Origin of the sequence: Novacetimonas cocois (genome assembly GCF_003311635.1) — a bacterium.
GTDB lineage: Bacteria > Pseudomonadota > Alphaproteobacteria > Acetobacterales > Acetobacteraceae > Novacetimonas > Novacetimonas cocois.
In genome coordinates this window covers 1-57,671 of sequence record NZ_QEXL01000010.1, presented here as the reverse complement: position 1 = coordinate 57,671, position 57,671 = coordinate 1, and the positions used below count along the sequence as shown (strand labels likewise).

The following is a 57,671-nucleotide window of genomic DNA, read 5'->3' as shown; positions in this document are numbered from 1 at the left end:
TCCGTCACCTGATCCAGCAGCAGGACGGGGCCGGGACGTTCGACAATATCCTCCAGCGCCGGAACCTCCAGCAGGTCCGCCAGCAGGGCGACCCCCTGATGCACGGCGTCGCGGCCACAGATGGCGTCGATGCGCGCGCGATCCACCCGCTGCGGCTGGATCGGAAGGCCGCCTTCCACCCGTGCCTCCAGCGTTGCCTGCGCCTCGCCCGTCACCAGCAGCTGGCGCAGCCTGCGGTGCGGGTTGGACAGCGCGGCCACCACCGCGTGCGTGCCATACAGCCAGCATGTCCCGCGCGGCGCGACCTCCGCCCGGCCACCACGTTCCGCCCCCCGGTCGGGCGCGGGCCGACGGCCACGCGACGGGGTGGCCGGGACGGCAGGAGCAGCGGAAGGCGACGAATCGGATGCCCCCACGGGGCGGCCCGGGCGACGGCGGGAAGGACGCATGTTCATGCGGGGGTTTTAGGCATAACCACGCCGCGCGTCATCCGTAATTCTCGCGCCCTTTTTGGTCAGGGGCATTGACACCCCGGCAACGAATGATTATCCACGCCATCAACCCGGAGGGATGCCCGAGTGGCTAAAGGGGGCGGACTGTAAATCCGCTGGCGTACGCCTACGTTGGTTCGAATCCAACTCCCTCCACCAGGGTTTTTCTTTTTCCTGATATATCATGCTGCGTCGAAGCGCCGGTTTTCGGCGTTTTTTTGTATATTGTCCGCCCCGGACCGCCGGGAGGCCTCATGCATCAGACCTGTCCAGCAGCCGGGCAAGCGCATCAATGTCAAGCCAGGGACGTTGGGCATGGATCATGCGGTGACAGTTGGCACAGACAAGGGCCAGGTCATCCAGACGTGTCTTCGTCTCGTCAGGCAGTTCTGACAGGGGGCGGATATGATGACACTCGATGAATCCGTGGCCCCGTTCGCCATACCGCTCCGCAAAATCGAAGCCGCATGCTTCGCACGCTAGGCGTCCCGTTTTTGCTAGAACATGCTTCTTTTTCGCCTGGATAATTTTTCTTGATCGTTCGCGACCATGATGCAGCATCGTAAGAACGCGTCCCTCTGATGCTTCGACTTCCTCAAAATCTACTGTCCCGTCATGCTCTTGGTCAGCCGAGGAGAGTAGTTTTTCCTCAATGGCACGGCGTATGGCGTGGGCTGTTTCTTTCAGATATTGCGGCTTTTCCTCAAAATCTTTCCATACTTCCAATTCCAACCGATTGCCTGCCTTTAATCCCGCCCGATTGGCATAGGCAGGATCATGAGCACGCAGATTCATAAGCTTCATGCGGATACCATTGTCATTGCGCAACGTAGCGCCATCGAATCCTTGGGAACGCCAAAAACTGTTGAGGAGGTTACTTAGGGCCGCAACACGTGGATCTCCTACCCGTGGCCATCCACCCTCCAACTCATGATAAAGTTCAAGCAGAAGAATCAATTCGTCACGTGTCCACGGTGGATTACGCTTCGTTTCCGCCACACCAAAGCCCCCGTAAAATCTGGAAATACAGGCTAATAAGAGAAACTGGCGAAAACCAGCCCCTTTCCCTTTGCGCCCTGTCTGACACGATGGGTCAGCACAACGCAAAAACCCCGGCAACATGAATTGCCGGGGTTCCACCGAAAAGACGAAGGGAGAACCTGCAGCAGGTTTCCTCTTCGTTATTCAGAAGGCTTTTACGCCACGATACGCAGATGGTGCGGCGCCTGCTCCACGTCCGCCACAGACTGCGGCGCAACCCAGGCGCGGCTGGCTTCCGGACGGAAATCGAGGCTGAACATGACATACGAACGGCAGTCCGCCCACAGCTCCGCCGGCAGGGTCGCGACCGTCTTGGTCCAGCACCATCCGCAGTCCGCCTGCGCTTCTTCCGCATGAAAGAGCGTTTCCAGACGCGGGTCATTCAGCGCAAGCGCCATGTCACAGCGCAGGCCGTCGCTGATGCGCAGGCCATCGACACACAGACCCAGCGCACGGACGTCGCTCGTGGCGGCCCATTCGCTCGGGCGGAAGGTACGGGAAACAAGCTGTACCGTCCGTGCGGTGGCCGGGAAGATGAAGCAGGCGCGATCGCCATCCACGTCCGCGTCCACGCGCTGCCCATCGACCACCAGGTGCACGTCCATGTCGTGTGTCATGCCCCAGCCCATCTGTTCGGCACGGTCTGACAGGCGGGCGCGGACCGCGTCCACCACCGGGCCGACATTGACGAACGGGCGGGCATAATCCGCCAGCGTCGCGGCATCATGCACGGGGTCCACGTTCCCTTCACCAATGGTGAAGGTGGCGCGGTTGCCAACGTTGATATAGCTCTCACTCGGCAGGCCGCTGGAAAGCAGCACGTCATGGCTGTCGAGTTCGACATGCCAGTAGGACACGTCCTCACACGGGACCTGCGCGATGGTCGCACCGTTGATCAGTTCTCCGGCGGGGATGAACACCTCGTCCATCACTCGCACGGCGATGGAATGCCCCGGCGAGACGAATACGTCGCGTTCCGGCACATTCGGCGCAAAGGCGTGGGCGGCGATGCGCACCGGCCACATGCGGTGCGCCGCGCCATCGGCCGGAATGCCGCAACGCACGCGGCTGTGGCCGACCCAGCGCACGGGACGCGCCTCGCCCGAGGCGGTCATCACCAGATCGCCTTCCGCCAGCTCTTCCACCGCAACCTCGCCCGCAGGCGTGGCGATGCGCGTGCCGGACACGAAACAGGCGACAACCGTGGTGCTGAGCGCACCGTTGTCAAACGTCTGCCCCGAATTATTGGTAACCGTGATCTGGGTCGGCGTCGCGGCGGTCGAGGTGCCCGCCAGATAATAGGTACCGCCGTCAGAGGCGGAGGTCAGGACAATGCCGTTCGCGCTCTGGAAATTCGTGGAGCTGAAATTGCCCAGGTTATTGGTGGTGGTATCACCATGCCCGTCATAATTGACATAAGTGGCATTCACCTGGAACGTACCGGGCGTCGAGGTACTGGTGAACGTCAGGGTGGTCGCGCCAGTCGTGTCCGAGTTGAACTGCGGCGTAAAGGTCATGCTGTTGCCAGCTGACGGCACGGACTCGTTTACTGAAAAAAGCTGACCGCCTGATGCGGTATATACTACGGATCCACTCATGACTGGTTTCGATTCCTTGGATACAGCGCGTTTTTATTTGCGTTAATTTTAATGTAAGGATTTGTATCTATTGTAACGAGATAGAGCGGACAGGTTGCATGTTCAATGAGTTATGCAACCATTTTATTAGATAACGCTTATTATTATTTCGTATGACTGATCCCGCTGCATATATTATGTAATATATTGCGTGATGAATTTTCCCTGCCGCTCCCTGCCCCGGAACATGGGCAAGACGTGATTCTGTCGCCTGCAAGTATTGTGAAATTTTCGGAACATGGAACGTGCCCAGCTCCGCCATTACTGAAGATTAGGCATAGTCTTCATAAAAAACCTGACAGTATTGTTATTATAGTTCATCGCGAAGGTGAAAGTATTCCGACAGATAGAACGGACAACTCCCGGCATACAGCCACACGACACGGCATGAGGCACAGCACATCAACAGGCCATCATTTTGCCATACTCTGTTCTCATACTTATCCGGTTAATAAAATCCTTGCAAGAACAACTCCCCTTCCCTGAAGACTCAGGGAATCCTGTCAGGGTATTTTCTTGAAGCAGGATTTTTACGAAAATATTTTCAGAATATTTTTTGGATACTATAAATATAAACGAAATATATATTTTTGGTATATAGGAATACATCCCGGATACAATTAGAAAATCTCCATATCATCCCGCATGAATATTTACGCATGCCGGTCTGGTGCCAACGCACCGGGAACATCCGGGAAGAAGTTTTTGGTGAAGCTTTTTACAAAAAGCTTCAAAAAACGTCGCCTTCCTGAACGAAAGGCCACCCCCAAAACGCCTGTCGTTTTTATCAACAGGCCACCCGCAGGCAATCTTTTGAAACATTTTTGGGACCATCCGGTCGAAATTCCACGACCCCGGACCGGGCGGTTCCGGCCTGTCCCGACATGCGCCGGAACTGTTGCCGGCCTGATGCGATATCGCCATGACAGGGAAATCCTGACATACGAACGCCAGGGAATCGGGAGACTCGCCCATGATGCGGACCCGCAGAAGACAGTCCTTGCCTCTTGCGCTTATTCTCCTGCCCATGGGCATGGCGCTGTCCCTTGCCGGGTGCGGCAGCGACGATACGCATGACCGGACGGTCATCGTGGTGCCGCAGGGATCGAAAGTCGTCTGCGCCGATGGCAGCGCCCCGCCCTGCCCGACGGAGTGACACCACCCGCAGCCCCTGACGTGCCGGATATCATGATGCCATTCAGGTTTTTTGTGGATATCACGTCATGCAACATGTTCGCGTGCACTCTTCGGTCCGCCGTCCGGTCACGGGCTGGCCGGCCGTAACCGTCCTCGTGCTGTCGTGCCTGTCGCTTGCGGGCGGGATGGCCCCGGCATGGGCGCAGAAACACCCCAACGACCCCAGCGTGGACCGCCCGGGCGACGATTCCCCCTCGGCCCTGCAACGGCTCCAGCCCTATTCGCGCAAGACGGAGCCACTGCCCGCCAAACCGACCCATCCGCTGCCGCGCCTGCCCGCGACCGAAAGCGCGCCCCGCGCGACACCGCCCGCCACGACAGGCGCATCCCCGTCCCGACCGGAAAGCCAGCCCCCGCCACCCGAAGCCCCCTGAAAGGGAGCACATAACCGGCCGATAAAGTCATAAGAAGTTTTTGGGTGCCGCCTTTTCCCTAAAAAGGCAGCGTCCTTGTGAAGCTTTTTGCAAAAAGCTTCACCAAAAACTTTCCTGGGATTTACAAGGCGTTGCGCGGGCGCGGGGTGAGGTGAATTCCCGCCAGCATGCAGCGCACCGAACCGCCCGCCAGTTCGATCGTCGGAACCTCCAGCGCCAGGACATGGGCAAACCGTTCGATCACCGCCTGCTGCGACGGGGTCAGGGACGCCCATGCCCGACGCGAAAGCGCCAGCACGGGCCCGTCCCGTCCCGCCAGTTCAATGGCGTTGCCCGCGAATTGAGCCACCTGTTCATGCGACAGGTCCACCAGTTCACGTCCGTTATCGCACAGGCGCTGCGCGATTTCCGCCCGGCGCGTGGGATCGGTAATGGACGACAGGCTTACCATCGCGAAACCGGTGCCGATGCACATCAGGACATTGGTGTGATAGATGCGGCGGCCGGCCGCATCCGCCGCGTCGAACACGATGGGTTCGAAATTGAAGTGGGTACAGAACCGCTCCAGCGCGACTTCGTTGGTGCGGTTGGATTTCGCGGCATAGGCCACGCGTTCGATATGGTCGAGGACCATAGCCCCCGTGCCCTCAAGGAAGACATTGTCCTGTTCCAGCCCGGAATAATCGATCACGTCCTGCACCCGATACCGGTGCTTGAGCATCTCTATGATGTCGCTGCGCCGTTCGCGGCGGCGGCTGGGCGAAAACATCGGGTACAGCGCGACATGCCCGCCCGCATGGGTTGAAAACCAGTTGTTGGGAAAGACGGAATCCGGCGTCTGGCGGCCTTCGTCCTCGAACATGTGCACGCTGACGCCCGCATCCTGCAGGCGCTGCGCGACCTGCGTGACCTCGGCATGGGCCTGAGCCGCGATACGTTCGGCCGTGCGGGTGGCGTCGCGGGACTGGAACGCGTTGTCGGATTCGGTTTCGGGGTTGGGGTGGAAATGATGCGGACGGATCATCACCACGCCCCGGGGGGCCTGCACGGACATTGTTTTCATATGGAATTCCCTGCCTCTGGTTCATGAAGGTCAAGCAGCCCGAACAGGTCGCGCGGATCGCGCGGCGCTGTCAGAAGGTCGATGTCGGCACAGAAATCCGTTCCTGCCACGCCGTCGCGGACATAACGCAGGGCGGAAAAATCCTCGGTCGCGAATCCCACGGAATCAAAGATGGTGATGTCGTGGTCCGATACGCGCCCCGGTTCGTGCCCGGCCAGGACCCGCCATATTTCCGTGACGGGAAAATCATCGGGCATCTGCTGGATCTCCCCCTCCACGCGTGTCTGTTCCGGCAGTTCCACAAACACCCGGCCCCGCGACAGGATCCCGGGCTGCAGCTCCGTCTTGCCGGGGCAGTCACCGCCCACCGCGTTGATGTGGACGCCGGGGCCGACCATGTTGTCCGACAGGACCGTCGCCTGCTGCTTGTCCGCCGTGATCGTGGTGATGATGTCCGCCCCCATCACGGCGCCGGTGCTGGTGGGCATCAGTGTGACCTCCATCCCCGCACGGGCCATGTTGCGCATGAACTTGCGCGCCGCGGCCGGGTCGGTGTCATGGACCTGGAGGCGGCGCACATCCGTCAGCGCCCGGAACGCCATCGCCTGGAATTCCGACTGCGCGCCCAGCCCGATCATCGCCATGACCCGCGACCCGCGCCGCGCAAGGCTGCGCGCCACCAGCGCCGATGTCGCCGCCGTGCGCAGCGCCGTCAGCAGCGTCATTTCCGACAGCAGCAGCGGATAGCCCGTCGCGACATCCGACAGGACGCCAAACGCCGTGACCGTCTGCAGCCCGGCGGCGGTATTGCACGGGTGGCCGTTGACATACTTGAACGCATACAGCGCGCCGTCGCTGGTGGGCATCAGTTCGATCACGCCACTGGCGGAATGGCTGGCAAGGCGGGGTATCTTCTCGAATTGGGGCCAGCGGCGGAAATCGTCCTCGATATACCCGGCCAGCCCGCGCAGGAATGCCTCCAGCCCGACATGCCTGACCAGCCGGGCAAGATTGGTCGTGCCGACATACTGGACCATGCTTCACCCACCCCATCATCGCCATTCCATGCAATCGTGCCCTGTCAGGATGTCAGGGGGAATATCAACATTATCATGATCCGGGCCAAATTCCTTTCATATTGCGCATCGCTGCCTTACAGATCGCCGCATGTACACGCCCGATGCCCCTGACCGGAAACTGATCGCCCTGCTGCGCGCGGACGGGCGCGCGCCCATCGCGCAGCTTGCCCTCGCGCTGGGGATTTCACGCGCGACGGTGCAGACGCGCCTTGACCGGCTGCTCGACAGCGGGACGATCCTTGGCTTCACCATCCGCGCGCGGCGCGAACATGACGAAATCCGCGCCGTCATGCTGATCGAGGTGGCGGGTAAATCCACCACCGAAATCATCCGCCAGCTGCGCGGCATGCCCGAACTCCATACCCTGCACACGACGAACGGGGCGTGGGACCTGATCGCGGAAATCCGGGCCGACAACCTGCGCGATTTCGACCGCGTCCTGCGCGAGGTTCGCACGATCGACGGGGTCCTAAACTCCGAAACCAGCATCATGCTGAGTTCCGTCTGACGGGCCGTTCCTCTTCATCCCGCCCGCGCATGGTGTGGCTTTCATGTCACGATTTCGCAATGAATCGGGAGGATCCTCTCATCGTACTATTGATATAGTATAACATTACACATAGGGTGCGTCGCAGAAGCCATTCCGCATGATCCCTAACGCAGGCCTTACAATGAACGTTTCCGGTTGCGCCCTGTCATTTTCCACGCTGCCACTGTCCTGCCTGCTGGCGGGAACGGTATGCCTGCCGGTCGTGCTGTCGGGCGTGGCCCGTGCCGCCGACGTCACGCCCCAGGGTGCCCGTACCTCCTTCGACAGCGCACAGCCCGCCGACAACGCGCAGCCCACAGACGACGCACAGCACTCCACGCACCCGAAACAGACCGTCACCAGCTTTTCCGACAGCAAGGGCGAACATATTAACGTCAATGCGCGGCTGGACCGCATGCGTTCGGCCCTGCAGCCGGCGACGGGGGCCACCACCTACCGCTTTTCGCGCAGGGATATCGAAACCATCCCCGGTGGCGACAACGCCCCGATGAACGCCGTCCTGCTGCAGGCGCCGGGCGTGGCGCAGGACAGTTACGGGCAGATCCACATCCGCGGCGACCATAACGAGGTTCAGTTCCGCCTCGATGGCGTGCAGCTGCCCGAGGGGCTGAGCGTCTTCGGGCAGACGCTGATGACGCGCTTTGCCCATTCCATGTCGCTGACGACCGGCGCGCTGCCCAGCGAATACGGCTTCCAGCAGGCGGGCGTCATCGACATCACGACCAAGGACGGCAGCGCCGATCCGGGGGGCGAGGTCTCGATCTATGGCGGGGCGCGGGATTACTTCTTTCCCTCGCTGCAATATGGCGGAAGTCATGGGAAGTGGGATTACTTCGTCACCGCCGATTTCGTGCATGACCGCGTGGGCATCGAAAACACCACCCCAAAGTTCAATGCCCTGCATGACCTGAGCAACCAGTACCATTTCCTTGGCCACCTGCGGTACACGGTTGACGACACCACGCGCATCAGCTTTACCGCCGGGGTTTCCAACGCCTATTACCAGCTTCCGAACAATCCCGGACAGCAGAGGCAGTTTGCGAACCCCGACTTCCTCAACAGCCAGCTTGCGCAGCAGGTCTATGGCACGGGCGACAGCGCCAGCCTGAATGAACGGCAGAAGGAAATCACCGATTTCGCGATCCTGTCGCTGCAGAAGGAAATCGGGAATTTTAGCCTGCAGTCATCGGTTTTCTCGCGTTACAGCTCGCTTGGCTATTCACCCGACCCGCTTGGGGACCTTGTCTATAACGGCATCGCGCAGAACGCGCAGCGATCGGTGATGTCCACCGGATCGCAAAGTGACGTGACATGGCACGCGGCCCCCCACCATACGGTGCGTTTCGGGTACCAGGCCTATGTCGAACGCACGGTGTCGCAGACGGATTCCACCGTCTATCCCCAGACCGGGACCGACAGCGACGGAAACGCGATCTTCAGCGGCGCGACCGAAACCATTCACGACGGCAATGGCCGGACCGGGTGGATGTACGGCCTGTATGCGCAGGACGAGTGGCAGCCGGTGCGCAACCTTACGATCAATTACGGCCTGCGTTTTGACGGCGTGGACGAATACACCCATTCCAAGCAGGTCAGCCCGCGCATCAACGTCGTGTGGCAGCCCTGGCATGGCGGCACGCTGCATGCGGGATATTCACGGTACTTCACCCCGCCGCCATTCGAACTGGTGGGGGGCACGTCGCTGGACAAATTCGCCAATACCTCGGCCGCACCCGGCACGTTGCAGGACACCACCGTCAAGGCGGAGCGCGACCATTATTTCGACGCGGGCATTTCACAGATGCTGCTGCCGGGATGGCACGCGTCCTTTGACGCGTATCTGAAGCTTGCGCGCAACATGATCGACGAAGGGCAGTTCGGTTCCCCCATCATCCTGTCGGCCTTCAATTACCGCAAGGGCAAGGCCCATGGTTACGAATTCGCCACCGATTATACCCATGGTCCCTTTTCCGTTTACGGCAATTTCGCATGGTCCCGCGCGATGGGGGAGGACATTACCAGCGCGCAGTGGAATTTCGATCCCGCCGACCTGTCCTATATCCGCAACCACTGGATCCACCTTGACCATGACCAGCGGTGGACCGCCTCCGCCGGGGGAAGCTATACCGCGTTTTACCAGACCGGGCACCCGACGCGCCTGTCCGCCACCATGGTGTATGGCAGCGGCCTGCGTGCCGATGGCGCCATCCCCAACGGGGCAAAGGTTCCGCAATACGTGACGTTCAACCTGTCGCTGGTGCAGTCGTTCCAGGACCTTTTCCATGTCAGCTTCCTGAAACGCACGCAGCTGCGGCTGGATGTCATCAACCTGTTCGACCGGCGCTATGAACTGCGCGATGGCAGCGGGATTGGCGTCGGTGCACCGCAATACGGGCTGCGCCGCACCATCCTGACGGGCCTGTCACAGCGGTTCTGACGACCCCGCGCGCCCTTGGGCAAATCGTAAAGAAGTTTTTGGTGAAGCTTTTTTCAAAAAGCTTTAAAGAACGCCGCCTTTTTGAAAAAAGGCGGCACCCAAAAACTTTCAATCAATAATGCCTGTCAGGACCAGTTTTACTGGGCGGTATATCCGCCGTCGATCACCAGTTCGCTGCCGGTCATGAACTTGGATTCGTCAGAGGCAAGGAACAGGATGCCATAGGCGATGTCATCCGGTTCCCCCAGATGACCCAGCGGATGCAGCGCGATCAGCCTCTGGCGCGCCGCCTCCTGATCGGGGGTATCATGGGTCAGCCCCTGGACCATCGGCGTCCAGATATAGCCGGGATGCACGGAATTGACCCGGATGTTATAGCCGGATTTCGCGCAGTGCAGGGCGGCGGATTTCGTGAACAGGCGCACGCCGCCCTTGCTGGCGTTATAGGCGGCAAGGGTGGGATCGCCCACCAGCCCCTCGATGGAGGACAGGTTGACGATCGAACCCGACCTGTGCGGTTTCATCGCCTCCACCGCGTATTTCGTGCCAAGAAACACACCGTCAAGGTTGATCGACTGCACCCGCCGCCATGTCGCAAGGTCCGTGCTTTCCACCGTGCCCGACCACGCGATGCCCGCGTTGTTGACCGCGATGTCCAGACGCCCGAAACGCGCGAGGATGGCCGCCATCGCCTTTTTCCAGTCCTCCTCGTCCGCCACGTTCAGTTCGACGAACATGGCCTCCCCTCCGGCGGCCTCAATTTCCGCGACGGCGGCGTGGCCTTCCGCCGTCTTGAGGTCGCCGATGACGACCTTCGCCCCTTCTTTCGCCAGAAGCCCCGCCGTCGCCCTGCCGATACCCAGCGCCGCGCCAGTTACCAGCGCGACTTTTCCCGATACGCGCATCATCGTGTCCTCCTGCTGATGTGGGACAATCCTATACCGTCCGGCGGGAATGGGGGACCATAACCTGCATCAACGTCCGTTGAACGCGACGTCCCGGCTGACGGCGTTCCCCCGCGCCGGTGGCCTGATGCCGACACGGGCGGCCCATGACGCAAACGTGGGGGAATATTGCGGGCTTTTTCGCCGGGCGGTCATGCTCCTGTATTGACATTGATAATTATTCTCATATCCTTGGCACGTTCATCGGGACCTGCCGCGCCGATGGCGCGCGGGCATGTTCCACCATTATCACATGTTCGTATCTTCATTGATGATTTCACGACTTTTCCGCGCACCATCGCCGGATGCGCCGGGGGACATGACCGGCCGCGGATGTTCCCCATCCCCCATTCCTGCTGACAGAGGTTGAAAAACATGCAGTTCGCAAAAGGTCTTATGGCCGCCGGCCTTGTAACGGGCCTTGCCGCGACGGTTTCACAGGCACAGGCCCGTGAATACCCGATCGGCGGGCCGGTACAGGCCCATGACATGGAAATCGCCGCAAGCTACCTTATCGGGGTGGACATGGCGCCCATGCCCGCCGACATGCCGATGGGCAATGACACGATCCATCTTGAAACCGATGTCCACGCCACGGCGGACAATGTCTGGGGGTATCCGGATGGGGCATGGATCCCCTATCTGACAATCGACTATACCCTGACGAAGGAGGGATCTTCCTTTAGCAGCAGCGGCACGATGCGCGCGATGACGGCCAAGGACGGCCCGCATTACGCCAACAACGTGCGCATGGCCGGCCCCGGCAGATATACGGTGGAACTCCGCTACTCCTCGCCGGAACATAACGGCTTCCTGCATCACGTGGATCAGGAAACCGGCACGCCGGGCTTCTGGGAGCCGTTTACCGAAAAGTTCACCTTCTCCTATCCGCAGAAATAGGATCGTGCGGAACGGGCCGGGACATGGGCGACCATGCCCGGCCCCTGCGCATCAGGAAAAGAAGTTTTTGGTGAAGCTTTTTTCAAAAAGCTTATAAGAACGCCGCCTTTCTGAAAAAAGGCGGCACCCCAAAACTTCCGTCATCATCCATGAACCGTTTTCAGGCCGTCCCCTGCGGCATGCGTCCCGCGGGCCTGCGTTCCGCCAGCCGGGTGGCGACGACCATCACCGCCAGCGTCACGACCCACGCGATCAGCTGGATGCCCATGGGACGGTCGGAATACCCGAACAGCGCCTTGGCCGCGCGGCCGATCATGCTGCCATCGGACAGCAGCCACGACGTATCCCACATTTCATACCCGCATGCCGGAATGAGGTCATCCCCCGCCAGCAGCGCCGCCGCCTGGCTGGCCATTCCCGCGGCAAGGAAGGCGATCAGCATGGCGGTCACGCCGAACAGGCGATGCAGCGGAATGATGATCAGGCCGCGATACAGCAGCCACGACACCCCGCCCCCCGCGACAATGCCCAGCAGCCCGCCCGTCAGCATCGCCAGCGGGCCGGAATGGGTGGAAACGGCAATGCCGTACAGGAACAGCACGACCTCCATCCCTTCACGCAGGACGGCGACCGCGACAACCACCGCCATCGCGCTCAGGGAACGTTCGCCCGATGCGACCTCCGCCCCCAGCGCGCGCATGTCGCCCGCCATTTCGCGGCCGTGGCGCGTCATCCATATGGTATGCCAGCCCAGCATCACGACCGCGAGGCACAGGATGGACGCCGAAAAGACATCCTGCCCGTTGCCCGACAGCGCCTGCGACAGGCGACCGGCGAACAGTGCGACAATCCCCGCGCCAAGGGCGCCCGCCGCGATGCCCCCGGCGACCCAGCGGCCGCGGCGGGGAATGCCCTGTGTCGCGGCCAGCACGATCCCCACGATCAGCCCGGCCTCCAGCACCTCGCGAAAAACGATGAGCAGACTTCCCAGCATTGCCTATGGTCCCTGCGTGGCGGTTACGGTCCCGGTCGCCTGATCCGGGTGATAATCGTCGAAGAATTTGTAGGTCTCCGGATGCAGCGGTCCCGCATGCACCGTAATCGTGCCGCCGGGGACGACGATCTTTTCAAACTTCAGGTCATAGCTTTCGAATTCGTCGGTCGTGTCGTCCTGATTGGTCAGGGAAATCAGGAAACGCTGCCCGGCGGGCACGTCAATGTGATCGGGGACGAAATGATGGTCCTTGACGATCAGATGGACAGGTTCCTGCGCCCGTGCCGGCGCAACAGGCCAGCCGGGGACCCAGCCGGGGACAAGGGCGGCAAGGCCGACACATGACAGGAGGGTCGTCGCGTGGCGCATGGCAGTCGTGAACTCCGCTATTGGCGCGATACTATGCGACTTATTCTCATTGTCAACCGGATGTGCTACAGCCCCCTCACGGCAAGTGAGGTTCCTATGATTTCCCATCCCCTGGCGTTCATGCGGCTGCCCTATGACCTGCTCGTGGCGCTCGACAGCCGCATGTTCCATTTCTGGATGCAGCCCGTCCATTATCTTGTCCGCCTGGTACACATTCTTGCGATGGCGGTCTTTTTCGGCATGGACGTGCTGTTTGACCTGTCCCTCATGCGTCGTGATTACCGGGCGGAACGCGCCATCGTCGCGCGCCTGACATTCTGGTGGATGCACTGGCTGTTCGCCGTCACCATGGTTTCTGGCGTGCTGCTGTTCTTCTACGACCCGGTGCATATCGGCAGCCGTGGCTACCTGTCGCCAAAGCTGCTGCTGATGACGCTTGCGCTGATCAATGCCGCGATCTGCCACAACCGCCTGTATATCCCCGCCCTGCGCGGACAGGCCGTCAGCCTGGTGCGCGCACGCACGGGGGCGGGCATTTCGCTGGCGCTGTGGACCGGGGTCATCATCATGTCGTGCCTCAATAGCGAAGGCGTGCCCAAGGTTTTCCTGCGCGGGTGACGCCCCGGCGGCCCCGCCGCCGACACGGCATCCCTGCAAGGGAAACCCGGTTTCCATTCCGGCATCCAGGATATGGTGCAATCCGTGGCCCCGTCCTGTAAGAGACAGCGTGAAAACAACCCTTTGATAAACAAAAGTAAAAGTTTTCGGGTGTCACCTTTTTTCAGGAAGGTGACGTTCCCTGAAGCTTTTTGGAAAAAGCTTCACCAAAAACTTTTATGATTTCAGGGTATTATCGGGCCTGCCTTTTCAAGCCGCCTTTGATCCGGCCTGTCACTTCACGTTTCCTTTGAACGGAGCCTTTCATGACCAAGCAGGATGCTCCCCTTCATCCCCTCATGCGCCAGCCGGGCGCGGACAATGCCCGCGTGATGAACGAGGAGCTGTTTTTTGACCTGGTCTATGTCTTCCTTGTCACCCAGATCAGTCATGGCCTGCTGCACCATCTGACGCCGGCAGGCGGGATGCAGACCCTCATCCTGTGGTTCGCGGCGTGGCTGGGATGGCAATATACGGGCTGGGTCACGAACTGGTTCGACCCGCGCGTGCCGGCCCTGCGCGGGGTCCTGTTCCTGACCATGGCGCTGGCCCTTGTCTGCGGCGCGGCGGCGCCAGAGGCATTCGGCGCGCGCGGACTGGCCTTTGCGCTGTGTTACGCCGGCATGCAGGTCGGGCGTTCCGCGTTTATCGTATGCAGCCTTCCGGCGTCCCACCCGCTTGCCCCCAATTACCGCCGCATTCTGGGCTGGGGCATCGTGGCCGCCTGTTTCTGGATTGCGGGCGGTCTGGCCTCGCCACAGGCGCGCGTGCCGCTGTGGGCCGTGGGCGTGGCATGCGAATATGTCTCGCCCATGTTCGGGTTCTGGCTGCCGGGGCTGGGGCGTTCGCACACATCGGACTGGACCATTTCAGGCAGCCACATCGTCGAACGCTGTCAGCTTTTCGTGATCGTGGCGCTGGGTGAAACGATCATGGCCTCCGGCCTTTCCCTTGCGCAGAGCGAACACTGGTCATGGATCGAACTGGGCGGTTTCGCGGCCAGCTTCCTGTGCACCATCGCCATGTGGTGGCTTTATTTCGAAACCTCCAGCGAGGAAGCCGAACACGCCATCGCCAGTTCCCCTGACCCGGGACGGATGGGCGCGTATTTCCATTACCTGCATGTCGTCCTGATCGGCGGGATCATCGTCACCGCGGTTGCCATGGACCTGCTGCTGGAAAACCCGCTTGAGGAAGCTCGGGGCGCGCCCGCGTTGGTCATGACGCTTGGCCCGGTGCTGTACCTTCTGGCCAGCACCGCCTATCGATGGGTTGCGACGCGCCGCCTGATGTTGGGCCAGATGGCGGGCGCCGGCGTGCTGATTGTGGCGGGATTCGCCGGACAGGACCTTCCCATGTGGGGTCTGGCATTCTGCGAAACGACGCTTTTCCTGACCATCAGCATCCTGTGTTCCGGAAAAATCCCCCGCAACAGGGCATGCATCTGAACGCCTGCATGACAGTCCCCGGCCCGGACGGTGGCGAAACAGGCATCGCCCCGTCGGGCCGGGGCGGCATCCGCGCCCACTGACTGTCACGCGGGCCCTGCCCCCGCACCCGCCTGCTGATCCTGCCGGCATGAAAGGCGCGATCCATCGCCATTGCGCCCCGGGCAACCCGCGACGTCTGCCCCCATCCCGCGCTTCATGTTTCTGTGCGATATTTCAGTTATTTATCCGTCCCCGGGCCGGAAATTCCGGATGTCGCAATCGCATCCGGCCCCCATTGCCCTGCCCCCCATTGGCATGGCCGGTAAATATTTCTTCCGAACACAATCCAGTCACAAATGACATGCGGCGGGTTGTCATAACGGGAAATGCCCTGTAAATGCGAATCACTCTCATTATGAATGAGACAGGCATCCACCGGAGAATCAGCAAAGTGATAACGATATCCAGCCCGACGGCACGGCCTTCCGAATCACGCGCCCATATCGTTTCACGCTCCTCCGCCACTGCGCGTCGCAGGCGCCCCCCCTCGGTCCTTGTGCTGGGTGGCACGATCGTCGTCCTACTGGGTCATGGCATTTTCACTACTGCCCGCGCGCAGGACATTCCCCCCACCGAAATCCAGAAGGAACGCCACGAACTGGGCAATTCCGGTCCCGCCGTCAATGAAACCGACATCGCGACGGTGGAACAGTCGCAGGCCCCGGCCGAACCCAGCGATGGCGGCACGCTGGATACCAGCGGCAACCTGCTGGGCAACATGGGTGGATTGCGGCCGTGGCTGTACAAACATGGCATCACCTTCAACCTTCAGGATGTGGAGGAGCTGTGGGGCAACACGACCGGCGGCGCGCCCAGCGGCAATGATATCGGCAGCGGATCGGGCACCGGCCCGGCCTATGACGCGGTGACCGCGCCGACCCTGACGGTGGACCTTGAAAAGCTGTTCGGGCTGAAGGGCGGGCTGTTCAATGTCAGTGCGCTGCAGACGCGCGGCCGTTCGATTTCGCAGGACCATCTTTACAACTACAACCCGATCAGCGGGTTCGAGGCCGACCGCTCCACCCGCCTGTTCGAGCTGTGGTACCAGCAGTCCTTCCTGAACGGGAAACTTGACGTGAAAATCGGGCAGCAGGACCTCGATACCGAATTCCTCATCAGCGATTACGGATCGCTTTACCTCAATTCCAACTTCGGCTGGCCGATGGCGCCTTCGGTCAACCTGTATGGCGGCGGGCCGTCGTGGCCGCTGGCCTCCCCCGCGATCCGGCTGCGTTACCGGCCGACCGATACCTTTACCGTCATGTTCGCCGCCGCGGACGACAATCCGCCGGGCAACCAGTACAATTCCTTTGGCATTCAGGATGGCGGCAACGGGGCCGACCCCACGAACCAGACCACCAATGACGGCAGCGGCACCCGGTTCAACATGGGCACCGGCGCGCTGCTGATGACCGAACTGCAATACGCGCTCAACCCGCAGCCGGATGACATGGCGCACGCCACGAAAAATCCCGGCCTGCCGGGGATCTACAAACTCGGCGGCTTTTACGATACGGCGAAATTCCCCGATTACCGCTATAACCGGCAGGGCGGCTCCCTTGGTGCACAGGGGGGCTATCCCCGGTGGGACCGGGGGAACTGGATGGTCTATGGCATCATCGACCAGATGCTGTGGCGACCGTCGCTGACCTCGCCGCAGTCGGTAGGGATTTTCGTGCGCGCCACCGGCAACAGCGGCGACCGCAACCTCATCAGCTTCGCCGCCGATGCGGGCATCAACCTCAAGGCCCCGTTCAGGGGACGCGACAACGACACGGTGGGCGTGGGCTGGGGCATCGGCCGGTCCAGTTCGGGCTGGCGGCAGTATAACCGCGCGGCCGGGTCGATGGTGCCGGGCAACGAAAACCATCTGGAGGTCACCTATCAGGCGCAGGTGACGCCCTGGCTGGTGCTGCAGCCCGATTTCCAGTACGTCTGGCACCCGCAGGGGGGCACCCCCGACCCGCGTTACGCCAGCGGCCTGAAGCGCGTGGGCAATGAGACGATTTTCGGAATCCATACGAACATCAACTTCTGACGCCCGCCCGAACGAAGGCTGCGGCAGACACGACACGCAGGCCGCCTGCGGTTTTCCCCCGCCTTATGGCCCAAAAACAACACATCCCCCATGCTGCCGCGTCCCGTCATGAACGACGCCCCGCGCCACAGGGATGATGTTTTCCAATATCCCCTGATACCATCAATATTTTTCCATTTCCCTGTCACCCCATATTTCCCGCGTGTCGCGACATGACAGGCGCGGACGCATGCTGTCCGGCATCGTGACGGGAGCGCATGTTTTCATTGTCATTCTGTAATTTTCAGGAATACGGGATGGATTTCGCAAATACGCAACACCCCTTTTTGCCGCCGTCCTGACGGGTTGGGAAATACAAAACATCCATTGGCCGCAGCCCGTGTCGTAAAAACACGCCGGAACCCGCAGGAAAGGGAACATTCAACCCTGGAAACAGTCATGAACACCTCGATAAATACCAAATAAAAACAAAGTATATATGTAATGACATGGTGTCATAATAATGTAACCTGAGTGTCATCAAAATATAACGAGACACCATGAAACCCGAAACATAGGGTGCGCAGCGTCATCACCGATCGAAACAACCGGGGCCTCTTCACGAGGGATCACGCTGCATGAAAAAGAGCAAATTTCTTCTTCTGACAACATGCATGAGTTCCGTGCTCATCCATGCCGCACACGGCGCGAATATGACGTCCGCCCCGGCCCCCGCGCGGCATGCGAAGCAGGGAACGGCCACCCCGGCCGCGACCGCCACCACGCGCCCTGTTACGATGAAAACGGCAGACCGGAAAACGGCGGACCGGGCGGATTCGGTGCGCGCGACCCAGCCGGAATCGATCATCGTGCTGGGCGCGGGCGCCGCGCGTGAAACGCAGACGCTGTCGCATACCGACATCCAGCAGACCACGCCAGGCACAAGCCCGCTCAAGGCGCTGTCGAAACTGCCGGGGGTGATGTTCACGTCATCGGACCCGCTGGGATCGTATGAATGGTCGCAGCAGATCATCATCCGTGGTTTCGACCAGAGCCGCCTTGGCTTCACCATGGATGGCGTCCCGCTGGGCAACCTTGCCTATGGCAATGACAACGGGCTTTCGATCGGGCGTGCGCTGCAGACAGAAAATAACGGTCCCGCGACGCTGGCGCAGGGGGCCGGGGCGGTCGGCGTCGCCGCGTCGAACGACCTTGGCGGCGCGCTGGAGTTCACGTCCATCGACCCGACGAAACAGTTCGGTGTCGATGTCGCGGGCACCGTCGGGTCATATGGCACGTGGCGCACCTTTGCCCGGGTCAATACCGGCACGATGAAGGGCGGCGGCCGGCTGTACCTTTCCTATGACTATCAGGACGCAAACAAGTGGAAGGGCGACGGCATCCAGCAGCAGCAGCAGGCCAATGCCAAGTTCATCCAGCCGCTGGGCCGGCATGTCAAACTGACGCTGTTTGGCGATTACAGCCAGCGCGCGGAAAACGATTACCAGGACCTGTCGCTGCACCTGATCAATACCAAAGGGTACAACGTCGATAACGTGACCGGCAATTACGGGCTGGCGCAGCAGATCGCCACGGCGTACCAGAACGGCACGGCCATGCCCGCGGGCATCGAAAACCAGGACCAGTCCTATTACAATTCCGCCGGGCTGCGTCAGGATATCCTTGGCTATGGCAAGCTGGATTTCAACATCACCAGCCGACTGAAGGGCGCCTTTACCTTCTATGGCCACACCAACACGGGCGAAGGCGTATGGGTCACCCCCTATACCCCGACGCCGGCGTCGCTGGGGGGATCGCCGCTTTCGACGCGCACCACGGAATACGACATCCACCGCGAGGGCCTGATCGCCAGCCTGTCCTACAATATCGGCCATCACACGATCGAGGGCGGGTTCTGGTTTGAAAACAACGATTTCGAACAGGCCCGCCGTTACTATCCCCTCGGCATGGACAAATATACCGGCAGTTCGGTCCACTGGTTCGGCAACGATGCTTTTGAAACCCAGTGGCAGGGCAATTTCAACACCCGGACCTATCAGTTCCATATTCAGGACACATGGCAGATCACCCCGCGCCTGAAGCTCAATTACGGGTTCAAGTCGCTGGTGGTGGACAACACCGCGCAGGCCCTGCCGGGCAATTACATGGGCACGCCAACGGCCAACCCCTACGCATCCGGCTCCATCACCTCGGCCAACGGGTTCCTGCCGCAGATCGGGGCGAATTACCGCATCAACCACAATAACGAAATCTTTGCCGATTTTTCGCGCAACATGGCGGCGTTCGACAACTCCTCCACCGGTGCGACCAGCCCGTTCGCGACCACGGTCGCGGGATATGCCGCGATCCGCAACAAAATCCATCCCGAAATGTCGTATAGCGAGGAAATCGGCTACCGCTTCCACAACAAGCGCATACAGGCCTCCCTGACCGGCTATTACGTGGAGTTCGAGGACCGGCTGCTGTCGATCACGCAGGGCGTGGGCATCCAGGGCAATCCCTCCGTCCTGACCAACGTGGGGGGTGTGACCGCGCGCGGCATCGATGCTGCGTTCAATTACCGCTTTGCCGACAACTGGTCGGTCTATGCGTCCTATTCGTTCAACGACTCACGCTATGACGACAACCTGACCACCGGCGGCGTGACCTACAGCACGAAGGGCAAGCAGGTGGTGGCGATGCCCAGCAACCTTGCCAACGTGCAGGTCAGCTATGACGACGGCACCATCTGGGGCAATTTCCAGATGCAGTACCAGGGACGCCGCACCTATACCTATACCAATGACCAGTGGGTAAAGCCGAACGACATCTTCAACCTCAACCTCGGCTACCGTTTCCACAGCCACAACTGGGCGCTGCATGGGCTGGATGCGCAGATCAACGTGACCAACCTGTTTGACAAGCGATATGTCGCGACGGTCGGCAGCAACGGGTTCGAGGTTTCAGATCCCAAGGGCACGTTCCAGACCCTGCAGGCCGGCGCGCCGCGCATGGTGTTCTTTACCCTGCGCAAGCATTTCTGACATTGTCGGTCACAGCAGACAGCCACGGATGACACCGCCATGCCCAATTCGCCCAGCCGCCGGCAGTTCCTGAAATTCGGCGCGGCGGCGGCGGCCGGCGCCGCCCTGCCGGACAACCTGCAACGCGCCCTTGCGGTGGCCCCCAACCGGGTTACCGGCACGATACGCGACGTGGAACATGTCGTCATCCTGATGCAGGAAAACAGGTCGTTCGACCATTATTTCGGCTGCCTTCGGGGGGTGCGCGGATATGGCGACCCGCGCGCGGAAACATGCCCCGACGGCCACAGCGTCTTTTCACAGCCGGACGGCAGGGGCGGGCGCGTCATGCCGTTTGTGCTCAGCACCGCCCAGACCTCGGCCGCCTGCATCGCAAGCCTCGACCACAGCTGGAAGGGCACGCAGGCGGCATGGAACGACTGGAACACGTGGGTTGCGCACAAGACGCCCATGACCATGGGGCATTTCACCCGCGCGGAAATCCCGTACTATTACGCGCTGGCCGATGCCTTTACGATCTGCGATGCCTATCATGCCTCCATCTTCGGGCCGACCAACCCCAACCGCCTGTTCCTGTTCACCGGGACGAACGGGCTGGCGGTGGGCAATGCGGGCCCGCAGGCGATCCGCAATGTCGATGACGGCAACTGGTCGGCGGACATGGCCCATGACCGCGCGGATTTCCAGCCCTTTGACTGGACCACCTATCCCGAAAACCTCCAGGCGGCGGGCGTCTCGTGGAAGGTCTATCAGGAATATGACAATTTCGGCGACAACCCGCTGGCGTCCTTTGCGCGGTTCCGCAACCTTGACCGCAAATCGTGGGCGTACCGTCGCGGGCGCATGATCGTGGCGGGATCAACCGCGGCAAACCGTCAGGAGTCGGAGGGACGCCATCTCATCTCCGCGTTCGAACGTGATGTCGCGCGCGGCACGCTGCCGCAGGTGTCATGGATCGTGCCGCCCGCCGCCCTGTCGGAACATCCCGACGCGCCGCCGGGATATGGCGAATACCTGATATCGCAGCTGATGGACGTGTTCGTGCGCCATCCCGATGTGTGGGCAAAAACCGTCTTCATCCTCAATTACGATGAAAATGACGGCTTCTTCGACCATGTGCCCCCGCCCGTCCCCGCGCTGGACGCAACGCAGGGCGCGGGCACGGTGCCGACCGATGGCGAATCCTTCGACGGCATTCCGGTCGGGCTGGGCCCGCGCGTGCCCGCGATCGTGGTATCCCCGTGGACCAAGGGCGGATGGGTCAATTCGCAGGTGTTCGACCATACCTCCGTCCTGCGCTTTCTCGAGGCACGCTTTGGCGTGGCGGCCCCCAACATCACCGCGTGGCGACGCGCCGTATGCGGGGACATGACCTCCATCTTCGACTTTGCGCAGACCGACCGCCGGTGGGTCGCGCAACTGCCGCTCACCGAAACGTACCTGGCCGATACCCGGAAATCGTGTCAGCTGCCCAGACCCGTCATTCCCGCCGAACAGGCCCTGCCCCGGCAGGAAACCGGCCAGCGTCCCGCCCGCGCCCTGCCCTACGACATGCAGGCCGACCTTGCCACAGCCGACAGCCTGCGGATCGCGAATACGGGGGCGCAGGGCGTCGTGCTGCGGATCCGTGACGCAGGCGGCGCGCGGCATTACACGCTGGCGGCGGGGACCACCATGATGGTGCGCGTGACCACCCATGCCACGGGGCCGGTGACGGTGCACGGGCCGAACGGGTTTTTCCGTCAGTTCCACGGCGCGGACCTGCCGCAGGCGACCCTGCGTTACGACCCGGCGGGCAACATGATCGTGCTGTCGCTGCGCCATCAGGGGACAGGGATGCGCAGGCTGAGGGTCGAGGACGCCTATGACGGCACCATGCGGGAGCTGGTACTGCCGCCGGGCAACACGGTCGAGGCGACATGGCCCGCGGCCACGCATGACCACTGGTATGACCTGATCCTTCATGATTTGCGTCACGCGCACGCCATCGTGCGGTTGGCCGGTCACATGGAAAATGGCAGACCCAGTCAGACCGATCCACATATGGGACAGATACAGGCATGACGTTTCTTGGCCGCCGCGGTGCCCTCGGGCTGGGTATGCGACTTGGCATGGGGCTGGGCATGGCGGCCACCATGGCCCCGACCTTTTCCGCCCGTGCCGGCACGGACGGGTGCGGGCGGCTCGCCCCGCTGAAATGGGCGCCGCGCACGCGCCGGGTGATGGAAAACCTGATCACCGCCCACGGCAGCGCCAGCCCCGCCTATGACCCGGCCCGTCCACCCTATGCCGTGTTTGACTGGGACAATACCTGCATCACGGGCGATTGCGAGGAAACGCTGCTGCATTACACCGCCAGCCGTTTCCTGTTCGCCATGCCGGTCGAAACCTTTGCGCAGGCGACGGCGCGCGACGTGCCGCATCGCACGTTTTCCGCCTTTCGCACCGTCGATGGACATGACGTGCGCTTTGCCGACCTGCATGCCGACCTGTGCGCGGATTACGCCACGCTGGCGACACGCGCCCGCCCGCCCGCGCCGGACGACCCGGCCCTGCTGAGCCTGCGCTCCAAGCTGGTGTACGCCTATGACGCCATCAGCGCGACATGCGATGGGGAGGTGGCGTGCCGCTGGATCATCCGGCTGCTGGCGGGACATGACGCGACGGGCCTTGCGACGCTGGCGCGGGCGTCGAACACGTGGCACCTGGGACAGGCCATCCGGCGCGAGACATGGATCACGCCGGCCACGCGTCCCGGCCGCGCGGGCATCATCGCCCGCCCCGTGCGGATGGGGCTGCGCCTGTCGCCCGAAATCGCGGACCTGCAGTCGGTGCTGCGCGCGGCAGGGATCGAGGTGTATGTCTGCTCCGCCTCGCTGGAGGAGGTGGTGGCGGTCTTCGCCACCGATCCCGACTATGGCTATGACCTGCCACGCGCCAATGTCCTTGGCGTGCGGATGCAGTGGCCCGATGGCCGGCTGGGCCTGGGGGCCGCGCCGCACTGGCCCGTGACCTATCACGCGGGCAAGGTCCGGGCGATCCGCCAGGCGCTGGCGCGGCGGCACGGCCGGGGGCCCCTGCTGGTCTGTGGCGACAGCAGCGGCGATTACGACATGCTGACGGCATTTCCCGACACGCGGCTGGGCCTCATCATCAACCGGCTTTCCTCTGGACCGATCGGTACTCTGGCGGCGCGGGCAATCGCGCAGATGTCGTCGGACCAGCCGCGTTTCGTCCTGCAGGGACGCGACGGCAATACCGGCGAATGGCGCCCCTCCGAACAGACAATCCCGCTGGGCCATGACGTGGCGCAGCTTTCAGGACCCGTGCGCGCGACATAGCGCCGCGATTTCAGCGATGCCGCCTTTTTTCAAAAAGGTGGCACCCTGATGAAGCTTTTTGCAAAAAGCTCCACCAGAAATCCCACTGAAAAATATGATGCGGCGCGCGCGCAGGATATCCACGTCGGCGGGACGTGATATCCGCCGGCAACACCTGCATCGGGTTCAATCCTGATATGCCAGACTTGCAAGTGATATTGCTTTATCCTGCGTCGCGCCCCACATCCGCCCAAAAATTACTTTATATATCCACCATCCATTTCGCATGTCCCTGCGTTATGGCCGCAATCCAGCGACAGGCGGAACCCGTGGCCCCGGACACGGCCTGTTCCGGCATTATCCGGAGCGTGACGGCATGTCCGCAGAAACATTGAAGGAAAGTCATGAAACTGAGTGATAGAGGGTGGAAAGTTCCTTTCGTGCGCAAATCCCTCTTCCAGATCGGAAAGGATCTGCGCCCGAAGATCGACCGGCTCATCATGCGTCATTCGCTGTTGCCAGATCAGGCCATTATCGAAAAAGACTATTTCCCGTGGATCGATGTCCTCGAACGCAACTGGGAACATATCCGCGACGAGGCGGTGCGCATCCGCACGCAGGAAATCCCCTCGCTCGGGGAGATTTCGCCCGATCACGGCCGGATCGCAGCCGACAGGCGGTGGCGTTCCTTCTTTCTGGAGGGGTATGGATACCGGCGGGCCGAAAACTGCGCCCGCGCGCCCTTTACGACGTCGCTGCTGGACCGGATTCCCAATCTGGTGACGGCGTGCTTTTCCGTGCTGGAGGCCGGATGCCACATCCCGCGCCATTACGGCATGACCAAGGGGATGCTGACCTATCACCTTGCGCTGCAGGCCCCCACGGACCGCGCGAACTGCCACATCAACATCGAAGGTCCCGACAGGCTGCATGTCATCTCGTGGGAAAACGGCAATTCCTTCATGTTCGATGACATGTACAATCACGAGGTCTGGAACGACACCAGCGAGGACCGCTATATCCTGCTGATCCAGGTGCAGCGCCCGTGCCGGGGCGTGGCGAAGCTGATCCAGAATTTCTTCCTGTTCTGCGTCCGGCATTCCCGCTTCGTCCAGGATATCAAGCGCCAGCTCGACCATCAGGCCGACCGCCACCACGCCCCGGCCTAGGGGCTGGCTGAAGACAAGAAATAAAGGTTTTTTGGTGAAGCTTTTTGCAAAAAGCTTCGAAAGGATGACGCCTTTTCAGATAAAAGGCGGCACCCGAAAACTTTTGAAATTTCAGGGGATGACCGGACTGGCCTTCCCCCATCCCGGCGGGCGCAGAATGGGGAACGCCGCGCCCCTTCCGCGATGGAAGCGGCACGGACATTCCCCGTGCGTGGCCGTGGGGATCAGAACGCGGCCTGCAGGCGGCCCGCCACCGAATTGCCGTCGCGACCCATCAGGTTATACAGTTCGCTGTTGCGGGTGACGATGAAGTGGTTGAAGTCCAGCATGAAGCGGAAATGCCGGTTGGGATACCAGTTCAGCCCCGCCGACCACACCGTCTGCTGTCCGCCCCGCACCGCGCTGGCGGTGCCGAGGTTGCTGTTCAGGTCCGCCACGCTGTAACGGGCCGACAGTTCCAGCGCGCCCCAGTATCCGTGCACCGGGTCGAAGGGATGTTCCACGCCAGGGGCGGAGAACGCACCTTCCTTGATGTTGTAGGCACGTCCCTTGCCGAACAGGGTATAGTTGGCCGCGCCGTAATACCCTTCGAAGTTCGTGGCGGGCATGTTGCCGGTGTCGGCCCCGCCCTTGCGCTGCACGCCGATATGGTAATATTCGCCCTTCAGCACCAGCCGCTTCCACCGGAAGCCCAGTTCGGGGCCGGCCGACCAGACAGTGCCCGCATCACCCACCGTGGCACTCAGCAGCTTGGTCGTCGTCAGGTTGACCTCCGGCGCCTCGCTGGGGGAATAGACGCGGCCCTGCGCGCCTTCGTTCACCTTGAACGCGCTGATGGCCGACAGGCCGACATGCACGTCGATGTCACGCGATACGTAAGGCCGTCCCGCGACGCGGAAGGTCGCGCCCGTCTGGCTGTCGCTGATGGGATTGGTGGAGGACGAACGGTTGCCATAGGTCTGGCCCGTCAGATATCCCGCGATCCACCAGCGCTTGGCGTAATGCAGGCCGCCGACGCTGAACCGGGCGTCGCCCGCGGCGATGTTGCGCACGATGTCGGTGATGGCCGGACGTTCCATCATCTCGAATTCGTTGGAGCTTTCGGAATCTTCTTCCGTCACGCGCGGCTGGAAGTAACCGGCGGTCAGCACCGTGTTGTGGATGCCGGCGTAGTTCAGGTTCGCCTCATACAGCGTGACCGCGCCATCGGCGCTGCCGGACCCGAAATCGGGCGTGATGTTCGCGATCCAGTTCTTGTAACGGAAGGAGATGGGAATACGCAGCCGCCGCGCATTTTCCGTCAGCCCGGGGAACAGGCCCTTCGTCTCGCCCGCGCGGGGCGACATGCCCATGAACCCGCCGACATCCTCGTGGAACGCCAGGCCGATCTGCACGGCATAGGCGCCATCATCGGACGAAATGGTAAAGCGCCCGCCGGGGAAGCCGACCATCATGCCGCCGAAATGCAGGCTTTCCTCCTTTTCCGTCGCGGCACGGAACGACTTCCACGAGGAATCGATCCCGCGATCCGATGGCGGCGTGCCAAGGTCGGCCGAACGCATCATCCCACTGACGGACCCGTTCAGGCCGCTGCCGCCACCGCCGATGGCGATGTCATTCGCCATGCCCGGGGACATCGGCGGACCCTGCGGCGGCACCATCGCATGGCGCACCGCCTGTCCGCGCGTGGCGGTGGCCGCATGTCCCTCGGCCTTGGCAAGGCGCTGGCGCAGGGCGCTGATCTGACCCGACATTTCGCGCCGCATTTCCAGCATTTCACGCTGCAGGGCCTGGATCTGGGCATCTTCGGCAGATGCCGCATGGGCGTGCTGGACCGGCACAACACTCCATAACGCAGAAGAAGTCAGAAACAGCGAAACCACGGACCGGCGAATCATCTGGATCATTCCGTAAATGAAAGATGATTGTGGTGTAGTGCGCGTTTACTTTTTTGTGTGTTATGTTTCCAAGACAGTTTCGTTACCGTTTTATGACATCGCCGGACATGAAAAAACCTGCCCGTTTCGGGGCAGGTTTATCGCGATTATTTCCCGGCGACATTACATCGGCGGTATTTTATTTCGCATTGTCCCACTGCTGCAGGATATCGGTCTTTACATTGGCGGGAACCGGGACGTAATCCAGACGGTATGCCGTCCTGTCCCCCGCCTGCAGCGCATGGCCAAAGAATTTGCGCACCGCCGCGCCATGTTCCGCGCTGCTGACCGGCACATAGACCAGTACATAGGTGGGCGAGACGATGGGCCACGCGCCCTCGCCCGACGTATCGATCAGGTCAACCGCGAAATGTGACGCGTCCTTCCAGTCGGCGGCTTCGGCCGCGCGGCTGAAACTGTCCAGTCCGGGGGCGACATACGCGCCGCTGTGGTTCTTCAGCTTTACCGTCGCCATGTGGGTGTTGGCGGCGAATGCGTATTCCACGTACCCGATCGCGCCTTCGGTATTGCGCACCGACGCCGCCACGCCGTCATTGCCACGCGCGCCGATCCCGCCGGGCCACGCGATGGAGGCGCCAGCCCCCTGTCCCGTTTTCCATTCCGGCGAAACCCGCGCGAGATAGGCGGTAAAGACCGCCGTCGTGCCCGAACCATCCGCGCGATGCACGGTGGCGATGGCGGTGTCAGGCAGGTTCAGCCCCGGATTGCACGCCGCGATCTTCGGGTCGTTCCACTGCGTGATTTCACCGCGATAGATGGCCGCCAGCGTCGGGCCATCCAGCTGCAGCTTGCCCGGCGCGATGCCCGGCACGTTGACGACCGGCACGATGCCGCCCATCACGGTGGGGAACTGGAACAGGTGCGCGGCCTCCAGCTTCTGCGTGTCCATCGGCACGTCGGAGGCGCCGAAATCCACCGTCCTGGCAAGGATCTGGTTCTGCCCCGCGCTGGACCCGACGGTCTGGTAATTCAGGCTGATACCGATCGCGCCACGACTTTCCGCGCCCCACGCGCCATAGATGGGCGCGGCAAAGCTGGAACCAGCCCCCGTGATGTCGGCGGCATGCGCCATGACAGGGACGGCGCCCGCCAGCAGCGCGCATGTCAGGAATCGGACAGGAAAAGACATAATACTTGTGTTCCCCAATACAACAACCGGATACCGAGTGAATATCCAGTGAACGCGGGTGAATATAATGATGAAATGAAGGGACAGGATTATATCTGCGTGACAGTTTCATGACACTATTATGACAGTCCCGGGCGGCATGTCCCCTAGCATGTTCCCCAGGGACCGGGCCAAAACATCCTGCATCCATAAGAAAGTTTTTGGTGAAGCTTTTTTCAAAAAGCTTCGAAAGAACGCCGCCTTTCTAAAAAAAGGCAGCACCCAAAAACTTCTGTTACCTTTTCATCAAAGGATCGGTTTCAAACAGTCTTTACAGCCCCTGATCCGCGATGCCGCCGCGCGGGCGCAGGACCGGCAGGATACGGCCCGTGGCGGCGTAATAGACGCGTTCGCAGATATTGGTGGCATGATCGCCGATGCGTTCCAGGTTCTTGGCAACAAACAGCAGATGGGTGCAGGGCCCGATATTGCGCGGGTCCTCCATCATGTAGGTCACAAGTTCGCGGAACATGGAAACATAGAGTTCATCGACCGCCATGTCCGACTGCCACACGCTGCGCGCCAGTTCGGAATCGCGCCGGTCCATGGCGTCGATGGTGCGGCGCAGGTTTTCCTGTACCATCCGTCCCATACTGAACAGCCCCGTCATGGAAACGGGATAGGACAGAAGCTCGCTGCGCAGGGCGCGGCGGGCGATCGATGTGGCGCAGTCACCGATGCGTTCAAGATCGCCCGAAATCTTCAGCGCCGCCACCACCTCGCGCAGGTCGCCCGCCATGGGCGCACGCAGCGCAAGCAGCCGGATCACCAGTGCCTCCGTCTGGCGTTCAAGGTCGTCAACCTTCGGGTCCAGCTCGGGAACCTCCAGGGCCGCGACCTCGTCATGATCCGCAACGGCGGCGATCGCCTGCGCCGTCTGGCGTTCCACAAGGCCGCCCATCTGGCTGATGAGGGAGCGCAGATGTTCCAGCTCCTGCTCGTAACTCTGGACCGTATGTGCTGATTCGTGCGGCATCATCAAGGGTTCCTGTCTCAGCCAAAGCGGCCGGTGATATAGTCCTGCGTCTGCTTTTCCCGTGGCGCGGTGAACATCTGGTCGGCGCTGTCGACCTCCACAAGCCTGCCCATGTAGAAAAAGGCCACGCGATCGGCGCAGCGCGCCGCCTGCTGGAGGTTGTGCGTCACGATGGCGATGGAGAATTCACGCTTGAGTTCGTCCAGAAGCTCCTCGATCCGGGCGGTGGATACGGGATCAAGCGCGCTGGTCGGTTCATCCAGCAGGATGACCTCCGGCCGGGTGGCGATGGTGCGCGCGATGCACAGGCGCTGCTGCTGTCCGCCCGACAGGGCGGCGGCCGACGCGCCAAGGCGGTCCTTGACCTCCGGCCACAGGGCGACGCGACGCAGCACGTCCTCGACCCGCTGGTCCATTTCCGCGCGGGAGATGCGTTCATGCAGCCGCACGCCAAAGGCGATGTTGTCGTATATGGACATCGGAAACGGCGTCGGTTTCTGGAACACCATGCCGATGCGCGAACGCAGGACATTCACGTCCACACCCGGCGCGATGATGTTGCGCCCGTCGAAAATGACCTCCCCCGTGGCGCGCTGCCCCGGATAAAGGTCGTACATGCGGTTGAGCACCCGCAGCAGTGTCGATTTGCCACAGCCCGACGGGCCGATCATGCCCGTGACCTGACGGACGGGAAAATCCAGCGAGATCCCCTTGAGCGCATGATTCGCGCCATACCAGAAATCGAGGTCGCGTATGGACAGGGCGGGTTCGGCCGTGACCTTTTGGGCGACGTCCGCGATGACAGTCATGTTCATTATCGTGCAGATCCATTACGCAGAAGCCACCAGCGGGCGAGGATGCTGGTCGCAAGAACAGCAGCGGTAATCAGCAGCGCGCCGGTCCACGCCATCTGCACCCAGTCGTCATAGGCCGATCCCGCGTACTGGTAGATCGTGACGGGAAGGCTTGCCATCGGGGCGTTCAGGCTGGTGGACCAGTTCAGGTTGCCAAGGGAGGTAAACAGCAGGGGCGCGGTTTCCCCGGAAATACGCGCCAGCGCCAGCAGGATGCCGGTCATGATGCCGCCCCGCGCCGCCCGCAGGCAGATGCTGGCGATCACCCGCCATCCCGGCGCGCCCAGCGCATAGGCCGCCTCGCGCATGGCGCGCGGGACAAGGCGCAGCATGTCCTCCGTCGTGCGCACGACGACGGGGATGAACAGGATGGCAAGGGCGAACACGCCCGCCCATCCCGAAAAATGCCCGGCAGGTTCGACAAAGATCAGATAGACAAACAGGCCGACAAGGATCGATGGCACCGAAAGCATCATGTCCGACACGAACCGGACCAGCGGGACGATGCGCCCGTCGCGGGAAAATTCCGCCAGATAGACGCCGGCCATCATGCCGACCGGCGTGCCGATCAGCGCGGCCAGCCCGGTCTGTTCCAGGCTGCCGACAATGGCGTTCGCAAGGCCGCCGCCGGTGCCGGGTGCTGCCGTACTGTGCACGAAGGTGGGCAGCGACAGCCCCCCCGCCCCACGCGCGACCAGCGTCCACAGGATCGAAAACAGCAGGTAGAGGACCACGATGGTCGCCCCGCCGCACGCGATGCCGACGGCGCGGTCAACCACGCGGCGACGGATCGCCTGCGCGCCGCCACGCTGCCAGCCGTTGGTGGGCATGGCGGCCGCTCCGGGGAGGGATGTTTCAGCCGGCATTGGCCGTGCCCTTTCCTTATTCCGCCGCGCCGCGCCGCAGGAAAATGCGCGAGCAGGCCAGCGTGATGAACGAGATGATCATCAGGATCGCACCAAGCGCCAGCAGCGCCGACAGCTTGAGGCTTCCGGCGGGGCTTTCGGGAAATTCCAGCGCGATCAGCGACGCGATCGTGTTGCCCGGCGCGAACAGCGACCATCCCATGTGGTTGGCGTTGCCGATGACGAAGGTGACGGCCATCGTCTCGCCCAGCGCGCGGCCGGTGCCCAGCATGATGCCGCCCATGACCGCCTGTCGCGACCACGGCATCACCACCTTGCGCATGACCTCCCACCGGGTCGCGCCCAGTCCGAAGGCGCTTTCCTTCAGCACGGCAGGGATGGAGACGAAGACGTCCGTCATCACCGAACAGATGAACGGCGTCACCATCAGCGCCAGCACCACGCCCCCCGTCAGCAGGCCGGTGCCATAGGGTGCGCCGCTGAACAGCAGCCCGATCCCCGGCACATGGCCCAGCAGGTGCTTTGTCGCGGGTTCGACATGGTGCGCCATGAACGGCACGACGATGAAAAAGCCCCACATGCCAAAGATGATCGACGGCACGGCGGCAAGAAGCTGCACGGCGGTTTCGATCACCCGCGCCAGCGCCGGGGGCGCCATTTCCACCAGCCAGAAGGCCACGCCAAACGCGAACGGCACGGCAAAGACCAGCGCGACCAGCGTGGTCACCAGCGTGCCGAAGATGGAGGTCGCGGCGCCGAAATGCTGCGAAACGGGGTTCCACGCCGTGCTGGTGAGGAAAGCGGGCCCGAAACTGACGAGCGCGCGCCATCCCCCCGCGACAAGGACGATCACGATCCCCGCCATGACCAGCAGGATGGTCCATCCGGCCATACGCGCCAGCAGGCGGAACACGACATCGCCCCGGCCACCGGGCACGACCCTGTCGCGCGCGGGAGTATCCGAAGCTGTCAGCGGGGGCATGTATTGCGCCATGTCTTTTCCTGATATGCGTAACGCAGGGTCAGGGTTAGACAACATCAGGCCACGTTATCAATAATAATCCGGGAATGTATGTGTGAAGTTTTTATGACAGGACGCATTTTTACTGTCATAAAATATTCATTTATTTCCTGCGCCTGTGCATTCATCATCCCCCGACATGACAGGCAGGCCCGACAATATCCTGAAAATATAAAAGGATTTTTGGTGAAGCTTTTTGCAAAAAGCTTCGAAAGACATCGCTTTTCCAAAAAAGGCAACACCTGGAAACTGCTGTCATCTCCACCAACAGCCTATTGTCAAACAGACCCTGAAACGGAGGGAGCGGAGAACTGCCTCAGCCCGGCGCGTCAAGCAGCGCGCGCACAAGATACAGGCACGACATCGCGGCCTGCATGTCACGCGCCGCCTGCGGGGCGGGGTCCATCGCCCGCACATGCGCCATCCGGTGTTCGACAAGCGCCAGCGTGTCATGCGCGCGCACGTCGCCACGGCCCCACCGATGCAGGAACACCGCCAGCGCCTGCCGGGCGGCGGGTGGTATCCGGTCGCGGCGGGCGATATCGCGCAGGGCGATGACACTCAGCCCCAGCGTCATCGCACGTAGCTGCGCGCGCATGTATGCCTCCACCCTGTCGGGCGGGATGCCGGCGGAATTGCGCAATATGCGCACAAGGCTGCCCGCGCAGGCCGCCAGCCACTGGTGCGGCGACGTGTGCGCCCGCGTGCCGCCCAGGTCACGCAGCCGCCGCGCCGTCCATGCCGCCGTGCGGCGCATGTGGGAATCAATGCGGAAAGGCACGATGGCGCGATAGGTCAGGATCGCGAACAGGATGCTGCACAGGAAGGCCATCGTCCCGTTCAGGAACGCCACCTCGTCAATGCGTCCCTGGTTCATCGGCCCGATCAGCACCGGCAGGAACATGTTGAACGAAAATGCATACCCCGCCGTCGCCGCGTTACGCGCCGCAAGGCCGCCGATGGTCATGGGCACCAGCAGCGCCATCACCAGCATTTCCGGCGCGGTAATGGCGGGAATGACCCAGAACGCCATCGCGGTCGCAACCGTCGCGCACCACAGCGCCCCCTTGAAAAAGGGCATGCCCGCGATGACCGGGTTTTCACGCGTGGCCAGCAGGCCGTACACCAGCGCAAGGAAGGAAATGAAGGCCGGTCCCTGCGGCCAGGCCGTCACCTCCCACACCAGCCACGCGCCAATGATCGCGCAGCACGCCCGCACCCCGTTTTCCGCCGCCTCCAGCGCATGGCGGCGGGAAATGACGCGAAAGCGGAAATGGTCGTGGCGTACCGGATGGTCGCTGGCAACGATCCGTGACAGGGCATTGTCCACCTCCTCCAGCAGTTCGGCGAACAGGGCGGCCATGGCCGGATCGGCCGCCGCAGCCTGCCGGTTGCGCCAGGCGTGCCGCAGCCCATCCACCCGCGCGCGCAACATCGCGGGGTCCGCCGCCACGTCACGCAGCAACGCGCCAAGTTCGCGCACATAGGGACGCATGCCCGGCGCATGGGCATGCTGCGCGCCCAGCAATATCGACAGCCCCCGCGCCCGCGCCAGCATGACCAGCATCGCCGCAAGGGCGGCGCGCGCATGGTCGCCGGTCCTGCTGCCGGGTTCAAGCTCCAGCTCGCTGAATTCGACCTGGCTGTTGAACGCCACCAGTTCGCCCAGCGTGCGGCCCATCACGGCGGACGGTACCTCGCCCTCCAGCAGGTCGGCCACCCGCGCGGCCGTGTCGCGAAACGCCCGCATCAGCCGCGCATGCAGAAGCTGGCGCGCATGCGGCGCGACAGAGGGCATGAACATCACCGCCAGCGTCGCCTCGCACACCACGCCAAGGATGATGTAGCTGGTGCGCGCGACGCTGATGTCGAACACATGGTCGGGTTCAAGGATCGCGCCCGTCGCGATGATGGCCGAGGTAAACCCCGTCAGCACAAGGCCATAGGCACGGTAATTGTCCAGCAGCGTCGCCCCGGCGCAGCACAGCCCGATCCAGATCGCCAGCGCGCAGAAAAACAGGCCCGACGCCTGCGGGAACGCCGCGATCAGCGTCATGGCCGCGACCGAACCCAGCAGCGTGCCCGCCACGCGCCAGCGCGCCTTCGCCAGGCTTTCCCCGCGGGAGGACTGCGCCACCACCCACACCGTCAGCGGCGCCCACTGGGGGGAGTCGAGTTCCATCCACATGGCGATCAGCAGCGAAAGGATCGCCGCCAGCGCGGTACGCACCGCAAAGGCGAAATCCGCCAGCGTGGGCGCATACAGCCACGAAAGCCGCCGCAGCACATGCAGGATGGCGGGGGGCGTGGCGTCATCTGGGCGGGCGTGCGCGGTCATCACGGCCCCGACCATGCGCACAGCCCCCGCATGGGTCCAATCGTTTGTTCTGATGACGTGATAAAGGCCGTTTATGATGGAACGGGATGGCGGCACGCCGGGTCAGGGGGCTTCTTTGGGATATCCTGATAATCCCCGGGAAGGTTTTTGCAGGACGCGGTCGGGGAACGCCGCCTTTTTGAAAAAAGGGGGCACCCGAAAAAACTTTTTATTATTATCAATGGGTTGTTTTCAGATAATTTTCCAGGCTGGCGCGTCGGCCCGTCCGTGTGATGCGAAGATGTGATGATCCGCGTCCGGCGCACGATGTTACGGATGGCGACAGTGATGGCACGTGGAAAGTAAAAGCCCTTTGTCCTGTTGGTTGCGGGTTACGCTCGCGGCGTTCGCGCTCCCTGTCCTGGCCTGTTCCCCCCTTTCCGCGCAGAGCGTCCCCAGCGTGAACCTGTCCGGCGTGGTGATCCGGCCCTATGCCACGGACCAGCTGGACGTGGGCGGCTTTGCCGGGTCGGCCCCCACGCCTATGGGCACGGGGGCGCGTGGCGCGCGCCTGCGTAACGGCGTGCGGGTCACGATCCACAATCAGGTGGAAATCGGCGCGATATGGGATTTCGGCCCCGCCCCCAACGGACAGATGCGCCTGTTCGAGGGGCAGGTATCGTATGTGGGGCTTAAACATTTCGTCTTTACCGCGGGGATTTTCAAACCCAGCTTCGGCCTTGAATCCATGCAGGCGCAGGGCGACACGATCTTTGTCGAACGTTCCAGCATTTCCACGATAACGCGCAACCTGGCGACGGGCATCGAACGTCAGGCCGTGCAGGCCGAAACCTATGGCAGGCGTTACCACTTTGCCATTTCGGCCACGGCGGGCACGGCCGGTCCCGGCGATAACGGCAACCAGCGGGGCATGGCGTTCCGCCTGGTGGGTCTGCCGGTCAGGACGCATTCCCTGCTGGTGCATCTGGGCATTTCGGGGGAATGGGTGTTCCGCCCGGCCTCCGTCCCCGGCGAAAGCCCGGCCCTGTCGTTTGGCGACAGTCCCGAAATCAATCCCGGCACCGTGTCGCAGTACCTCCATACCGGGCAGATCCGCGCCGACAGCGCCGGAGCCTTCGGGGCGGAAGCCGCCGTGGCGTGGAAAAGGCTGCTGTTCCAGGGGGAAGGATACGACATCCACGTCAACAGCCGCGCGAACGGCACGGGGTACGGGCGGCAGCTGGACTTTCACGGCTGGTATGGCGATGTTGCCTATACCATCAATGGACGCCCGCGCGCGTGGAAGGGACGTTCGGCGGCGTTCTCCTCCCCTTCATGCGACACGAAGCAGCACGTGCTGTGCCACGGGTACGGCGTGCTGGAGGTCGCGGCACGCTATTCGCAGGCGGACCTGCAATCCGCGCCGGTTTATGGCGGCGACCAGAAAACCGTATCGCTGGGGGTCAACTGGTGGCCCACCGATATCATCCGCATGACGCTGCAATACGAATACGGGCGGATCGCGGGGGGGCGGGATCCGGAACATTTCCATGGCGTCATGTCCCTGTTCCAGGTGAAATTCTGACCGCCCGTCCCGTACCACGTTCCCTGAAATACCGTGGTGGGGAAATGATCTTTCGCAATGACGCTTCGCAGCCCGGCTGCATGGGACAGCACCCGTGGCATGCCGCCGGTCACGATGACGGCTGCCATCGCGGGTCCGCCTGCTGCTGCCCGTGATATTTCCCGATGCGGGGGTTTTTGCCATTGCCTTCATGAAGCGCGATGAACAGGACGAAACGTCATGTTCCCATTACCGGCATGTCGGGGTTCACATACATGTGGATAAAATAATAACAGGGAAACTTTTCAGGTATCCACCGCGATGAATACATAAGATGTGTCAGGCCGGGATGTTTTCCAAAATGTGGCATATGCGACCAGATAGTGTCCATCATGTAATGGTATGTAACATCCCTGTATTGATGTACAGTCATGACAGGAAACCAAAGACATCATGGAATCCCGGACCTGCATTCAGTAATTGCGTATTGTGGGCCTTGGCATTATTATCAGCGTAACGGTCGAAGTTTTTCTATATCTTTTATGTGAATGGTGAAAAATTGGACAAAAAAATCATTCAGAACTCTGAAATCATGTCGATGACAACGGATATCGTTTCAGCGTACATGACCAATAACAGCCTGCCGCCCGAACGCGTGCCGGAACTGATCCGCAATGTCTTTGACGCGCTGGGTCGCACCGGCACCACCGCCGGGGAAAAGGCCGAACCCCCGCAGCCCGCCGTGCCGATCAAGAAATCCGTCTTTCCTGATTATATCATCTGTCTTGAGGACGGAAAGAAGCTCAAGATGCTCAAGCGGCATCTGGACCGGGCCTATGGCATGACCCCGGACCAGTATCGTGAAAAGTGGGGACTGCCGCCCCATTATCCGATGACGGCCCCCAATTACGCCGCGAAACGTTCCGCCCTTGCACAGCAGAGCGGCCTGGGACGCAACATCACCGCCACCAAGGCCCCGCCGGCGGAGAAAAGCGAGGAGCCGAAGCCGAAATCACGTGGCCGCCGCAAGAAAAACGCGGAAGACTGAGACCGGTCCGCCTGCGGCCCAGTCCCTCCATGCCCTGCCGCGTGGGCCATGATACCACCATGCCGCGCGGCAGGAAGGCATGGCGGGGGAAGATGACAGCGAACAGCCCCGGCAGGGCCGCATGAACAGCGGTCGCGTCTGTACGTGACTGGTGATGTGATCGCCGGGCATGCACCCGGCCGCATTGCCTGCGGATCCATGATTTCGCAGCACCCGCGCTGCATGCCCGTCCCGTGTTTTCGGGACATGCCCGCACACGATACCACGCACACGATCCCAGGTCAGGGGGCCGGGAACAGCTGCCCGCCCAGCAGCCGGCGCTCATGCTCCGTCAGGGCATCGGCCAGCGTGTAATGATCCAGCACCGCCATGAAATTGCCCAGCGCCTCGTCCAGCACCCCGCGCAGGAAACAGCCACCGACCAGCAGGCATGACTTTGACCCGTCCGTCGGCGGGGGCTGCATGCAGGCGACAAGGCCGATATCTTCCTCGGTATAGCGCACGATATCGCCCAGCCGGATTTCCTCCGCCGGGCGACCAAGGCGCAATCCGCCCTTGCGTCCGCGACTGGTCTCGATAAAGCCGCCGCGCCCCAGGCGGTGGATGATCTTCACCAGATGATTTTCCGAAATGCCATAGGCCTGCGCGATCTCGTGGATGGAGGTCAGGCGGTCCGTATGGAGTCCCAGATAAATCATTGTTCTAAGGGCATAGTCGGTATGCAGGGTCAGACGCATCCGCGCTAGGTATCCCAAGATTGACATACTTAGCCAGCGATATAAAAGATGTGCGGATTACACATCTTAAAACGGAGTTCCCCATGGCAAGCCCACTTGATGACAGGACGCGCGCGATCATCAGCGCCTGCGTCCCTGCGCTGCAGGCCCATGGCCTTGCCATCACGACGGAAATGTATCGCCGTCTCCTGTCCAGTCCGGACATCCGCGGCCTGTTCAACATGTCGCACCAGCGCGACGGGGAACAGCCCCGCGCGCTGGCGCTGGCGGTACTGGCCTATGCGCGCAACATCGACAGTCCCGGCGCGCTGTCGGCCATGGTGGAACGGATCGCGCAAAAGCATGCCGGCCTGAACATCCTGCCGCAGCATTACCCCTATGTGGCCGAGGCCCTGCTGGGCGCCATCGCGCACGTGCTGGGCGATGCCGCAACGCCCGAGATCATGGAGGCATGGGGCAAGGCGTACTGGTTCCTTGCCGAAATCCTGATCGGGCGGGAGGAACAGATTTACGTCGCCCATGCGGCGGCCCCCGGCGGATGGGTCGGCTGGCGCGCGTTTCGCGTCCGCGACCGCCAGGCCGAAAGCGCGGACGTGACCTCTTTCGAACTGGTGCCGCAGGATGGCGGGCCGGTGATGCGCCACGTGCCGGGGCAGTATCTCGGCTTTCGCCTCGACGTGCCGGGACAGGGGGAAGAATGCCGCAATTACAGCATTTCCTCCGCGCCCGATGACCGGCATTACCGCATCAGCGTGCGCCGCATCGACAAAGGCATCGTCTCCGACTGGCTGCATGACAGCGTGGACGAGGGAACCGTCGTGCAGGTTTCCGCCCCGGCGGGTGATTTCACGCTGGACAGCCCGCCGCCGGGCCCGATCGTCTTCCTCAGCGCGGGCGTGGGCCTGACACCGTTCATTTCCATGCTTGGCGCGCTGGACGCGGCGGGGGCAACGGTGCCGGTGCGCTACATCCACGGCACGCGCGGCCCGAAGGCGGAGGCATTTGGCGATTATATCCGCGACCTTGCCGCGCGCGGGCGGATCCGGGCGGACATCTTCTACAGCCGCGAGACCCCGCCGCAGGCGGGATCGGCCCCGGCGGGTGTGACGTGGCATGACGGACGCATCACGCCGCAATGGCTGAAGACGCAGGTCGATCCGCGCGCGACCTGTTACATATGCGGCCCCGATGGCTTCATGCGCGACATGATCGCCACGCTGAAGGCGGCCGGCGTGCCCGAGGCACGGATCCGGTATGAATTCTTCGGTCCCGCCGCCGATGCGGCGCTGGCGGGATGACGGATGCGCCCGTGATACGGATCAGGCGGATTTACGACCCGCCCGGTCCCGACGATGGCCGGCGCGTGCTGGTCGATCGCCTGTGGCCGCGCGGCATCAGCCATGAACGCGCGGACCTGACGCTGTGGCTGAAGGACATCGCGCCCAGCACGGAACTGCGCAGGTGGTTCGGCCACGACCCGGCCCGGTGGGAGGAATTCCGCACCCGCTATGTCGCGGAACTGCGTGCCAGTCCCGATGCCGTGCGCCAGATCCTCTCCCTGCCCGGACGGGGACCGATCACCCTGCTGTATGGCGCGCGCGACACCCGGCATAACGAGGCGGTCGTCCTGGCGGATTACCTGCGCGGGCTGGAAAATACGCACACATAACGAACGCATGGGCGCGATGCCCACGCATGCCTGTCACGCAGGCGGGGCGTCCGGACCGGCGGGGTTGTCTGCGGGTGTTGGCAATGGGATCATGCGCGCGTCCCTGCCGGAGTTCGCCTGATGCCAAAGCCCCCCGTCCCGCCAACATTCACGCGGTCAGATTTCACGCAGGCCGATTTCGTGCGGGTGCGCGGGGCGCGGGAACACAACCTGCGCGATGTCAGCATCGACGTGCCGCGCAACACCATGGTCGTGTTCACCGGCGTGTCGGGATCGGGCAAGTCCTCGCTGGCGTTCGGCACGCTGTATGCGGAGGCGCAGCGCCGCTATCTTGAATCCGTCTCCCCCTACGCCCGGCGGCTGTTCCAGCAGATGCCGGTGCCCGATGTCGATACGGTCGATGGCCTGCCCCCCGCCATCGCCCTGCAGCAGCAGCGCGGCGGCAGTTCGGGGCGTTCGTCGGTCGGCAGCATCACCACGCTGTCGAACCTGCTGCGGATGCTGTATTCGCGGGCCGGGACCTATCCCCCCGGCCTTGCGCGGCTGGAGGCGGAATCCTTCTCCCCCAATACCCCCATGGGGGCATGCCCGCGCTGCCACGGGCTGGGCCGCGTCCATGAGGCGACCGAGGCCACGATGGTTCCCGACGACAGCCTGTCGATCCGCGAACGCGCCGTCGCCGCATGGCCCACCGCGTGGCAGGGGCAGAACCTGCGCGACATCCTGATCACCATGGGCATCGACGTGGACTGCCCTTGGCGCGACCTGCCGCGCAAGACGCGCGACTGGATCCTGTTCACCGACGAAACCCCCACCGTCCCGGTCTATCCCGGCCTGACGCACGCGCAGGTGCAGGCCGCGATCGCCAGCGGGGTGGAACCCGCCTATCAGGGGACGTTCACCGGCGCGCGGCGTTACGTCACCCAGACATTCGCCAATTCGCAGAGTGCGAACATGCGCAACCGGGCGGCGTCGTTCATGATTTCCACCGACTGTCCCGTCTGTCATGGACAGCGCCTGAACCCCGATGCCCTGCGCGTTACCTTCGCGGGGATGAACATCGCGACCATGGGCGCGCTGCCGCTGGGCCGGATCGCCGGGGTGCTGTCGGGGGTGGCGGACGCGCCCGGCACCCCGGACGACGATGCCGTCGCGATCGCCGCGCGGCGCATCGCCGCCGACATGATCGCGCGCATCGACGTGCTGGCGCGGCTGGGGCTGGGATACCTGCAGATGGATCGCGGGGTGCAGACCCTTTCCCCCGGCGAGTACCAGCGCCTGCGCCTTGGCACGCAGATCCATTCCAGCCTGTTCGGCGTGGTCTATGTTTTGGACGAACCGTCATCGGGGCTGCACCCGGCGGATACGCAGGCGCTGCTTGCCGCGCTGGAGAAGCTGTGCGCGGCGGGCAATTCGCTGTTCCTTGTCGAACACAACCTCGACGTCATCCGCCATGCCGCATGGATCGTCGATGTCGGGCCGGATGCGGGGGAACGTGGCGGGGAAATCGTGTATTGCGGCCCGCCGGAAGGACTGCGCGATGTCGCGGCGTCGCGCACGCGCAGATACCTGTTCGCCACGTCGCAGGCCATCGCCCGCACGCCGCGCGCGCCACAGGGGTGGCTGCGGCTGAATGATGTGCGGTGGAACAACCTCGACGGGCTGGACGTGGCCTTTCCGCTGGGGACGTTCACCTCCGTCACCGGGATATCGGGATCGGGCAAGTCGTCACTGGTCAGCCACGCGCTGACGTTGATCGTGGCGCGCGCGCTGGGCCAGGCCCTGCCCGTGGCGGAAGAGGAGGAGGACGCGGACGCGCCGCCAGCCCCGCAGGCCGAAATCCGCCAGCCCGAGGGACGCGTGGTGTCCGGGCTAGAGGGGATCGGCCGGCTGGTGGTGATCGACCAGAAGCCCATCGGCCGCACCCCGCGTTCCAACCTTGCGACCTATACCGGCCTGTTCGACATCGTGCGCAGGCTTTATGCCCGCACCGACCTTGCCCGCGCGCGCAAGTACGATGCCGGGTGGTTTTCCTTCAACCTTGCCAAGGGACGCTGCCCGCGCTGTCAGGGGGCGGGGTCGGTGATGGTCGAACTGCTGTTCCTGCCCAGCGTCCATGCCCCGTGCCCCACCTGCCACGGCGCGCGTTACCGGCCAGAGGTACTGGAGGTCACGTACCACGACCGCTCCATCGCCGACCTGCTGGCGATGAATGTCGATCAGGCGCTGGAATTCCTTGCCGATGTGCCCGCCGCCACGGCCGCCCTGTCCACCCTGCAGCGCAGCGGACTGGGCCATCTGCGGCTGGGACAGCCCGCGACCGAACTGTCGGGGGGCGAGGCACAGCGGATCAAGCTTGCCACCGAACTGCACAGGCAGCGGCGGGGCCATACGCTGTACGTGCTGGACGAACCGACGACCGGGCTGCACCCGGCGGACGTGGACCGTCTGGCGACCCACCTGCATGAACTGGTGGATCAGGGAAATACGGTGATCGTGGCCGAACATGACATGCGCGTGGTCGCGGGCGGCGACTGGGTGATCGACATGGGTCCCGGCGCGGGGGAAGACGGCGGCAGGGTCGTTGCCGCCGGGACGCCGCGTGACGTGGCGCATGCCGCCGGCAGCGCCACGGCCCCGTTCCTTGCGCGGTATGTTGGATAACCGTTTGATAGAAACAAAAAGTTTTCGGGTGTCGCCTTTTTTCAAAAGGGCGACGTTTCCTGAAGCTTTTTGCAAAAAGCTTCACCAAAAACTTCATTGACTCTTTATGGTGTGCGGAATGTTTCCGCCATTCCCCGACCTGACTGACATGCCGTGTTCCTGCGCCAGCTGACCTACCTGATCGCCCTTGACCGTTTCCGCCATTTTTCGCGGGCGGCGGAACATTGCGGCGTCTCGCAGCCCGCGCTGTCGGCGGGGATCAGGCAGCTTGAAAACGAACTCGGCGTGTCGGTCATCCAGCGTAACCGCCGTTTCCTCGGCCTGACGGCAGAAGGCCAGCGCGTTCTGGCATGGGCCAAGCAGACGCTGGCCGCCCTTGACGGCCTGAAGCAGGAGGCCGCGTTCGCGCAGGACGTGTCGGGCGGGTCACTGTCGATCGGGGTGATGCCGCCCGCGCTGCTTGGCATCCCGCTGCTGATGGAAAGTTTCCGCACCGCCATTCCCAGCCTGCATCAGGAGGTACGCTCGGCCGCGGCGGGCGACATCGCGCGGATGCTGCGTGAACATCAGGTGCATCTGGGCGTGACCTATCTGGACCAGATCCCGCCGGGCGATGCGTTCGAGGTACGGCCCCTTTATGCCGAACAGTACGTGCTGGCGGGCGCGACGTCCGCCCCCATGCCGACCGGCCCCCGCTGCAACTGGGCGGAGGTCGCATCCATTCCGCTGTGCCTTTTCACGCGCAACCTGCGCAGCCGGCAGATCATTGACGCCGGTTTCCGTGACGCGGGCGTAACGCCCACCATCATGGTGGAGACGGATTCCATCAGCCTGCTGCATTCCGAACTGCGCGCCGGGCGGCTGTGCAGCATCCTGCCGGTCGCCGCCCTGCCCGAAACGGTGGGCGGCGCAGGCCTGCGGACCTGTCCCATCGTGCCCTGCCCCGCGCCACAGGTGGGCGTCGTACGCCTGCGCCAGCCCAATCCCTCCGCCGTGCTGGAACGGATATGGGAGGTCTGCACCCACCTGCGCGCGGACGACATCTTCCACGTCTAGCACGGCCCCCCTGAGACATCGTAAGGAAGTTTTTGGTGAAGCTTTTTTCAAAAAGCTTCAGGAAACGCCGCCCTTTTGAAAAAAGGCGGCACCCGGAAACCTTTACCGTTCATCAGGAAAACTGTTGCAGACCATCTAGCGATCCGCGTCAGTCCTGTGCCCGGGCGCTGTCATCTCCCAACGCCACGTCGGCGGGCGGCAGCCACAGCATGCAGCGCGTGCCCTGCCCCTCGGTGCTTTCGATCAGCAGGCGGCCCCCGTGGCGGTCCACAATATGCTTGACGATCGCAAGGCCCAGCCCCGTGCCCTGCTGCGTCTGTCCGGGCACGCGATAGAACTGTTCCGTCACGCGCGGCAGGTAACGCGCGGGAATGCCGGGGCCGTTGTCGGATACCGTCACCACCACGCCACCCCCGGCAGGCCACGGCGCATGCGGCCCGCCATCGCGGCCGGGCGCGTTCGCCACGCCGATATCGACATGGGCCTTGCGTCCCGGCACGCCGGGGGCATACCGGATGGCATTGCCCACAAGGTTGAGCATCACCTGCACGATCTGGTCGCCATCGGCCATGACGGGCACGACCCCCGGCGCGACATTCAGGGCACAGGTGATGTCCGCCCCCTCCAGCAGGGGGCGTGCCTCGTCCATCGCGCGGGCGACGACGGCGGCGATATCGACGCGCGTGCGCGGGCGCTGGTGTTCGACCATCTGCACCCGCGACAGGTAGGACAGGCGTTCGATCAGCCGCAGCATCCGCTCCGCCTGTCCCGCCATGATGCCCAGGAAGCGCGCGCGCGCGGGCGCGTCGTTGGCGGCCGGCCCGCGCAGGGTTTCGATGAACCCCGACAGGGCCGCCAGCGGCGTGCGCAGTTCGTGGCTGGCATGGGCAACGAAATCGCCCCGCATGCGATCCAGCGCGTCCTGTCCCGTCCGGTCCTCCAGCAGGGCGACCACGACGCCGCGCGGGCTGGCGTTGCGACCGGACGGCGTGGCAATCCGGCGCATCAGCACACGCACCACCCGACGCACCGGCACATCGAGCGCGACGGTCGTTTCCGCCGTGGTGGACAGCTGTTCCAGAAGCTGCTGGGTCGCGGGATGCCGCACGATCGCGCCCAGCGTATCGCCAAACATGTCCCGCGCGGAGGAAGAGGCATAGGCAAGATCCCCACGCGGGCCAAAGATGATGCACGCGCCGGGCAGCAGGTCGAGCATGTGCGGCAGCGCCGCGACCGGGTCGGCCAAGGCCGCGGCCGTGCCCGCGCCGGACTGGCCGCCATTGCCCCGACCGCCATTGTCCCGGTTTCCGTCGCGCCGGCTTCCGTCGTCCCGCGTCGCCTCGCCCCGCGCCGGGGCCACGCGCGCCTGTTCGCGGGGGGCGTCATCATCGCGATGGCGCGGGCGGCGGATACGCGTCACCACGGCATGGAGCAGCGCATACCCCCCGCCACCGGCAACGAGACCCGCCAGCAGGTCATGCATGCAGGCGCGCCGCCCCACGCGGCATCGTCATGATGATGCCCCCACGGAACAATGAACCCGCGCCCACGGCCCCATGGCCGCCATCAGAGCGTCACGTGGCCGGATACGTCGTCAAGGGCATACCCGCTGGCGCGGACGGTGCGGATCAGGTCCGGCAGTCCCCCTTCGTTCAGGACGCGGCGCAGGCGGCGGATATGCACGTCCACCGTACGCGATTCCACATGCACCCCGCGTTCCCAGACCGAACGCAACAGATCCTCGCGCGAGAAGACGCGGTTGGGGTTGCGCATGAAGAATTCCAGCAGGCGGTATTCCGTCGGGCCAAGCGCAAGCACGCGCCCCGCGCGCGTCACGCGGTGGCTGACGGGATCAAGCACGATATCGACGAAGCGCAGGACCGCCGTCGCATCATCCTGCACGATGGAGGGGGCCGTCCCGCCCGTGGACGCCACGCTGCGCCGCAGCAGCGCGCGGACGCGGGCATTGAGCGTCTCCATCCCGCAGGGCTTGGTCAGGTAATCATCCGCGCCGGTATCAAGGGCGTGGATGCTGTCATTTTCCGCCGTGCGCGCCGTCAGCATCAGCACCGGCACGTCGGACATGTTACCGCCGCGCGCGCGCAGCCTGCGGCACAGGTCCACCCCCGACAGCCCCGGCAGCATCCAGTCGAGCACCAGCAGGTCGGGCTGCCACGATCCCACCTGTTCCAGCGCGTCCAGCCCATCGGCCACGGCCCGCACCTCGTACCCCGCGGCCTCCAGGTTATAGGTGACAAGGACCGAAAGTGCCTCGTCATCCTCGGCCACGAGGATCCGGGCGCGACGATCGGGCAGCGCGCGTTCCGGCGGGCCATCGGCGGCGGGGGAAACGGATGGTGGCGTCACGGATGGCGGCGTCACTGCGCGTCATCTCCCGACGGGGGGGGCGCTGCGGCGGAAAAACCGCCCCGCGGCCGCACGACCGGCAGGATGTCGCCCGTTACGGTGTAATAGACGCGCTCGGCAATATTGGTGGCGTGATCGCCGATGCGTTCCAGGTTCTTGGCGATGAACAGCAGGTGGGTGCAGGGCCCGATATTGCGCGGGTCCTCCATCATGTAGGTCACAAGTTCGCGGAACATCGCGGTATAGAGTTCATCGACCGCCGTGTCGGACTGCCATACCTCGTACGCCTTTTCGGGGTCACGCTGGGTCATGGCGTCGATCGCGCGGCGCAGGTTGTCCTGTACCAGCCGTCCCATGCCCCGCAGCCCGCTGAGCGAGACGCGCGTGCCCAGCAGTTCCGTGCGCAGCGAACGCCGCGCGATGGAGGCCGCGCAGTCGCCGATGCGTTCCATGTCGCCCGTGATCTTGAGGGCGGAGACCACCTCGCGCAGGTCGCCCGCCACGGGGGAGCGCAGGGCGAGGATGCGGATCACCATCGCCTCCATATCGCGTTCAAGGACATCGACCTGCGGGTCGAGTTCCGGGGCGGCGGCGGCGGCGTTCTCGTCATGGTCGACAACGGCGGCGACCGCCTGCGACGTCTGGCGTTCCACCAGCCCGCCCATGCGAACCATCATAGCGCGCAGCCGTTCAAGTTCCTGCTCGAAACTGCTGACGATATGCGTGGATTCCTGTCCCATCTGCCCCCGTTCCATTCCCGTGTCCGCCCCGCGCCCGGCCGTGGGGCGCGCATCTCACCTTGTTTTCAGGGCTTACCGACGTGCCTTTGGATATATTATATCGGCCGGATGTTTCTTCAAGACACAAAGCCCCGGTCCGCGACATTGTCATCTTTCTGAAACATAACTGTTTTTTCAGACCTTTTCCGTAAGGATTCCCCGAACCGATGCCCCTTCGCGTTCCTCCATCGCGCCGCCTGGCAGATACCCGCGCGGTATCGCGTCCCGTACTGGTCGCCGTGATGGTGGTCATCGGGGGGACGAACGGCACGGCATGGGCGGCGGCCAGCCCCGGCGCGCGCGCCCATTCCCCCGCGAACGCCCCGTCGGACGCCACCGCCCACGCGGGACCGGCACGACCGGCGACAGGGGCGGCAACGCGAATGCGCGGATCGCAGGCGCACGGACAACAGACACACGGGCCACAGACACACGGGCAACAGACACACGGGCAACAGGCGCATCCCCCCACGCCCGGAACGACGCACGAACATATTTCCGTCACCGGCATGCACACCCACGGCCACCAGCCCGGCGGCGGCCTGCTGCGTGAGGAAAAGGCGGCAAAGTCCCTCAGTACCATCGGCACCGATTTCATGGACAAGCAGGCCCCCTCGGCCACGGCGTTCGACATGGTCGCGATGCTGCCGGGCGCGAATGTCGCGACCTCCGACCCGCTGGGCTTTTCGCCGCAGACCAACATCAACGTGCGCGGCATGGGCGGGGATTCGATCGGATACCTGCTGGAGGGGATGCCGCTTAATGACATCGCCTATTACAATGGCTATCCGGGGCAGTTCGCGGATACGGAGAATTACGAGACCGTATCGCTGGCGCAGGGATCGGCGGATCTGGACGCACCGGTACTCAACGCGGCCGGCGGCCTGATGGAAATGACGTTCCGCGACCCGTCCGAACATGCCGGCGGCTTTGCCGACGTGTCGTACGGGTCCTACAACACCAATCGCGAATTCCTGCGGCTGGAGACCGGGAATATCGGGCATACCGGCATCCGGGGCTTCGTCTCCTACTCCCACGGCTATACCGACAACTGGCGCGGGCCGGGGCATGACGAACGCCAGCATATCGATTTCAAGTTCCTGCGCGAATGGGGCGACGACAACCGCATTTCCGTCATCGGCACGTGGAACAGCATGGTCGCCAGCTATTACCCGCTGGTGGACAAGGCGGACTGGGGCCGATCGGGACCGTTCGGGGCGGCGGACAACCTTGCACGCACCTATGACACCAGTGACGCGGCGGGCGGGGCGGATTACTGGAAGCTCTATCGCCAGCCCGAACGCATCTTCTATGTCGCGGCACCCGCGCGCTTCAACCTGACGCACGGGCTGCGCCTGAAGATGACGCCCTATGCGCAGTGGAGCTATGGCAACGACCCGTCGGGCACCACGCTGGCGGACGCGGGCATGTATGCCGAAGGTCAGGCGACGCCGCGCGGCGTGCCGGGCGTGGATGACATCGTGCGCGCCAACTGGACGCAGAACAGCTATCGCGCCGGGGTGAACGCCACGCTGGACTGGCACATCGCCAACCATGACCTCGTCCTTGGGGCATGGTACGACTATTCCGATGATAATGAAAAGCAGCCCTTTACCGCCGTCAACGCGCAGGGGGATGCCGCCGACATCTGGGTGGACCGCATCAGCCGCACCATCCTGACCCCCGACGGGCGGCAGCTGCAGGCGGGGGGATTCCATTCCATCGCGCAGACCAACGCCCTGTATGTGGGCGACCGGATGACGTTCCTGCACAAGCGCCTGCATCTGGAGGTGGGGTTCAAGGACGTGATGCTCGACCGGCACGGCAGCACCACGGATGCGGCGTGGAACCAGACCAACGTGGGCACCAACACCTCCATCCCGCTGCCGCGCATGGCCATCAGTTACCAGATCACCCCGCGCCACCAGGTGTTCTTCAACACCACCACCAGTTTCCGCACCCCCGATGAATCGGCGCTGTTCACCACCTACAGCCCCATTACCGGGTCGCTGGACCCCAACCGGGTGAAAAACCAGTATTCCGTGTCGGAGGAGCTGGGATACCGCTATTCCGGGACGTGGCTGATGGGCGGGGTCACGCTGTTCAACTATGACTTCACCAACCGTGAAATCCAGACCACCATCGACGTGAACAACGCGACCGTGGCCTCCACCCTCAATGGCGGAGGGCAGACCTCACGCGGGGTGGACGTGGAAATCGGCACCCGCCCCTGGCATCACTGGAGCCCCTATCTTTCGGGCGAGTACCTGCACGCCACCATCGACGACGACATTTCCGTGGGCGGCGACCTGCTGGCGACGCGGGGGCGGACCGCGGTCAACAGCCCGACGCTACAGGCCTCGGCAGGGATCAGCTATGACGACGGGCATTTCTTTGGCATGGCGAGCGTCAAGTATGTCGGCCACCAGTACGCGACCTTCACCAATGACGAACGGCTGTCGGACCACGCCACGGGCAACCTTGCGTTCGGATACCGCATGGACAGCCACTATTTCCTGTCGCGGCCGGAATTTCGCATGAATTTCATCAACATCACCAACCAGCATTACCTGTCCGGCGTGGCCGCCCCCACCTTCAACGCCCATGATACGACCGGCGTGCATGGCACCACCATCGCGGGACAGGCCCCGACCTATTACGTGGGCGGCGGGCTTGCGGTGCTGTTCACGGCGTCCACCGGGTTCTGACCCTGACGCGCGGGTGGCGCCGCCACGGGTGCGGCCACGGGCGCGGGACACAGCAGCAGCACCATCGCCCCCGCGCCAAGGAAGGCGCAGGCCGGAATGGCAAGGAACCCGACGCCAATGCCCGCGCGCGCGGCCGCCGCCTGCGCATGGTCGCCCGCCACCAGGCCCGATCCCGCCAGCAGCCACGCCAGCATGCTGCCCCCGCCGTCAAAGGCGAGCTTCGACGCGGTGGAATTGAGCGCCCACGCCAGCCCTGCCGTGCGCACGCCGCTGCGCCGCGCGCCATCTTCGACATAATCCGCCAGCAGCGCGAAACAGGCCGGGTTGCACACCCCCATGCACGCGCCGAACAGGCACGTCGCGGCGATCGTCACCCCCCAGCCCGGCGGGGCCAGCCACGCCAGCACCAGCCACGTCCCGCACAGGCATGTCCCCACCCCCATGACGCCGCGGTTGCCCCACCGCCGCGCCAGCGCGCCGCTCGACAGGCTGCCGCACAGGCCCAGCACATTCATCGCGCCCAGCATCCACCCCGCGTCATGGTCGCTGCCGCGCAGCACGAAACGGACGTAATAGACCAGCGCGCCGAACATGAAGGTCGAGCCGAGCATGACAAGGATCATCGCCCCCGTCAGCCGCAGCCACCCGCCATTGCGCAGCAGGGCGCGCGCCAGCACGCGCACCGGCTGGCGGCCGGAATGCGCGCCGACGCGTTCATGGCACAGCCGCGCCGCAAGCCACAGCAGGGCGGCGACAACCACGGCCACGCCCATCATGAACAGCATGAAGCCACGCCGCCTGTCGCCATGACCCAGCCAGTCCACGCAGGGCATCGTCAGCACCGCGATCAGCAGGGCGCCAAGCCCCGCGCCCACCATACGCGCGCTGGCAAGGCGCAGGCGGATTTCGGGCCGCGCGGAAATCAGGCTGGTCAGCGCGCCATAGGCGGTGTTGGTCACGCTGTAGGCCACGCACAGGCCCATATACGTCACGCAGGCCCAGACATACCGCCCAGCCCCCGCCGCCGCGCCGCCACCAACCGGCACGAAGGTCAGCACGATCATGAGGGCGAACGGCACAAGCCCCATCCGCAGCAGCGGCAGTGCCTGCCGCCCCGCCGGACGCCGGTCGATCACCATGCCGACCAGCGGGTCGGTCACGATGCTGAGCCCGCGCGCGCACAGCAGGATCAGCGCGACGGAGGCGGGGGGAAACAGGCAGATGTCGGTATAGAAATATTCCAGGTAGCTGAGCATCAGCCCCCAGATGATGTTGAACGCAAGGTCCCCCGCCCCGAACGCCAGCAGTTCGCGCCGCCCGAAGGGGGGCGGCCGCGCCGCGTCGGCCATTACAGGGGAAAGGGGAAGGATCCGCACCGCGCCATCACTGCCGTATCAGGAAGGGATCAGCATGCCATGATTTTCCCGCCCGCGCCCTGTTTTATCCCCTAGCGGCCGGTTCCGAAACACTGCGCGTCGGTGGGGAAGCGGCGGTGACGCACGTCATCGGCGTAACGCGCGACGGCATCGTCGATCATCGCCCCCACCTCGGCATAACGTCGGACAAAGCGGGGCGTGAAATCGCCGAACGCGCCGATCAGGTCATCGACCACCAGCACCTGCCCGTCGCAGGCGACGGACGCGCCGATCCCGATGGTCGGCACGGACAGCGAGGTCGTGATTTCACGCGCCACGGGTTCGACCGTGCCCTCGATCACGACGGCAAAGGCGCCCGCTTCGGCAATGGCGTGGGCGTCGGCGCGGACCTTTGCCGCCTGCTGCGCGTCGCGGCCCTGCGTGCGGAAACCGCCGGTCGTGTTGACCGCCTGCGGCATCAGGCCGACATGCCCGCAGACCGGCACCCCACGCTGCGTCAGGAAACGCACCGTTTCGGCCATTTCCGTCCCGCCCTCCAGCTTGACCGCGCCGCAGCCGGTTTCCGCCATGATCCGCGCGGCATTGCGAAAGGCCTGCGCCGGGGATTCCTGGTAGGAGCCGAACGGCATGTCCACCACCACCAGCGCACGGTGCGAGGCACGGACCACCGCCGCGCCATGGGCGATCATCATGTCCATCGTGACACCCACCGTGCTGGGCAGGCCATAGACCACCATGCCCAGCGAATCCCCCACCAGCATGACATCCACATGCGGGTCGAGCCGCTGGGCCACGGGGGCGGTATATGCCGTCAGCCATACACCCGGCACGTCGCCCTTGGTCACGTCACGGATGGTGCGGCGACGCGTCTGTGTGGTGGTACTCAATCAACCCTCCCGGCATGCGGGCGCGAAAATCCCGTCAGGACCCCGCGCGCCATTCTCCCTTTTCCGATATCGCAGCACGCATGTCCTTGTAAATGCACACCCACGCCATGGCCGCGCCGGGCCATGCCGGGCATCCATGATCCGGCCCCCTGCGGCGCATCACGTGCAACGCGCGCGCCTGCAATCCGCTCCGGGCAATACGCTTTGGGCAATGCACTCCGGGCAACGCGCCCCATGCAATCCGGGCGGACATGCCATAGGATGGACCCCGTCCCCCATCACCGCAGGACAACGACGATGCAGCATCCCTCCACACTGGACGCCTCCACGCTGGCCCGCCTGCGCCAGCTTGCGGCGCATTTTGCCACGCGCGCCCCCGCGCATGACCGCAGCGGCGACATCGCGACCGAAAACCTGGCGGAACTGCACCATGCCGGGCTTCTGGGGCTGAGCGTTCCCGTCGCCCATGGCGGGCGCGGGGCGCCGCTGCGCGATCTTGTCACGGTCGTGGCGACGCTGGCGGGGGGCGACCCGTCGACGGCCCTGATCGTGGCGATGCAGTACCTGCAGCACGCCGCCATCGCGGCCGCCGCCACATGGCCGGAGGACCTGCGCCGCAGGGTCGGGGAAAGTGCTGTGCGCGAGGGCGCGCTGCTCAACGCCCTGCGGGTGGAACCCGACCTTGGCACGCCATCGCGCGGCGGGCGGCCCGCGACGCGCCTGCGGCGGGAGGAGGGGCAATGGCGGCTGGACGGGACCAAGATCTATTCCACCGGCTCGACCGCCCTGCGCTGGGGTCTGGCATGGGTCAGCACGGAAGAGGATCCCTTCCGCACCGGGCAGGTGCTGGTGGACATGCGCGCGCCGGGCATCCGGATCGAGGCGACATGGCACCAGATGGGCATGCGCGCGACCGGTAGCAACACGGTCATCTTCGACAACGTCACCGTGCCCGACGACGCGATCGTGGACCTGCGGCCGCCGGATGCGTGGAAGGACGGCGACAGCTTTACCGCGCGATGGCACGCCATCCTTGTCGCAGCACTGTATGACGCGGTGGCGCGGTCGGGACGCGACTGGCTGGTGTCGTTCCTGCATGAACGCGTGCCCTGCGCCCTGGGGCAGCCGCTGGCGACGCTGCCGCGTTTCGAGATCCTGATGGGTGAAATCGACTCGCTTCTGATGTCGAACGCGGCCGTCCTGTCGCATGCCCTGTCGCGGGAGGAGGACGGGACGCTCGACCTTGCCGACGCGAACCTGGCCAAGTACGTGATGACCGAAAATGCGATCCGCGCCACCGAACGCGCCATCGCGGCCATCGGCAATCCGGGGCTGAGCCAGGACAACCCGCTGGAACGGCATTACCGCAACGTGCTGTGCGGGCGCATCCACACGCCGCAGTCCGATACGGCGCTGATGCTGTCGGGACGCAAGGCGTTGAACGAACGTCTGAAAGGTGCCTGATGAAAGGCAGCAAAAAGCTTCGGAGGCGACTTTTTTCAGAAAGGCTGCGTTCTTCTGAATCTTTCTGAAAAAAGCTTCACCAGAAACTTCCATCTGATTTACAGGATGTTTCAAAAGGGTCCCGGCCATGGTCCCGCGCGCCATCCGTGATAGAATCCCGCATCACCAGCAGGCCATCGCGGCGCGGACAGGCGGGAGAGGAGACAGCCATGGGACTTGGACGGACGGATATCTGGCGCACGGGCATTGTCCACGCCCCGATGGCGCAGATCCTGCGCGATGGCGGCGTGGCAGGGCACGAGGTCACGTGGCTGGACAATCCGGGGCGGTTCCGCTTCATCGCCGACCCGTTCGGCGTGTGGCGCGACGGACGCCTTTACCTTTTTGCCGAGGTCTATGATTACCGCGTCAAGATCGGACGCATCGACGTGTTCGTGTTCGACCGCGACCTGACGCTGCTTGAACACTGCCCGGTCCTGAACGAACCGTGGCACCTGTCCTATCCGGTAATGGTGCATGATACGGACGGCACGCTTTACATGATGCCGGAATCGGGAAAATCGGGGCAGCAGCATTTGTACCGCGCCATCGACTTTCCCTATCGCTGGGAACGCGTGGACGATTTCCGGTTTCCCGGCGCCATCGTCGATGCGTCGCCCATATTCCATGACGGGCGATGGTGGATGTTTTATGCCCCCTGGGGCCAGTGCGCCACCGACCGCATCAGCCTGCTGCATGTCGCGTGGGCCGAACGCCTGACGGGGCCGTGGAACCCGCATCCGGGCAACCCGGTGCGCCACGACATCCGCAGCACACGCCCCGGCGGCACGCCCATCGTGACCGAAACCGGGCTGGTGCTGCCGACGCAGGACTGCGCCCTGACCTATGGCGGGGCGATCACGCCGCTGCATGTCACGGTGCTGACCCCTGAACGCTTCGAGGCCGAGGCAGGACTACCGCTGACGCCGCCGCTCACGTTTGCCCCGTATGATGACGGGATGCACACGCTGTCGGCGGCAGGGGATGTCACGCTGATCGACGTCAAGCATACCGATCCGTCCGTGGCGGGACGCGCCATCGTGGAGCTTGACCGCCTGGTCCTGCGCCGGGCGCGACGGGCGGTGGGGCTGTGACAGGCCCCTTTCCAAGTAATATTATGTAAACTTCCGTGACATATAGGGAATGGGAATGGATATTCCTGTATAACCTTATATAATTTTTTACACAGCCGCATGAACGCGCATGATACGCCGCCAGCCCCCCAACAATATTTATCAATTTGGGAACTTATATCTGATTGCGGCATAAGCGGCAGGCATGTCATCCTGCCCGCAACGGGCGGAATCCTGCATATCCATCATGAAATTCCCTGTTCCCAGCCCTGATGTCCGACAGGCATCGCCCGACAGGCCGCCATTTCAGGGCATGCGGAAAAAACGGACCTGTCCGATTTTTAACTTGATGTTGAGAACTGTTATCAATAAACGATAAAGGACATCATTGCCCGGACATTCCCCATCGCGGTAGCCCCGGCGGCACGGCGAAAAGGCGGAGGACCAGATGGCCGGGACGATGATGCAGCCGCAACGCGTCATGGCGCGCGCCCACGCCTGCCCCTTCCCTGCCGCGGGGAAGGACGCATCAGCCACACAATACCGGCCCCGCCTGTCCGGGGCCCATGTCAAACGCCTTATGTCCCGTACTCCCGCCTACTGACCCTCCCTGCCCGACGGATCTGCCGCCAGGGGCCAAGAAGGATCTTACGATGCGCGAACTCCACAGCACCCGCGACACCTGGCACCTGACGCATTCCCGCCCGGACGTTCTGGTTGACTATTTCAATCCGTGGACGCCGATGACCCGCCAGATCAGCCAGCTGACGCACCGCTTCGGCATGGTTTCGGCCCTGTGCGAACAGGTCAGCGTGGATGAAAAGCTGCTGGAACTGCGCAACGCGCTGGCGTTTCACCTGCTGCGGGCGGCCACGTGGTGGCGGATGGATTTCGCCGCCCCGCGCGTCGCGGGCATGCCGACGACGCGCTTCATGGCCCATATCCACGCCCATATCGACCGCGTCGCCATGGATGAAACCCTGTTCGACGTGCTGACATGGCAGCACCACATGCGCCGCGACGATCCGTCGCACGTCATGGTACTGGGCACGGACCCGCTGTGCCGGGGTGGCACGTCGATCCTGTACGGCCTCGACGGGCAGCGGCGCTTCCGCTTTGCCCTGCATGCCGCCGATACGCCGCACGTGACGGAATGGGACGATGCGGCGCATACGGATTTCGTGTCCACCTGCCTGGCCGCGCGGGCACGTCACGGCGTGGTCGAAACCGGGCGCGAGGCGCTGGGCGAATGGGACGACGCGCGCCTTGAACACGCGCGCGCGGCGAAATACCACACCCTGTATTTCCGTCAGGACACCACGCGGCCGGTCATCGACCGCTATATCGAGGTGCTGGGCGAAATGACGCGCTGCCGCTCGCGCTTCGGGCAGTTCGAATTCGGCAACATCCTGAACCACGTCGCCTTTCAGCTGGTGCGTACGGCCCATGAACGCCAGGTGTCCATCGCCGATGTCCTGCGGGAGGGCACGACGCAGCCCATCAACCTGCGCGTGGCCAACAGCATCAAGAAACGCGCCCGCGCCCACGTCGCCCATGGGGTCGATCCCCTGCTGCGGGAGGGACTGGACGCCATGCTCGACAATGTCGTGGCGGGTTACTCCCTGTCCGATCAGTTTTAGAGACAGTTAGGTCTTGAATGACAGAATGGGCGACATGGCTGTTTGTAACGAGCATGATGCAATCTATCTTCCTGATCAGATTTAGTCTGTTTGGAAGTTGCTGATCGAGGAAATCCGTCCAAAGGGACAGACTGTGCCGAAAAGTTTTAAGTTACATTTAGTTAATTGTTTTATGCAATTTATACATATTTTATCGAAAATATATAGCCAATGTAGTTTAGAAAATGTTGCACGAACGTCCAATATACCATATTAGGAAAATATGGCCGTATTTAAGGACGGTTCAGTTTCGTGTTTTCACTGTCAAGGCAAAATGTGTGACTACTGATTGCGAGTTTCATAATCTGGGCTCCTACGGTAAGCCACCACGGCGTCTTGCCAGCATATCGGAGCAACATAGTTGCCACCAATATGATAGCATACACGGCATGGTCGAAAAAAACGCAACCGACAAAATAGCGGGGGCGGAAATGTTAAAGGTTATGCGTTAGCCTGATGTTCCGCCTCCATTCACATTGAATAATATGACCAAAAATTTTAATTTCACTCAAGATGATTTAAAAAAATATCCGCACTTTGATGCGCCAATTTCGTTGAAAAACATCAAACGTCTAGTTACATCGCCCGATAGAGTTGCAAAAAATACTTTCTATCCTCTGTTTTTATATCACAAAAGTTGGCAACCCTTTCGATTGAAAGGACATTTTCGTCCCTCTAAGAAGATACGACCTATCCGCTATGGGGCCAGAAGGGATGCCTATATTTTCTCACACTATAGAAATATATTATCTGATCTTTACGAAAAAAGATTACATGAGATGGATATTTCTTCATGCCCAATTGCATATAGAAAAATTAAAAGACCAGATGGAAGGGGAAAGTGCAATATAGATTTTGCAAAAGATGCCTTTGACACCATTGATTTTCTTGGAAACTGTGTCGCAATATGTCTTGACATAAAAGGTTATTTTGAAAGTTTAGATCACCTTCAAATTAAACAGATATGGTGTGATTTATTAGGAGTTACCAAGCTTCCTGCTGACCACTATGCTGTTTTTAAAAACATTACACAATATCATTATGTTGATCAAAAAAATGTTTATACTCGCTTAGGATATTGGGGTGTTTTGGATCCTTCTAAACCTCTGGTTGAAGGTCCATTAAAGAGTATACCTATACAAATCTGTACTCCTAAAGAATTTAGAGAAAAAATATGTGGCCTAGATGGAAAATCAGGCCCCTCCTTAATTGAAAAAAATTCATACAATTATGGAATACCTCAGGGCGCTCCAATATCAGATATTATTGCCAATTTTTATTTATTATATTTTGATAAAAAAATAAATGATTACGTTAGAAGCCAAGGTGGAAAATACCTAAGATACTCAGATGATATATTGATAATACTTCCAAAAAATTCATTAAACTTAAAGTATACGATTGATTTTGTTTCGGATGAATTAGCAAAAAATGGGAAGAATGTGAGCATAAAAAAAGAAAAGACGTCTATAGTAGAGTTTTTTCTGAATAATGGCTTACGTTCAAACAAAACAATTGCATATGATGGGTTCATTAATAATAAAGATGGGCTAGAATATCTAGGCTTCAGATATGATGGAAACAATGTTTATGTAAGAGAAGGAACTGTCTCAAGATTTTACAGGAAAATATCTATTGGCGCAAAAAAATACTCTAGGGAATATGTAAAAGATAATCCGAAGAAAGATATCCCAACACTTATTAATGATTTTAATTTTTCTATTTTTTATCAAAAATATGGGAAAGTTAATAAAAAATATTATATCGAGAACGATTATAAAAGCTGGACTTTTTACTCATACATAAAGCGATCTTGTGATATATTTGAAGAAAAAGGAAAAATTATACGAAAACAATTTTCTAATTTCCAGAAATTCGTCAAGAAAAAAGTTTCAAATGCTATTGTTAAGTCGTGGAACAAAAAAAACAATTTTCCCTAAGACTGATCTTTTAAAAAATCACCCATATAGCAAAACATTATGTTTCTAATAATTATTATTTAAAAAGTAATTTGTTTCTGTAAAAATAATAAAAGTTTTTGCCAAAAACCTTTGAGACTTCAGGACCTGTCAGGGATGGGGCTCCGTTCCCGTGGCGAGCCGTGTCAGGTATGCCGCGAACATGTCGGCCAAGCCGCTCTATCCCGATATCCTCGCCCTGCTGGAAGGCAGGCTGCGTCCCGGCGCCATGATCGTCGCGGACAATGCCGATTACAGCCCCGAATATCTGGCGCGCGTGCGCTCCGCGCCTGCGGGCCATCTTTCCCTGCCTTTCGCCGAAGATGTTGAACTGTCCGCAAAACTTTCCTGAATACAGCTGAATTTTTTAGGCATGCCATCGCGGAAAAATCCGGAAACCGAAAGTGTTTCAGCCCCCACCACGACACATCGCGCATGATGAAAAGTTTTTGGTGAAGCTTTTTTCAAAAAGCTTCGAAAAACCGACGTCTTTTTGAAAAAATACAACACCCGGAAACTTCTCTCATTTTCATTCCCGGTCCCCTTCACAGGCACGGACAGATCGGGGCCGTGCCTTGACGGTAATGGGGCGTCCCGTCCAAATGGCGCCATGATGGAACGTAACCGGCCGTTTGAGGCCGCCTTATGATTGAGGATTGTGACTGGTAAC

The 57,671-nt window shown here is 62.3% G+C and carries 45 protein-coding genes and 1 tRNA gene (1 of these 46 running past the window's edge); 25 read left to right on the top strand and 21 right to left on the bottom strand.

Going from position 1 to position 57,671, the window contains the following annotated elements; genetic code table 11:
• Nucleotides 1–455: the 5' portion of a 23S rRNA (guanosine(2251)-2'-O)-methyltransferase RlmB gene (gene rlmB, locus NJLHNGOC_RS08685; protein WP_113596041.1), read on the bottom strand. The gene continues 421 nt to the left of window position 1, outside the view; the window shows 455 of its 876 coding nt (coding positions 1–455); the start codon lies at nt 453–455; the stop codon falls past the left edge of the window.
• Between the two features lie 109 nt (nt 456–564).
• On the opposite strand from rlmB, the gene NJLHNGOC_RS08680 reads away from it, so the two are divergent.
• Nucleotides 565–650, top strand: a tRNA-Tyr gene (locus tag NJLHNGOC_RS08680).
• Between the two features lie 93 nt (nt 651–743).
• Here NJLHNGOC_RS08680 and NJLHNGOC_RS08675 read toward each other — a convergent pair.
• Both NJLHNGOC_RS08675 and NJLHNGOC_RS08670 read right to left on the bottom strand, forming a co-directional pair.
• A complete protein-coding gene (locus tag NJLHNGOC_RS08675; protein ID WP_206059744.1) occupies nt 744–1,490 on the bottom strand; it encodes an HNH endonuclease in 747 nt (248 codons plus the stop codon).
• A gap of 197 nt (nt 1,491–1,687) precedes the next feature.
• Entirely contained in the window at nt 1,688–3,049 is a 1,362-nt protein-coding gene (locus tag NJLHNGOC_RS08670; RefSeq protein WP_165837894.1) for a Hint domain-containing protein, read from the bottom strand.
• 1,120 nt (nt 3,050–4,169) lie between these two features.
• Between NJLHNGOC_RS08670 and NJLHNGOC_RS15925 the strand changes: the two genes are divergently transcribed.
• Nucleotides 4,170–4,325: a hypothetical protein gene (locus tag NJLHNGOC_RS15925; RefSeq protein ID WP_165837893.1), complete on the top strand. Its 156-nt coding sequence runs from the start codon at nt 4,170–4,172 to the stop codon at nt 4,323–4,325.
• Nucleotides 4,326–4,392: 67 nt separating this feature from the next.
• Entirely contained in the window at nt 4,393–4,740 is a 348-nt protein-coding gene (locus NJLHNGOC_RS08665) for a hypothetical protein (RefSeq protein WP_113596038.1), read from the top strand.
• Between the two features lie 121 nt (nt 4,741–4,861).
• Here the strand turns inward: NJLHNGOC_RS08665 and ctlX are convergent, their stop codons facing one another.
• Together ctlX and NJLHNGOC_RS08655 are read right to left on the bottom strand one after the other, a co-directional pair.
• Nucleotides 4,862–5,803, bottom strand: coding sequence for a citrulline utilization hydrolase CtlX (gene ctlX, locus NJLHNGOC_RS08660; protein ID WP_113596037.1), 942 nt, complete (start codon nt 5,801–5,803; stop codon nt 4,862–4,864).
• A complete protein-coding gene (locus NJLHNGOC_RS08655) occupies nt 5,800–6,840 on the bottom strand; it encodes an ornithine cyclodeaminase (protein ID WP_113596036.1) in 1,041 nt (346 codons plus the stop codon). Before NJLHNGOC_RS08655 ends, ctlX begins: the two co-directional genes overlap by 4 nt.
• 130 nt (nt 6,841–6,970) lie before the next feature.
• On the opposite strand from NJLHNGOC_RS08655, the gene NJLHNGOC_RS08650 reads away from it, so the two are divergent.
• Together NJLHNGOC_RS08650 and NJLHNGOC_RS08645 are read left to right on the top strand one after the other, a co-directional pair.
• Nucleotides 6,971–7,390 (top strand): Lrp/AsnC family transcriptional regulator, encoded by a 420-nt coding sequence (locus tag NJLHNGOC_RS08650; RefSeq protein WP_113596035.1) that lies wholly within the window; start codon nt 6,971–6,973, stop codon nt 7,388–7,390.
• A 163-nt stretch (nt 7,391–7,553) separates the two neighbouring features.
• The gene (locus NJLHNGOC_RS08645; protein ID WP_113596034.1) at nt 7,554–9,869 is read left to right on the top strand and encodes a TonB-dependent receptor; all 2,316 of its coding nucleotides are present in this window, start codon (nt 7,554–7,556) and stop codon (nt 9,867–9,869) included.
• Nucleotides 9,870–10,006: 137 nt separating this feature from the next.
• Here NJLHNGOC_RS08645 and NJLHNGOC_RS08640 read toward each other — a convergent pair whose 3' ends face one another.
• Nucleotides 10,007–10,777 carry a glucose 1-dehydrogenase gene (locus tag NJLHNGOC_RS08640; protein ID WP_113596033.1) on the bottom strand — a complete coding sequence of 257 codons (771 nt, stop codon included), beginning with the start codon at nt 10,775–10,777 and terminating at the stop codon, nt 10,007–10,009.
• 432 nt (nt 10,778–11,209) lie between these two features.
• Between NJLHNGOC_RS08640 and NJLHNGOC_RS08635 the strand changes: the two genes are divergently transcribed.
• A complete protein-coding gene (locus NJLHNGOC_RS08635) occupies nt 11,210–11,713 on the top strand; it encodes an iron transporter (protein ID WP_408890756.1) in 504 nt (167 codons plus the stop codon).
• A 160-nt stretch (nt 11,714–11,873) separates the two neighbouring features.
• Here the strand turns inward: NJLHNGOC_RS08635 and NJLHNGOC_RS08630 are convergent, their stop codons facing one another.
• The gene (locus NJLHNGOC_RS08630; RefSeq protein WP_113596032.1) at nt 11,874–12,707 is read right to left on the bottom strand and encodes an FTR1 family iron permease; all 834 of its coding nucleotides are present in this window, start codon (nt 12,705–12,707) and stop codon (nt 11,874–11,876) included.
• 3 nt (nt 12,708–12,710) lie between these two features.
• On the bottom strand, nt 12,711–13,076 hold the full coding sequence (locus NJLHNGOC_RS08625; RefSeq protein ID WP_113596031.1) for a cupredoxin domain-containing protein: 366 nt from the start codon (nt 13,074–13,076) through the stop codon (nt 12,711–12,713).
• A gap of 96 nt (nt 13,077–13,172) precedes the next feature.
• Here NJLHNGOC_RS08625 and NJLHNGOC_RS08620 point away from each other — a divergent pair, with 96 nt between their 5' ends.
• The 7 genes from NJLHNGOC_RS08620 (at nt 13,173) to NJLHNGOC_RS08590 (ending at nt 24,773) form a co-directional block, all read left to right on the top strand.
• A complete protein-coding gene (locus NJLHNGOC_RS08620; RefSeq protein WP_113596030.1) occupies nt 13,173–13,694 on the top strand; it encodes a hypothetical protein in 522 nt (173 codons plus the stop codon).
• Nucleotides 13,695–13,999: 305 nt separating this feature from the next.
• Nucleotides 14,000–15,181 carry a low temperature requirement protein A gene (locus NJLHNGOC_RS08615; protein WP_113596029.1) on the top strand — a complete coding sequence of 394 codons (1,182 nt, stop codon included), beginning with the start codon at nt 14,000–14,002 and terminating at the stop codon, nt 15,179–15,181.
• Nucleotides 15,182–15,758: 577 nt separating this feature from the next.
• Nucleotides 15,759–17,261: a carbohydrate porin gene (locus NJLHNGOC_RS08610; protein ID WP_408890754.1), complete on the top strand. Its 1,503-nt coding sequence runs from the start codon at nt 15,759–15,761 to the stop codon at nt 17,259–17,261.
• 692 nt (nt 17,262–17,953) lie between these two features.
• Nucleotides 17,954–20,284: a TonB-dependent receptor gene (locus tag NJLHNGOC_RS08605; RefSeq protein ID WP_408890728.1), complete on the top strand. Its 2,331-nt coding sequence runs from the start codon at nt 17,954–17,956 to the stop codon at nt 20,282–20,284.
• A gap of 39 nt (nt 20,285–20,323) precedes the next feature.
• Entirely contained in the window at nt 20,324–22,348 is a 2,025-nt protein-coding gene (locus NJLHNGOC_RS08600) for a phosphocholine-specific phospholipase C (protein WP_113596026.1), read from the top strand.
• Nucleotides 22,345–23,625, top strand: coding sequence for a haloacid dehalogenase-like hydrolase (locus NJLHNGOC_RS08595; RefSeq protein ID WP_113596025.1), 1,281 nt, complete (start codon nt 22,345–22,347; stop codon nt 23,623–23,625). The genes NJLHNGOC_RS08600 and NJLHNGOC_RS08595 overlap by 4 nt, the downstream gene beginning before the upstream one ends.
• Nucleotides 23,626–24,008: 383 nt before the next feature.
• Nucleotides 24,009–24,773, top strand: coding sequence for an aspartyl/asparaginyl beta-hydroxylase domain-containing protein (locus NJLHNGOC_RS08590; RefSeq protein WP_113596024.1), 765 nt, complete (start codon nt 24,009–24,011; stop codon nt 24,771–24,773).
• 224 nt (nt 24,774–24,997) lie between these two features.
• Here NJLHNGOC_RS08590 and NJLHNGOC_RS08585 read toward each other — a convergent pair whose 3' ends face one another.
• The 7 genes from NJLHNGOC_RS08585 to NJLHNGOC_RS08555 form a co-directional block, all read right to left on the bottom strand.
• Nucleotides 24,998–26,680: a porin gene (locus NJLHNGOC_RS08585; RefSeq protein ID WP_239021426.1), complete on the bottom strand. Its 1,683-nt coding sequence runs from the start codon at nt 26,678–26,680 to the stop codon at nt 24,998–25,000.
• A gap of 169 nt (nt 26,681–26,849) precedes the next feature.
• Nucleotides 26,850–27,860 (bottom strand): phosphate ABC transporter substrate-binding protein PstS, encoded by a 1,011-nt coding sequence (gene pstS, locus NJLHNGOC_RS08580; protein WP_113596022.1) that lies wholly within the window; start codon nt 27,858–27,860, stop codon nt 26,850–26,852.
• A 310-nt stretch (nt 27,861–28,170) separates the two neighbouring features.
• Nucleotides 28,171–28,875 (bottom strand): phosphate signaling complex protein PhoU, encoded by a 705-nt coding sequence (gene phoU, locus NJLHNGOC_RS08575; RefSeq protein WP_206059753.1) that lies wholly within the window; start codon nt 28,873–28,875, stop codon nt 28,171–28,173.
• 17 nt (nt 28,876–28,892) lie between these two features.
• Nucleotides 28,893–29,690, bottom strand: a complete 798-nt coding sequence (gene pstB / locus NJLHNGOC_RS08570; protein ID WP_113596020.1) for a phosphate ABC transporter ATP-binding protein PstB — start codon at nt 29,688–29,690, stop codon at nt 28,893–28,895.
• Nucleotides 29,690–30,595, bottom strand: coding sequence for a phosphate ABC transporter permease PstA (gene pstA, locus NJLHNGOC_RS08565; protein ID WP_206059743.1), 906 nt, complete (start codon nt 30,593–30,595; stop codon nt 29,690–29,692). The genes pstB and pstA overlap by 1 nt, the downstream gene beginning before the upstream one ends.
• 16 nt (nt 30,596–30,611) lie before the next feature.
• Nucleotides 30,612–31,589 (bottom strand): phosphate ABC transporter permease subunit PstC, encoded by a 978-nt coding sequence (gene pstC / locus NJLHNGOC_RS08560; RefSeq protein WP_113596019.1) that lies wholly within the window; start codon nt 31,587–31,589, stop codon nt 30,612–30,614.
• A 343-nt stretch (nt 31,590–31,932) separates the two neighbouring features.
• Complete coding sequence (locus NJLHNGOC_RS08555; protein WP_408890725.1) at nt 31,933–33,969, bottom strand: FUSC family protein; 2,037 nt, start codon at nt 33,967–33,969, stop codon at nt 31,933–31,935.
• A 337-nt stretch (nt 33,970–34,306) separates the two neighbouring features.
• Between NJLHNGOC_RS08555 and NJLHNGOC_RS08550 the strand changes: the two genes are divergently transcribed.
• On the top strand, nt 34,307–35,518 hold the full coding sequence (locus NJLHNGOC_RS08550) for an OprO/OprP family phosphate-selective porin (protein WP_408890723.1): 1,212 nt from the start codon (nt 34,307–34,309) through the stop codon (nt 35,516–35,518).
• Between the two features lie 571 nt (nt 35,519–36,089).
• Nucleotides 36,090–36,545, top strand: a complete 456-nt coding sequence (locus tag NJLHNGOC_RS08545) for a MucR family transcriptional regulator (RefSeq protein WP_113596107.1) — start codon at nt 36,090–36,092, stop codon at nt 36,543–36,545.
• Between the two features lie 281 nt (nt 36,546–36,826).
• Here the strand turns inward: NJLHNGOC_RS08545 and NJLHNGOC_RS08540 are convergent, their stop codons facing one another.
• Complete coding sequence (locus NJLHNGOC_RS08540) at nt 36,827–37,282, bottom strand: RrF2 family transcriptional regulator (RefSeq protein ID WP_113596018.1); 456 nt, start codon at nt 37,280–37,282, stop codon at nt 36,827–36,829.
• Nucleotides 37,283–37,365: 83 nt separating this feature from the next.
• On the opposite strand from NJLHNGOC_RS08540, the gene hmpA reads away from it, so the two are divergent.
• The 4 genes from hmpA to NJLHNGOC_RS08520 all read left to right on the top strand — a co-directional run bounded on the left by hmpA (nt 37,366) and on the right by NJLHNGOC_RS08520 (nt 42,671).
• Nucleotides 37,366–38,580, top strand: coding sequence for an NO-inducible flavohemoprotein (hmpA, locus tag NJLHNGOC_RS08535; RefSeq protein WP_113596017.1), 1,215 nt, complete (start codon nt 37,366–37,368; stop codon nt 38,578–38,580).
• The gene (locus NJLHNGOC_RS08530; RefSeq protein ID WP_113596016.1) at nt 38,577–38,951 is read left to right on the top strand and encodes a DUF488 domain-containing protein; all 375 of its coding nucleotides are present in this window, start codon (nt 38,577–38,579) and stop codon (nt 38,949–38,951) included. The genes hmpA and NJLHNGOC_RS08530 overlap by 4 nt, the downstream gene beginning before the upstream one ends.
• Before the next feature lie 120 nt (nt 38,952–39,071).
• Nucleotides 39,072–41,615 carry an excinuclease ABC subunit UvrA gene (locus NJLHNGOC_RS08525; protein WP_113596015.1) on the top strand — a complete coding sequence of 848 codons (2,544 nt, stop codon included), beginning with the start codon at nt 39,072–39,074 and terminating at the stop codon, nt 41,613–41,615.
• A gap of 153 nt (nt 41,616–41,768) precedes the next feature.
• Nucleotides 41,769–42,671: a LysR family transcriptional regulator gene (locus NJLHNGOC_RS08520; RefSeq protein WP_113596014.1), complete on the top strand. Its 903-nt coding sequence runs from the start codon at nt 41,769–41,771 to the stop codon at nt 42,669–42,671.
• Nucleotides 42,672–42,819: 148 nt separating this feature from the next.
• On the opposite strand, the gene NJLHNGOC_RS08515 is transcribed toward NJLHNGOC_RS08520, so the two are convergent.
• The 3 genes from NJLHNGOC_RS08515 to phoU (NJLHNGOC_RS08505) form a co-directional block, all read right to left on the bottom strand.
• Nucleotides 42,820–44,172 carry a sensor histidine kinase gene (locus NJLHNGOC_RS08515; RefSeq protein WP_113596013.1) on the bottom strand — a complete coding sequence of 451 codons (1,353 nt, stop codon included), beginning with the start codon at nt 44,170–44,172 and terminating at the stop codon, nt 42,820–42,822.
• A 65-nt stretch (nt 44,173–44,237) separates the two neighbouring features.
• Nucleotides 44,238–44,987 (bottom strand): response regulator, encoded by a 750-nt coding sequence (locus tag NJLHNGOC_RS08510; protein WP_113596106.1) that lies wholly within the window; start codon nt 44,985–44,987, stop codon nt 44,238–44,240.
• 62 nt (nt 44,988–45,049) lie between these two features.
• Complete coding sequence (gene phoU / locus NJLHNGOC_RS08505) at nt 45,050–45,778, bottom strand: phosphate signaling complex protein PhoU (protein WP_113596105.1); 729 nt, start codon at nt 45,776–45,778, stop codon at nt 45,050–45,052.
• Between the two features lie 206 nt (nt 45,779–45,984).
• On the opposite strand from phoU (NJLHNGOC_RS08505), the gene NJLHNGOC_RS08500 reads away from it, so the two are divergent.
• Nucleotides 45,985–48,525 (top strand): TonB-dependent receptor, encoded by a 2,541-nt coding sequence (locus NJLHNGOC_RS08500; protein ID WP_113596012.1) that lies wholly within the window; start codon nt 45,985–45,987, stop codon nt 48,523–48,525.
• Here NJLHNGOC_RS08500 and NJLHNGOC_RS08495 read toward each other — a convergent pair.
• On the bottom strand, nt 48,474–49,901 hold the full coding sequence (locus NJLHNGOC_RS08495) for an MFS transporter (protein ID WP_239021425.1): 1,428 nt from the start codon (nt 49,899–49,901) through the stop codon (nt 48,474–48,476). The two genes, NJLHNGOC_RS08500 and NJLHNGOC_RS08495, sit on opposite strands and share 52 nt — an antisense overlap.
• A gap of 71 nt (nt 49,902–49,972) precedes the next feature.
• Complete coding sequence (gene panB, locus NJLHNGOC_RS08490) at nt 49,973–50,788, bottom strand: 3-methyl-2-oxobutanoate hydroxymethyltransferase (RefSeq protein ID WP_113596010.1); 816 nt, start codon at nt 50,786–50,788, stop codon at nt 49,973–49,975.
• Nucleotides 50,789–51,085: 297 nt separating this feature from the next.
• Here panB and NJLHNGOC_RS08485 point away from each other — a divergent pair, with 297 nt between their 5' ends.
• The 5 genes from NJLHNGOC_RS08485 (at nt 51,086) to NJLHNGOC_RS08460 (ending at nt 57,353) form a co-directional block, all read left to right on the top strand.
• Entirely contained in the window at nt 51,086–52,252 is a 1,167-nt protein-coding gene (locus NJLHNGOC_RS08485) for an acyl-CoA dehydrogenase family protein (protein ID WP_113596009.1), read from the top strand.
• Between the two features lie 209 nt (nt 52,253–52,461).
• Nucleotides 52,462–53,385, top strand: a complete 924-nt coding sequence (locus NJLHNGOC_RS08480) for a glucosamine inositolphosphorylceramide transferase family protein (protein WP_113596008.1) — start codon at nt 52,462–52,464, stop codon at nt 53,383–53,385.
• Between the two features lie 632 nt (nt 53,386–54,017).
• Nucleotides 54,018–55,004 carry a hypothetical protein gene (locus NJLHNGOC_RS08470; protein ID WP_113596006.1) on the top strand — a complete coding sequence of 329 codons (987 nt, stop codon included), beginning with the start codon at nt 54,018–54,020 and terminating at the stop codon, nt 55,002–55,004.
• A gap of 818 nt (nt 55,005–55,822) precedes the next feature.
• Complete coding sequence (locus tag NJLHNGOC_RS08465) at nt 55,823–56,983, top strand: reverse transcriptase domain-containing protein (protein WP_165837892.1); 1,161 nt, start codon at nt 55,823–55,825, stop codon at nt 56,981–56,983.
• Nucleotides 56,984–57,164: 181 nt separating this feature from the next.
• Nucleotides 57,165–57,353 (top strand): O-methyltransferase, encoded by a 189-nt coding sequence (locus NJLHNGOC_RS08460; protein ID WP_239021424.1) that lies wholly within the window; start codon nt 57,165–57,167, stop codon nt 57,351–57,353.
• The last annotated feature ends 318 nt before the right edge of the window (nt 57,354–57,671 follow it).

Coding starts and splice junctions, on each gene's coding strand:
- NJLHNGOC_RS08545 (WP_113596107.1), top strand. CDS start 36,090: ATGTCGATGACAACGGATATCGTTTCAGCGTACATGACCAATAACAGC.
- NJLHNGOC_RS08670 (WP_165837894.1), bottom strand. CDS start 3,049: ATGACCTTTACGCCGCAGTTCAACTCGGACACGACTGGCGCGACCACC.
- NJLHNGOC_RS08590 (WP_113596024.1), top strand. CDS start 24,009: ATGAAACTGAGTGATAGAGGGTGGAAAGTTCCTTTCGTGCGCAAATCC.
- NJLHNGOC_RS08605 (WP_408890728.1), top strand. CDS start 17,954: ATGACGTCCGCCCCGGCCCCCGCGCGGCATGCGAAGCAGGGAACGGCC.
- ctlX (WP_113596037.1), bottom strand. CDS start 5,803: ATGAAAACAATGTCCGTGCAGGCCCCCCGGGGCGTGGTGATGATCCGT.
- NJLHNGOC_RS08525 (WP_113596015.1), top strand. CDS start 39,072: ATGCCAAAGCCCCCCGTCCCGCCAACATTCACGCGGTCAGATTTCACG.
- NJLHNGOC_RS08540 (WP_113596018.1), bottom strand. CDS start 37,282: ATGCGTCTGACCCTGCATACCGACTATGCCCTTAGAACAATGATTTAT.
- NJLHNGOC_RS08585 (WP_239021426.1), bottom strand. CDS start 26,680: ATGATCCAGATGATTCGCCGGTCCGTGGTTTCGCTGTTTCTGACTTCT.
- NJLHNGOC_RS08630 (WP_113596032.1), bottom strand. CDS start 12,707: ATGCTGGGAAGTCTGCTCATCGTTTTTCGCGAGGTGCTGGAGGCCGGG.
- NJLHNGOC_RS08615 (WP_113596029.1), top strand. CDS start 14,000: ATGACCAAGCAGGATGCTCCCCTTCATCCCCTCATGCGCCAGCCGGGC.
- NJLHNGOC_RS08530 (WP_113596016.1), top strand. CDS start 38,577: ATGACGGATGCGCCCGTGATACGGATCAGGCGGATTTACGACCCGCCC.
- NJLHNGOC_RS08460 (WP_239021424.1), top strand. CDS start 57,165: ATGTCGGCCAAGCCGCTCTATCCCGATATCCTCGCCCTGCTGGAAGGC.
- NJLHNGOC_RS08635 (WP_408890756.1), top strand. CDS start 11,210: ATGGCCGCCGGCCTTGTAACGGGCCTTGCCGCGACGGTTTCACAGGCA.
- NJLHNGOC_RS08485 (WP_113596009.1), top strand. CDS start 51,086: ATGCAGCATCCCTCCACACTGGACGCCTCCACGCTGGCCCGCCTGCGC.
- phoU (WP_113596105.1), bottom strand. CDS start 45,778: ATGGGACAGGAATCCACGCATATCGTCAGCAGTTTCGAGCAGGAACTT.
- NJLHNGOC_RS08480 (WP_113596008.1), top strand. CDS start 52,462: ATGGGACTTGGACGGACGGATATCTGGCGCACGGGCATTGTCCACGCC.
- NJLHNGOC_RS08625 (WP_113596031.1), bottom strand. CDS start 13,076: ATGCGCCACGCGACGACCCTCCTGTCATGTGTCGGCCTTGCCGCCCTT.
- pstA (WP_206059743.1), bottom strand. CDS start 30,595: ATGCCGGCTGAAACATCCCTCCCCGGAGCGGCCGCCATGCCCACCAAC.
- NJLHNGOC_RS08465 (WP_165837892.1), top strand. CDS start 55,823: ATGGATATTTCTTCATGCCCAATTGCATATAGAAAAATTAAAAGACCA.
- hmpA (WP_113596017.1), top strand. CDS start 37,366: ATGGCAAGCCCACTTGATGACAGGACGCGCGCGATCATCAGCGCCTGC.
- NJLHNGOC_RS08650 (WP_113596035.1), top strand. CDS start 6,971: ATGTACACGCCCGATGCCCCTGACCGGAAACTGATCGCCCTGCTGCGC.
- NJLHNGOC_RS08655 (WP_113596036.1), bottom strand. CDS start 6,840: ATGGTCCAGTATGTCGGCACGACCAATCTTGCCCGGCTGGTCAGGCAT.
- NJLHNGOC_RS08640 (WP_113596033.1), bottom strand. CDS start 10,777: ATGATGCGCGTATCGGGAAAAGTCGCGCTGGTAACTGGCGCGGCGCTG.
- NJLHNGOC_RS08555 (WP_408890725.1), bottom strand. CDS start 33,969: ATGGTCGGGGCCGTGATGACCGCGCACGCCCGCCCAGATGACGCCACG.
- NJLHNGOC_RS08620 (WP_113596030.1), top strand. CDS start 13,173: ATGATTTCCCATCCCCTGGCGTTCATGCGGCTGCCCTATGACCTGCTC.
- NJLHNGOC_RS08500 (WP_113596012.1), top strand. CDS start 45,985: ATGCCCCTTCGCGTTCCTCCATCGCGCCGCCTGGCAGATACCCGCGCG.
- NJLHNGOC_RS08600 (WP_113596026.1), top strand. CDS start 20,324: ATGCCCAATTCGCCCAGCCGCCGGCAGTTCCTGAAATTCGGCGCGGCG.
- pstB (WP_113596020.1), bottom strand. CDS start 29,690: ATGAACATGACTGTCATCGCGGACGTCGCCCAAAAGGTCACGGCCGAA.
- NJLHNGOC_RS08645 (WP_113596034.1), top strand. CDS start 7,554: ATGAACGTTTCCGGTTGCGCCCTGTCATTTTCCACGCTGCCACTGTCC.
- phoU (WP_206059753.1), bottom strand. CDS start 28,875: ATGCCGCACGAATCAGCACATACGGTCCAGAGTTACGAGCAGGAGCTG.
- pstC (WP_113596019.1), bottom strand. CDS start 31,589: ATGGCGCAATACATGCCCCCGCTGACAGCTTCGGATACTCCCGCGCGC.
- NJLHNGOC_RS08665 (WP_113596038.1), top strand. CDS start 4,393: ATGCAACATGTTCGCGTGCACTCTTCGGTCCGCCGTCCGGTCACGGGC.
- NJLHNGOC_RS08470 (WP_113596006.1), top strand. CDS start 54,018: ATGCGCGAACTCCACAGCACCCGCGACACCTGGCACCTGACGCATTCC.
- pstS (WP_113596022.1), bottom strand. CDS start 27,860: ATGTCTTTTCCTGTCCGATTCCTGACATGCGCGCTGCTGGCGGGCGCC.
- NJLHNGOC_RS08595 (WP_113596025.1), top strand. CDS start 22,345: ATGACGTTTCTTGGCCGCCGCGGTGCCCTCGGGCTGGGTATGCGACTT.